Consider the following 57671-nt stretch of genomic DNA (forward strand, 5'->3'; position numbering starts at 1 on the left):
GCATCCTCTGTACTATTATTTTTTAAAGCTACAGCTCCAGCTGTGGTCGGCATACCCGAAGCGTTAACATTATCCTTTAATAGGATAGGCATTCCATAAATAGGATGCTTTGATTGCTTATCTAAAAATTCAAGATCTTTAAGCTTGGCTTCTTTAATAACATTAGGATTAATAGCAATTACTGAATTTAATGACAATGAATTTTCTCGATCATACTTTCTAATTCGATATAAGTAGAATTTAGTTAACTCTTCATATGTGAATTTATTTGCTGTCTTACGAATTTGAAGCTCTGTAATATCTCGTTCTAATATAAAAGGCTTTAATCGATTATAATCTGCTTCTGTAAAGTCTTCCATCTGCGGATTAATAGCTTCCCAAATTTCAGCTTTCGTTAAATTTTCGGAATCTAAAACTTTAAATTCTCTAAAATCTTTAGTAGATATAGCACCTAAATCGGAAGATTCATCTGTAGTTGTTGAATCAACTTCTGTTTCAGATGTTTCAACAGGTGAGCCAAAATCTGAAGATTTAGAATCTTTACATGAAAAAATAATACCGAAAACTAAAAGGAATAGGAAATTACGCATGCTAAGTATTTTTTATAAAAATACGAAACGAATTGTTTAATCTAAACTTCTAAAAACTGAATCATCGTAATCCTTATTATCCTCTAAGAATGAAGTTTTCATTTTTTTAGCTTCATTAAAACTTCCTTGCTTATCAAATAAATAGGCTAAAACATATTTAAGGTTTGGGTCTCGAAGCTTATAATGAAATTCTTCACTGTTTATTTGCTTTTGCGCAAATGTAATATTTGACTCTATGGTATTTAAGTTATATAAAAAGTCTAATACTTTGGTAAGATTTTTATCTATATAGTTACTGAGGCTTTTTCTAAAAAATCTTTCGTTCCAAAGTGATATTTGGTTTTCATCATCAAAGTAACTTTTAGACTCAAACAAATGAGCTTTATAGGAATAATGTCTTAATGATTTATTCTCAGTCAGAAAAGGAATAAACTTAAAATTAGTTCCAAACCAAAAACTACCAGTTATACCTCTATACGTAAACTGAAGGATTTGCTTAATACCAAACTCATTAAACTGGCTCTGCCAAATGTATTTTTTCGATTGATTATCTAAACCAAAATCTTGTAGTTTTGAAGTAATTACCTCGTTAAGAATAACTTCTATTCTTTGTGCGTTAGGCACATTTAAATTGGATGTATGTTCAATGTTTAGAAGCGAATATAAATTCAACGTAAAGAGTTTACTTAAAGAATGAATCTACAAACTCATATTTATTAAAGACTTGTAAATCCTCAATACCTTCTCCTACTCCAATATATTTTACTGGTATTTGAAACTGGTCACTAATACCAATCACAACTCCTCCTTTTGCTGTTCCATCTAATTTAGTTACAGCCAAAGAAGTAACTTCTGTTGCTGCTGTAAACTGTTTTGCTTGTTCAAATGCGTTTTGACCTGTAGAACCATCTAACACTAATAATACATCGTGTGGTGAATTGTCAACCACTTTTTGCATCACGCGTTTTACTTTTGTCAACTCGTTCATTAAGTTCACCTTATTATGTAAGCGACCTGCAGTATCTATTATAATAACATCTGCATCTTGATTAACTCCAGATTCTAAAGCATCAAACGCCACAGAAGCAGGATCAGATCCCATTTCTTGATGGATCATAGGAACATCTACACGATCTGCCCAAACTTGTAATTGGTCAATCGCAGCCGCTCTAAAGGTATCTGCAGCACCAAGAACCACTTTTAAACCTTGCTTCTTAAATTGATAAGCTAATTTACCAATAGTAGTAGTTTTACCAACTCCATTTACACCAACAACCATAAGCACATAAGGTGTTTTGCCTCCATCAGCTCGTTTTGGCAATACTGGAATAGTGTATTCTGTATCTTCACCAGATTTAGTTTCAGATAATAATGCTGCAATTTCTTCTCTTAGAATTTTATTAAGCTCAGAAGTACCAAGATATTTATCTTTAGATACTCGTTCCTCTATACGTTCAATAACTTTTAGTGTTGTGTTTACACCAACATCGCTAGTAACTAAAATTTCTTCAAGATTATCTAAAACATCATCATCAACTTTAGATTTTCCTGCAACCGCTTTATTTAATTTATTGAAAAAAGAAGATTTAGATTTCTCTAAACCTTTATCTAGTGTTTCTTTCTTTTCAGAAGTGAATATTTTTTTAAAAAAACTCATGTAATTAATATTTACTTAGCTAATTGCAACAATCTTGCCTTAACTGATATACTGTTAAGATGTCAGATGTTTTCAAATATAGCCATAAAAAAACTGCTTTCAAATGAAAGCAGTTCAGTAAATCTATATGCAAATAAAGATTATTTTTTGTTTAAAAAGTCATTGACAAATTCTGGTGCCATTACTGATTCTACGAACATGTAAGCTCCAGTTTTTGGTGATTTCACCATTTTTATCGCTTTTGTCAAACGCTTTGATCCTGTCTGTAAAGATGCTACTGATTTCTTTGCCATGTTTTCTTATTTTATCTCTTTATGAACTGTCATACGCTTAAGGATAGGATTAAATTTCTTAATCTCCATACGATCTGGCGTATTCTTTTTATTCTTCGTTGTAATATATCTAGAAGTTCCTGGTTGACCAGAAGCTTTGTGCTCTGTACATTCTAAGATTACTTGTATTCTATTTCCTCTTTTTGCCATTATAAATTGACTTTAGCGTATGCTATTATTTGTAAAATCCTTTTTCTCTAGCTTCTTTTAACATTGCACTGATACCAATTTTATTGATAGTCTTTAATGCAGATGTAGAAACTTTTAATGTTACCCACTTATCTTCTTCAGGAATATAAAAACGCTTCTTAATCAAGTTTGCATCAAACTTGCGTTTCGTTTTATTCATAGCGTGTGAAACATTGTTTCCAACCATCGCTTTTTTCCCAGTAAGTTCACAAACTCTTGACATTGTATTCTTTCTTTAGGTCTATTAATTCTTTCTGTTTATTACAAATCCAAACATGGATATTTTAAAACAGGATGCAAATTTAAGAAAACTTTACGTTTCAACAAACATAAAACTCTACTTTTTTTCATGATTAATTGCAATTTCTTTTTGAAGCATTTCAAAGGCTTTATTTGTAGCCTTCATAATTACTTTTTCGCGATGGTTACCAAAATTAAAAACATCAGAATACACCTCATCTTTTGTTGCTATAGCTATCCAAACTGTACCTACTTCCGCATCTGAATCTCCTTTTGATGGTCCTGCATTACCAGTAGTACTTATTCCATAATCCGAATTAAATAAAACACATACATTTTTTGCCATCACTTCAGCGACTTCTTTACTTACAACAGAATATGATGTAATATCACTTTCAGAAACCTCTAAAACATTTACTTTAGATTCTGTAGCATAACTTACTATACTGCCTTTAAAATATTTTGATGCTCCTGCATTTGCTGTAAATGCTTGAGCTATTCTGCCACCTGTACAACTTTCTGCAATTGATACAGTTTTTCCTATTTCTGTAAGTTTAGCTCCAATTACAGCCTCCAAAGATTTGTCCTCTTCAAAACCAATAAAGACATCTTCAATTTGCGGTAATAATAAATTAACTTGGTTTTGTATTTCTGCATTTACCTTTTCCTTATCTATATGCTTAGCTGATAAACGTAAACGTACACTGCCTAGATTTGGCAGATATGCTAATTTTATAAAATCAGGTAAATTGTCTTCCCATGTCTCAATACGATCGGCTAACGCACTTTCACCTAAACCATAGGTTAAAAGTGTTCTATGTTTTATATATGGAAACTTAAATTGGTCTCTTAAAGCAGGAATTACAGTATCAGTGATTAGTGCTTTCATTTCAAAAGGAACTCCAGGAAGCGACACAAATACTTTTCCTTTTTTTTCTAACCACATTCCAGGAGCTGTACCAAACCTATTCATCAATACTTTAGCCTTAGAAGGCACTAAAGCTTGTTGATTATTAAGATCTGAAAATGGTTGCTTAATGTATTTAGTAAACAAATCCTTAACATGTGCTAAGACGTCTTCGTTCTCAACCAAAGTATCGTTAAAGTATTCGCAAATAGTCTGTTTGGTAATATCATCTTTGGTAGGTCCTAATCCACCAGTAACAATAATAATATCTGCATTTTCTTCAGCTTCTTTTAAAGCTTTTAGAATATGCTCTTTATCATCTTGGATTGATGTAATTTGATAAATGGAAACACCAACCTTATTGAGTTCCTTTCCTAAGAATGCTGAATTTGTATCGACAACCTGACCAATGAGAATCTCATCGCCAATAGTAATAATCTCTGCTTGCATTTTATAAACTCATTTAAAGTCCGAAGTCAGCTTTAATTTCGTTTGTAGCGTTTTCTACAGCGTTGAGTACAATTTGAAGTTGTGCGTCTACATTCTTTCCAGATTCTTCATATTTTCCCCAATCTTGAACTACGATTAACTTATCTAAAACACCGAGTTCAAATAAATCTATGGTAGGTTTCATTTTGTGTGCTGCTTGATAGGTTTCGTAAAAATCCTCTTCTGGTACAGCTTTCCTTAAACGTTCTGCATCTTCTGGTACTTCTTCTATAAAAGCTGCTGCTAGTGCTGCAACGAAATCTTCATCGTTATCAGCCATGTCGCGTACGCGATCTAATTTATAATGTTGTGGCATTTATTTAATTTTAATAGAAAACAATTCTTCGTTTTCAATATATCCTATTAATCGATCTTCTGCAAAAACCTTACCAACTCCAGCAGGTGTGCCTGTAAATATAATATCTCCAATTTTTAAAGTGAAATATTTTGAGACATATTCGATAAGTTCATCAATTTTCCAAAGCATTAATTCTGTATTACCAGACTGAACAACTTCATCATTCTTCTTTAAACTGAAGTTAATATCATTTACATTTTTGAAATTGGTTTTTGGCAACCACTTCCCTATTACAGCAGCACCATCAAAGGCTTTGGCCTTTTCCCAAGGTAATCCTTTCGCTTTTAATTGCGCTTGGAGATCGCGCGCTGTAAAATCAATTCCAAGTCCGATATCGTCGTAATATTTATGTGCAAATTTTTTATCGATATGTTTCCCAACTTTTTTGATTTTTACCAAAACTTCGACTTCATGATGCACATCATCCGAAAAATCTGGAATAAAAAACGGCTGTTTCTTCAATAGAATTGCTGTATCTGGCTTTAAAAACACTACAGGATCTGTTGGTTTTTCGTTTTCTAATTCTTTAATATGGTCTGTGTAATTGCGACCTATGCAGATTAGTTTCATTGTTAGGTGTTAGCTCAATTTATTATTAAACTGTCTCAACTTAATAGCAGTTAACACTTTTTTAGTATAAAGCGGAAAATCTGCATTAAGCAACCAACCAAAATATCCTGGTTCTTTATCCATAACATCAACTACACGTTTTCCTTTGTGCTTACCAAAAGAGAAACATTCTTCTCCTTCTTTGTTAAAGATTAAGAAACCTGCAAAATCTGCAAACTTTTTGTGTGTACTAAATTCTGCCAAAAACTTGGTATCGTTTTCTAAATCCTCGTAACGATCTAATTGTGCTTTTAAAACTTCGTAAGTAGCTTTTGTATCTGCTTCTGCACTATGCGCATCGTCTAAGTTCTTATCGCAATAGAATTTATAAGCTGCGCTTAATGTACGCTGTTCCATTTTATGAAAAATAGTTTGTACATCTAAGGCTTGACTGTTTTTCATGTCAAAATCAACTCCTGCTCTCAGTAATTCTTCTGCTAACAACGGAATATCGAAACGATTAGAGTTAAAGCCACCTAAATCAGAATCCTTTATAAGGTTATAAACTTCTTTAGATAATTCTTTAAAAGTTGGTTTACCAACAACATCTGCATCTGAAATTCCATGGATTGCAGTCACCTCTACCGGAATTGGCATCTCAGGATTCACCACCCAAGTTTTAGTTTCTTCCTTACCATCTGGATAAACTTTAAGGATAGATATTTCTACAATTCTGTCTTTAGAAATGTTGATTCCTGTGGTTTCTAAATCGAAAAAACAGATGGGCTTGTTAAGGTTGAGTTGCATTATTTTTATTTTGTTACTCAAAGATAAATAGAATAAGTAGAATAGCCTTGTAAGTAGTAAAAAAGCTAAACGGACTTTGTGAAATTATAATACTGAAACAGATTCAATTCTAATTCGTCGTTAATTAATAAGAAAAAAAATGCAATAGATTTAAAAACTCACGTCTTTATAATTGAGAGCTGTAAAGAAGCACTTTTAAATGAATCAATCAGAAAACAGTAAAAAACTAAACACATTTTTTAATGAGGAGTATACTTCTCTTAAATCTTATGTAAAGTCAAATCTTAAGGCTAGTGTCAATAAAGATGCTGAGGACATTATTCAAGATGTGGCGCTAAAACTTTTTACTAGTGCTGACAGATATTCACCAATCAATAATGTAGCTGGATTTGTTTATCATGCTATTAAAAACAAGATTATCGATGTTATGAGGGCTTCTAAAAAAAACAAGGTCGATTATGAATCACAAAATGAAGCCAAATTAATTGAATTTGTCAACTTAATTTATGAAGTACCATCAGATTTATATCCTGAACAAATGAAACATCAATTAAAAGTAGCAATAATTAACCTTAAGCCCAATTATAGAGATATTATAATAGCCATAGACTTTGAAGGCTATACTTATAAAGAGGTAGAACAAGAAACAGGCATTCCAATTGGCACATTAATGTCTAGAAGACATAGAGCTATTTCACTCTTATACAAAAACTTAAAATCAAAACAATAAATACTTAAAACATAAAGAATATGTCAAATTACTTTAAACACAAAATGAGAGGCAAATCTCCTGGAGAAATTGCAGGGATGATAATATTTGGTATCATATTTATAACAGGATTAGCCATTTTGTTTGGCTTTGTTATTATGTGGTTATGGAATTGGTTAATGCCAATGATATTTGGCCTCACCACACTTACATACTGGGAAGCAGTAGGCATTTTTATATTGTTTAAAATCCTATTAGGTGGTTGTGGTGGCTTTGGAAGTAAAGACAAAAAACACTCTAAAAAGCCTAATTGCAAACACGAGTCTAAAGGAGAATTCTCTAAATGGAAGCATTATGATGACTTCTGGAAACAAGAAGGCAACAAAGCATACGAAGCTTATGTAGACCGTATAATCAATAATAATGAATCTAATGATTAGTCCATTTTATAAAAGCCCTACAAACGTTTTAAAAGTTCACATATTTAAAACAAATATTGAATCTAATCTAGATGTAGATATGATACAGTTGCTATTTAGTTCAAATCGAAGTATTATCAAATGGTCTGTCGATTTAGAAGATATTGACAGAGTATTAAGAATAGAATCTAATAAAACTTTAAGTGATAACGATATTATTAGCCAGCTTAAACTTATTGGATTTTCTTGTGAAGAATTAGAATAGAAAATTATTTAAATAATAGATTAATAGCATATATACAAAAAGCACAGTCCTATAACTGTGCTTTTTGTTTGTTATTATTAAGATTAGCTTCGCTGAATCTTCGATTTCCTGTCTTCGTAGGAATTTATATCTCTCTATTAGAATCCCAAGCCTCTAAATAATCTTTTACCGCTTTTACAAACTGTCCACCTAGTGCTCCATTTACAACACGATGGTCATAAGAATGTGATAAGAACATTTTGTAACGAATACCAATAAAGTCACCTTCTGGTGTTTCTATGACTGCAGGCACTTTTCTAATGGCACCTAAAGCCAAAATAGCAACTTGTGGTTGATTAATAATAGGTGTTCCCATAATACTACCAAATGTACCAACATTGGTTACTGTATAGGTTCCACCTTGTATATCGTCTGGGTTCAATTTGTTTTCTCTTGCTCGCTTGGCTAAATCATTTACTTTTTTAGCCATGCCTAATAAGTTAAGTTGATCTGCATCTTTAATTACTGGTACAATTAAATTACCATCTCCTAATGCTGCAGCCATACCTAAATTGATATGCTTCTTTTTAATGATACTATCGCCTTGTACTGCAATATTAATCATCGGGAAGTCTCTAATGGCTTTTGCCACTGCCTCCATAAATATTGGTGTAAACGTAAGATTTTCACCTTCACGCTTTTTAAAGCTGTCTTTATGTTTGCTTCTCCAGTTCCAGATGTTAGTAACATCTGCTTCAATGAAAGATTGTACATGTGCAGAAGTTTGCACAGAATCAACCATGTGTTTAGATATGAGCTTGCCCATTCTAGTCATTTCAATGATTTCATCATCACCAGAAGCTACAACAGGTTTTGCAACAGGCTTAGGTGTTTCTATTTTTTTCGTCTCGACTACGCTCGACGAGACAGTATTATTAGATGTAACAGGTTCAGCTTTTGGAGTTACAACTGGAGCAGAACTACGAGATTGTAAATACGATTTTATATCATTCTTAGTAACACGACCATCTTTTCCTGTTCCTGGAATTGTATCTAATTCAACTTGAGTAATACCTTCAGCTTTAGCTATATTCTTTACTAATGGCGAATAAAAACGATCTCCAGAAGAGACAACAGGTTCTACAGTAGCTTTTGCGGCTACAACCGTTTGAGCAACCTCAGCCACAGCTTTTGGTGCTTCTGGCTCAGCAATCGGCTCTGCAGCTGGAGCTTTTACTTCAACAGTATCTCCACCTTCAGTTTCAATAACAGCGATTGTTTGTCCTACTTGTACAACATCATCAACATTGAATAGTTTTTCAACTAAAACACCATCTACTTCACTTGGAACTTCACTATCTACTTTATCTGTAGCAATTTCTAAAACTGCTTCATCAGATTCGATAGTATCACCAATATCTTTAAGCCAAGAGGTAATTGTTGCTTCTGCAACACTCTCTCCCATTTTAGGTAACTTAAGTTCAAACTTTGCCATATCTATAATTTGAAGGTCTTTATTTTGTAATCGATTGCAAAATTAATAAAAAAACAGATATTTTATTGATTTTAATTCAATTAATCCACGTATTAGAAGTGTAACACTTCACCTCTATTGATTGCGCTATCGCTTCCGATGATAAATTTACTGCTTTTTGGAAGAAATCTAAAAACAATATTCTTTTGTATTGATTTCTGTTTTAAATCGGCTATTGTATCCTTTGTGTTCATATAATTAAAATCGTAAACCAACATACTATCATTTTTTACCTCATCTAATATTGAAGTCATAAGGTGTGTAGGTTCTGGTAATTGAACATTTAAAGCCTCATCAATTCCAGAAGAATACACGTAAGATCTATAAGGTTTTATATTCACATTAATAGGATCCTTTCTTATACCATAAGCCAATTTAATACCAAGCCAAACCAAACCATTAAAAATGGTATTTCGTTTAAAATGTTTTTTATAAAAAATTTGCATCGCTCCATAAAAGCGTTTCGCATATTTTTTATCTCTCAATGTGCTTTCTCCTTTAAAGTGAATAATAGTGGTTTCACCAAAATACATATTACTATAGCCAGCTTTAAGAACTTTGTATGATAAATCTATATCTTCTCCATACATAAAATAATCTTCATCAAATCCACCAACTGCCTCGTAAACATCTTTCTGAACAAACATAAAAGCACCAACAAGTATTTCAACATTTCCTATAGAATCAATTGCTAATTGGTTCGCATAATAGGACTTATCATCTCCTAAAAGTTTTTTTAATGCCACTTTTGGACTTGGTATATTACGTTTACTTTCTGGAAGAAATTTACCCTTACCATCAATAAGTTGACATCCTACAATTCCGAGATTGTCTTTAGTATCTGCAAAAGCAATCAATTTAGTAAATGTATCTTCTGCAACGACAGTATCTGGATTAAGAATACATAAATATTCTCCTTTAGCTTGAGCGACACCAATATTATTTCCTTTTGAAAATCCTGAATTTTCTTTGTTCTCGATCAAACGTACTGATGGAAATAATTGCTTTACCATGTCGCAACTATCATCAGGAGAATTATTATCTACAACTATAATTTCTGCATCAACACCTTGTATTGCTGCTTCAACACTTTTTAAGCATAACTCTAAAAAATAGCGCACATTATAGTTGAGTATGATTACTGATAACTTCAAGACAAACTTAAGATTTTAATGAGGCTTCAAAAGGTACACGATCGATAATACTTCGACCTAGGGTAATTTCGTCTGTATATTCTAATTCATTACCTGCTGCAACTCCTCTAGCTATTGTAGACATGGTAACATTACAACCTTGTATTTGTCTAAAAACATAAAAATTGGTAGTGTCTCCTTCCATTGTTGGACTCATAGCAAAAATCAATTCTTTTACTTTACCTAGTTTCACTTTTTCTACTAAAGAATTAATATTTAAGTCTTGTGGACCAATACCATCCATTGGTGATATTTTCCCGCCTAACACATGGTAAAGTCCTTTAAAAGAACTGGTATTCTCAACAGCCATAACATCTCTTATATCTTCAACCACACAAACTAATTCCGCATTTCGATTTGGGTTATCACATATTTCACACAATACTTTGTCACTTATATTATGACATGATTTACAAAAATTAATTTCAGCTCTTACCTTAGACAAAGCATTAGACAATTGAAAAGTCTGATTTTCTGGCTGCCTGAGCAAATGTAACACCAAACGCAAAGCTGTACGCTTACCAATACCTGGTAACTGCGACATTTCGTTTACTGCATTTTCTAAGAGTTTTGAAGAAAATTCCATAGCTGCGAAGGTACAGATTTTTAGAAATAAAAAAACCCAATTGAAAATGATTTACAATTGGGTTTATTATACCAAATAGACTTCAAAATAACCGAATAAATAATTTTAAAATTTATTTGGCATTAGTATTAATACAACTATTATTTTAGAATCAACTTTTTAGTAATTTCACCTTTAGCAGTGTTTAATTTCACAAAATAAACACCTGAGTTGAATGTAGATACATTAACCTTTAAGCCGTTGAATAAATTTACTTCTTTACCATAGTATACAACCTTACCAAGTGTGTTATATATTCTAACACTAACATCTTCAGATTTATTCCATTTTAAATTTACTTCACTTTTGGCAGGATTTGGATATACAGACAAATCATTAAATTCAAAATCATTAACACTTAAAGTCACATCATAAACGTTAGATCTCCACAACCCTCTTCCATAGGTAGCAGCGTAGATTCTATTATCTGCTGTGTTAATTTCGAGTTCATTAATTCTAACATTTGGTAATCCATTATTAAATAGCACCCAAGTATTTCCTAAATCATTATCCGTATAATAAACGCCATAGTTCATACCTACATACAATCCATCTTTCCCATTATTTTGCCAAGTTAATGCTTGTGAAGAGAAGTTAGGCAAATCCCAACGTATAGATACCCATGATTGACCATTATCATTACTTAAATAAACTCTCTCACTATTGGTCGTAGCAATTGCAATTTTATTAGGATTTGTAGGATGCACAGCTATTTCATTTATTCCACCACCAGCTAAATTTAAAGTAGATTGCGCCCAAGAAATTCCTCCATTAGTTGTGTACCAAAACGCACCATTAATAGCTAAATACATTTTACTATTGTCGGTTGAAGCTATTTTAAAATGATCGATGTTAACTCCAAAATCTTGAGATATTGAATTCCATGTAGCTCCACCATCTAAAGATTTAAAAACTTCTTTGTAAGCCGCATAAATTGTATTTTGAACTATTGGGTCTTGTTCGATAGGGACAACCCAATTCCAATTACCATCACCAACAGGAGACGTAATCCCTACTAAATTAGAACCTCCATTTGTAGATTTATTGAGTCCTCCAAATTGAGTGGTACCGTATATAATCTGAGAATTATTCTTATCTACAAAACCTTCCATACCATCAGCGCCCAGCCAATCCGTCCATGTCCCATCTACAGCCATAACTGAACTTCCGTTATCTTGAGAACCACCAGTAACCACAACAGGATTTGTTTGACTGATTCCAATTCTATAGAATTGTCTAATTCCCATTCCTGGTGTTAAATCTGTGTAATAGCTACTATTTACTATAGTTGGATTATTTGCTTTAAAAATCCCACCATCTGAACCTACAAAAAGTTTTGCATTTAGACCAGTTCCTGCAAATTGTAATATATCTACATCCGCATGACAATAACCAATACCTAAATTATTAGCGTTTCCGGGTGTCCATTGAGACGTTATACTAAAATTAGCACCACCATCTGTGGATCTCCATGTATTTACGCCAGCAATATGCACATCATTAACATCATTTGGGTGTACACTAATGTCCATATCTCTAGGCGCTTGACCACTAGTGTCTAGACCATCAGTATCATAGCCAAAATAATTTTTGCCTACATGACTCAATTTTGTAAATGTATCACCTCCATCAGTAGATTTATGAAACCCTCCAAAAACACCACCTGCAGCCTCTAAAACATATACTACATTAGAATCATTAGGTGAAACACCAATCATTTTAACACCAGATGAAAAAGCATTATCAGCAGATTCGAAACCATCTGTAAAAACTACACCTAAATTATTGGTAGTAATAGAAATATCGTCTAAAGTTAAACCTCTTCCATAATTAGATGTGCCCTCAAAAGCCACATAATATTCTGCACTAGGATTAGGTAATGGAATACTAATATCCGCCCAACTTGAAACTTCTGCAGTATAATTAGCTAACTCAACCCAATTACCTGTAGCCGATGTTTTATATAAAACTTTGAGTTCGTCAATATCTCCCTCCCAATTAACTTGTGTATAAGAGAAATTTACTTGAGGATTTACAGCTCCGGTTAAATTCATTGCTGGCGTAATTAAACGTGTTGATGGTGTAGAAAAATTACTAATATAAAATAATCCTAAACCGCTACCTGTTCTTGGTGTTACCGAATTATCTTGATTTGAACCAGCTGTTGTCCAAGATGTACTTCCATTTACAAATTCTTGCGACCATACTTCCAAGCCATCACTTGTGTTAAACGTAGCACCATCATCAGTAGATTTATAAAAATCAGTTCCAGATGCATACACTACATTTGGGTCACCTGGCTTAAATTCAAAATCAAAACCTGTTGTTGCACTATTATCGATTATCGCCCATGACAGACCACCATCTGCGGACTTGTACAACCCACTACCTTGAGCACTACAATACATCTTTAATGTATTTGTGGGATGAATTAGAATTTTGTTTACTGTTCCTCCAGGTAAACTACTATGCAAAGTCCAAGTAGACCCACCATTTGTAGATTTAAAAATAGAACCTCCTGTTGAGCCCCAATAATAAGTCATATTATTTAATGGATCTATCGCTAAGGCATAAACGTCTATATTCGCTAAGTTATCTGTTAAAACCGTCCAAGAAGAGCCACCATCCATACTTTTCCATACTCCACCTGTATTAGCACCAGCAATAATGTGATCTAAATTACCATCTTCAATAGCTATAGAAGTTACACGACCTACACCAGGATTCCAACCAGCAGAAGCATTCCAATAGGTTGGTCCCATTTCTTCCCAAGTACCAACTATAGTTCTAGAAGCGAAACCTTCATTATTAACTCTTGCATTATAATCTTGTAATTCATTATAGTAAAACTCTGGAGATTTTAACATTCCAGTTTCATCCATAGCGCGTTCAGCAAAATATTGCCAACGTCTAAAGGGTTTATATCCTGTTCCACGCTCTCTTCCGACAGAATCAAAATGACGTTCAGCAACTTCAACGATAGATTCAATCGTATGTGTTCCTTCAGCAATAAGCTCATGATAATCTTGACTGAATAAATTGAAGGCTAACAGAAGACATGTAGATAATAAGGCAATCTTTTTCATAATTTATTTCTTTTTAAGTAGCTCTTTTTTTTCAAATGTACTATTTTTCATAAAATTTTCTTAATTAAGATTTCGATTTATGACTCCTACTTCAATACTCATATTAATAATTGTATACTTCGGTGTACTAATATTGATTTCTTATTTTACAGGAAAAGACGATAGTAATGATGTTTTTTTTAAAGCCAAAAGACAATCTCCATGGTATATTGTTGCCTTTGGTATGATAGGCGCATCTCTATCTGGTGTTACCTTTATATCAGTACCAGGATTGATTGGAGGGCAACAATTTGCGTATATGCAAGGTGTCTTTGGTTTTTTTGTAGGCTACCTATTTATCGCCTTAGTTTTAATTCCGATTTACTACAAACTCAATGTCACTTCTATCTACCAATATTTAGAACAGCGTTTCGGAAAAGTAAGCTATAAAACTGGTGCCTTTTTCTTTTTATTATCTAGAGTAACTGGTGCTTCATTTAGACTTTTTTTGGTAGCACTTGCTATGCAATATATTGTTTTTGAACAAATGGGAGTTCCGTTTTGGCTAACCGTTGTTATTTCCATTTTATCAATATGGTTATATACTAATAGAGGAGGTATTAAAACTATTGTTTGGACAGATACTTTACAAACTTTAGCTATGCTAACTTCAGTTGGTGTAGCCATCTATTTGATTAATGCAAAATTAGATTGGACTTATTTTGAGTTCTTAGGCTCTTCAGAATTTAAAGCAAAAGGGCAAATTTTCTTTTTTGATAATCCAAATGCTAAAATATATTTCTGGAAATATTTTATAGGAGGTATTTTCATTGCTATTGCCATGACTGGTTTAGATCAAGACATGATGCAAAAAAACTTAACCTGTAAAAATCAAAAAGAAGCTAAGAAAAACATTTTTAGTATGGCAACTATGTTAGTATTTGTCAATTTTATATTCCTATCATTAGGAGCTTTATTATTTATCTATGTTGAAAAATTTGGACTAGATATACCTGTTTTAGAAGGGCGAACTCGAACAGATTTATTATTTCCCGAAATTGCGATGAACCAAGGATTAGACTCTGCTTTAGCCGTTACATTTATCATAGGCTTAATTGCCGCTGCGTACTCTAGCGCAGATAGTGCCTTAACCTCGTTAACGACGTCTTTTAGTGTTGACTTTTTAAATATTGAAAACAAACCAAAAGAAGCACAGAAACCGTTGCGAAAAAAAGTACATATTGGCGTTTCAATTGTGTTGGTTCTTGTCGTATTACTCTTTAACATGCTTGAAGGAAATGTAGTAAGTAACTTATTTACTTTTGCTACATTTACATATGGTCCTTTACTTGGTTTATTTGCTTTTGGGATTTTAACAAAACATCAGATTAAAGACAACTATGCATGGATTGTTGCTTTAGCATCAATTTTGTTAACCTTTGGTGTTACATCTTTACCAGAATCTATAATAGGAGCTTATAAATTTCACTGGGAAATTCTTCCACTTAATGGATTAATTACTTTTATAGGATTATTACTTATCAAACAACACAAGGCAATTAAAACTAACGAGTAAGCACCTCTTAAATTAAGTTTTCAATACTGATTTGTTGCCAACAACACTAAAGTACAAGCCGCTTCATATTCAATATTATTTTCGTTGAGTAATTTATAGAATTCAGGATTCTCAGTGCCTGGATTAAAAATAACACGATTAGGTTTTAATCCTATAATATAATCGTAATACACTTCCTGACGTTTTGGATTTAAATATAAAGTTACAGTATCAATAGCATCATATTGTAATAATTCAGTATCAATATTAACACTTTTTACTTCACCTTTTCTTAACCCAAAAGCTTTAACCTCATGATTATAACTTTTTAATCTATTTATAGCAATATTAGAGTATCGTTCTGGTTTTAGTGAAGCACCAAGTACCAATGTTTTTTTTATCATTTGTTAAAAAGATGTTAAGTAATGTTAAATAGAGTAACATAGTATAAAAATAGTCGTCTACACATTAAGAAACTATCAATCAATCAAAAAACAATCAAAAAAATGAAGCATTTCTTCTTAATGCTTATTATGGTCTCATCTACCATTTTAAGTGCACAACCCAATTCAAATTCAGATGTAAAAAACGGTTCTGTCTCAGGACGTGTTTTAGACTCAGAACTCAACGAACCACTTCCATACGTTAATATCGTTATAAAAGATGCCGCTAATAAAGTGATTACTGGTGGTATTACCAATAATGACGGAACTTTTAAAATAGACCGAATTCCTGAAGGAGATATCGTAGTCTCTATTCAATTTGTAGGTTATAAAACTATTGACAAACCTATAAAATTAGGTAAAGGTAACTACAAGGTTAATATAGGAGATGTTAAATTAGAAGAGGAAGCTACTGGCTTAGATGAAGTAACTATAGTTGCAGATGTCTCTACAATTCAACAAAAAGTAGATCGAAAAGTGATTACTATAGGTAAAGATTTACAAACTGCTGGTGCAACTGCTAGTGAGATTATGAATAATCTACCTTCGGTAAGTGTAGACCAACAAACAGGTTCTATAAGCTTACGAGGAAACCAAAATGTACGTGTTATGGTAGATGGGAAACTGTCTAATATTCCTGCAGAACAATTACTAAAGCAGATTCCATCAACATCTATTAAAAGTATTGAATTAATTACCAATCCTTCTGCAAAATATAATCCTGAAGGAATGAGTGGTATCATTAACATTGTTCTTCATAAAAACACGCAAATTGGTTTTAATGGTAATATTAATGTTGGTTTAGCTCATGATATTGAGCCTAAATTTAATAGCTCTATTGATGCTAATTATAGAAACGGAAAATTTAATGCTTACGGATCTTATAGTAACAGTGTTCAAAAAAGATTCAACTACGGACAGATTAATAGAATTGAACAAGAAATTCAGCAAAATTTCAATATCCTAGATAATAATAAATCGCATTTATTTAAAGTTGGTTTAGACTATTATTTAAATGATAAGAACACCATCTCTGTATTTACAAATCAAAATATCTTTGACGGAAAAGTAAACGTAAATTCTAATATTGCTTATCTTACAAATACGTCTCTAAATGAATCTCAATTGACTAATGGTGATGGAGAAAACGATTCGCAACAATACAATCTTAATTATAAGCACGATTTTGATGAAGAAGGTCAAAATATTGAGTTAGAAGTAGATCATAATATATATGAAGGGTCTCAAATAACAAGTAATAAATTTTTTAGTTCGCAGCGTCCAAATTTTTTAGAAGACACAGACACGGATAGAAATCGTACAACTATAAATTTAGATTATGTAAAACCTTTATCTGAAACGGTAAAATTAGAGTTAGGCTTGCAAGCACGCTTGTTTGATAATAGTATTTTTTATGAATCTGATGGACGAGAAAGAAATCAGGCTGGAGATTATATTCCAACGACTACGCGTTTTGATTATACAAGAGATATCTACTCAGCTTATGCTACTTATGGTAAAACCTTAGAAAAATGGAGTTATCAAGTTGGCTTAAGAGCTGAGACTGTAAATGTAGATTCTGAAGCATTTAAAAAAGATTTAGCATCTAATGAAGAACTGGCTATTCCGTTTGAAAATGATTATTTTGAATTATACCCTTCTGCATTCTTTACCTATTCTCCTTCCGAAAAGAATTCGTATCAGTTAAGCTATAGTAGAAGAATTGATCGTCCTGGTATTGGACAAGTTAATCCACTACCAGAATGGAATACTCCTTTAATTTCTCAGTTCGGAAATCAAGAATTACGTCCTCAGTTTACTAATTCAATAGAAACCAATTACACAAGACAATTAGAAAAAGGAAGCATTACAGCTGGTGTGTTTTATAGAATTATTGAAGACGAAATACAACAAGCCATTTTAATTGACAGAACAGACGTTAATAGATTGATCTTAACAAATTTAAACTTTGATAATACCACGTCTTATGGTATAGAATTATCATCGAGTTATCGCCCAACAAAATGGTGGAGTATTAATGCCAGTTTCGATTTATTCTCTCAGACACAAAAAAGTATAGCAGAATCGTTTGACACCAACCAAAATATTATTTTAAGTACTGTTGAAGTTGACAATATAGCATGGAACCTAAGAGCCTTCAACAACTTTAAAGTAAATAAGAGCTTAAGTTTCTCTGTATTTGGAATGTATAGAGCTAAGAATAAAAATATCCAATTTGAAATGGAAGACATGATGATGGTTAACTTAGGTATGCGTTATAGTTTTATGGAAGGCAGAGCTAGCTTTAGCCTAAGTTACAATGACATTTTTGATACTATGTTTGCTCAATTTAATGGACAAAGACCATTCTTACAAAAAGGGCAATTCAATTTTGAAAGTCAACAAATATCTGGTCGATTATCTTACCGTTTTGGTGGAGGAAAATATAGAGCTAAATCTCGTAAGCGTCGCGATAATGATGAAAAACAAGGAGGAGGCTTATTTTAAACAAATAAAGTGTCACACTGAGCTTACTTAAGTGTCTTTAATATATAAGGCATAAAAGTTTATAATGAAGATAATATTTAATAGTCTGCATACATAGTTGATGGTTAGTGTTAATGTTTGACTATTAGATAAAGAAAACCCGAAACGTCTTGTTTCGGGTTTTTGTTAAATACACGTTAAATCTATTTTGCCATGTAATAAAATTAAAATTATTACGTCTATAGTAATAGATAAGTTTTAAGTAATAGTAATTATAAATGAAAATTTATAATAGTGTTAGTTAAGTTGGTTAATAGCAGAAAAGCCCAGACGCAATTAGTGTTTGGGCTTTTTTTATTATGATTGATTAATTTATCTATATCTAGTTTTATAAGATTCCTGCTTCCGAAGGAATTTGTTACCACTTAATAATAACACTTCCCCAAGTAAAACCACTACCAAAAGCAGCCAAGACAACAGTATCACCTTCTTTTACTTTGCCTTCTTCCCAAGCTTCAGTTAAAGCTATTGGGATTGAGGCTGCTGTAGTATTTCCGTATTTCTGTATGTTATTAAAGACTTGGTCGTCATTCAATTTAAACTTGCGTTGTATAAACTGTGCAATACGCAAATTCGCTTGGTGTGGAATCAACATATTTACATCATCAACTTGTAGACTGTTTTTCATTAAACCTTCCATAATCACTTCGCTAAAACGCACTACGGCATTTTTAAATACAAATGTACCATTCATATATGGGAAATAACTTTCGTCATCAGGGTTGTTCTCTGCTATAATGTCATTGACCCAACGTTTTCCCATACCTGGTGCAATCAATACTAATTCTTCTGCATGCTCTCCTTGTGAATGTAGATGTGTAGATAAAATACCTTTAGAGGTATCTTCTTCTCTAGTTAAAACTGCAGCTCCTGCTCCATCACCAAAAATTACAGAGACTCCTCTACCTCTAGTGGTTTTATCCAAACCGTGAGAATGCAACTCACTTCCTATTACCAAGATATTTTTATACATCCCAGTTTTTATAAAATTATCTGCTACAGAAATAGCATAAACAAAACCAGAACATTGATTACGTACATCTAACGCGCCAACCGTTTTTATATCTAAGGCATGTTGTACTTGCACACCAGGACCAGGGAAATACATATCTGGACTCAAAGTTGCAAAAACAATAAAATCAATATCATCTTTATCTAACCCAGATCGTTCTATGGCGATTTTAGCAGCTTTCACTCCCATTGTTGCTGTAGTATCACCATCACCTTTTACAGCCCATCGACGTTCTTTAATACCAGTTCGTTCGGTTATCCATTCGTCATTCGTATCCATCATTTTAGACAAGTCATCGTTCGTCACCACATTATTTGGCACATACTTCCCTAAGCCTATTATTTTTGAATTGTACATCGTCTTGTTTAAAATTTTAGAATAAGCAAAGTACAAAATATAAATTCCATATACCAAATAGAAGCTTTAGGTTTTGAAGTTTACTTTTTCAATTATTGAGATTCCTACTTTCTGAAGAATAAAGTGTCAGTTTGTCACATTTTAAGTCTTGGTATTTTATTTGACTAATAGTAAAATGTAATTAAAACATTAATTAATCAGATTCCTGCCCACGCAGGAATGACAAATACGACATAAAATGACAAAAGGAAGTATTAATGTATCGGTAGAGAATATCTTTCCGTTAATTAAAAAATTCTTATACAGTGATCACGAAATCTTTTTACGTGAACTTATTAGTAATGGTACAGATGCCACACTAAAGCTAAAACACCTTACCAGTATTGGTGACTCTAAATCTGAATACGGAAATCCTCAACTCGAAGTAAAAATTGATAAGGAAGGTAAAAAACTTCACATTATTGACCAAGGGTTAGGAATGACAGCAGAAGAGGTTGAAAAGTATATTAACCAAGTTGCTTTTTCTGGTGCTGAAGAGTTTTTAGACAAATACAAAGACTCTGCAGCAGATTCAGGAATCATAGGTCACTTTGGTCTTGGCTTCTACTCTGCCTTTATGGTTGCAGAAAAAGTAGAAATTATCACCAAATCACATACTGGAGCTGATGCTGCACATTGGACTTGTGATGGTTCTCCAGAATTTACTTTAGAAGCGTCTGATAAAGACACTAGAGGAACAGAAATCATTCTTCATATTGCAGAAGATTCAACAGAGTTTTTAGAAGAAGGACGCATTAGCAACTTGTTATCTAAGTATAATAAGTTTATGCCTATTCCTATTAAATTCGGGACTAAAGAAATTAACGATCCAGAATTTACACCACAAACAACTACTGATGCTGAAGGTAAAGAAACAACTGAGCCTCATAAGCAGATTACTGTAGATGATATTATCAATAATCCAAATCCGGCTTGGACAAAGCAACCTGCTGAATTAGAAGACCAAAACTATAAAGATTTTTACAGAGAATTGTATCCTGCTCAATTTGAAGAGCCTTTATTCAATATTCATTTAAATGTAGATTATCCGTTCAACTTAACAGGAATCTTGTATTTCCCTAAGATGACGAATGATATGAACATGCAGAAGGATAAAATTCAACTGTACCAAAATCAAGTATTCGTTACTGATAATGTTGAAGGGATTGTTCCAGAATTTTTAACCATGTTACGTGGTGTTATTGATTCGCCAGATATTCCTTTAAACGTTTCACGTTCTTACTTACAAGCTGATGGTGCTGTAAAGAAAATTTCATCTTATATCACTCGTAAAGTTGCTGATAAATTGAAATCTTTATTCAACGCCAATCGTGAAGACTTTGAAGCAAAATGGGACGATATTAAAATCGTTATTGAATACGGAATGTTATCTGAAGAAAAATTCTTCGAAAAAGCTGACGCCTTTGCATTATATCCAACAGTAGATGGTAAGTTTTTTACGTATGAAGAATTATACAATAAGATAAAAGCAAATCAGACAGACAAAGATGATAAACTTGTGATTCTTTATGCGTCTAACAAAGATCAGCAACACAGTTATATTGAAGCTGCTAAAGCTAAAGGTTATGAAGTGTTGATGTTAGATTCACCTATTGTATCGCATTTAATTCAGAAGTTAGAAACGACTAAAGAGAATATCTCTTTTGCACGTGTTGATGGTGATCATATCGATAACTTAATTAAGAAAGACGATACAACGATTTCTAAATTAACAGAAGAGCAACAAACAGAATTAGATACGCTTTTAAAAGATGTTATCCCTTCTGAAAAGTTCGCTGTACAATTAGAAGCTATGGATAGCGATGCGTCACCTTTCATTATAACACAACCAGAGTTTATGCGTCGTATGAAAGAGATGCAAGCTACAGGTGGTGGAGGCGGAATGAATATGTTTGGCAACATGCCAGAAATGTATAACCTCATCGTTAATACAAATTCTGAATTGGTTGGTGAAATTTTAGGCACCAAAACCAAAAAGAAACAAGAGCGCTTAATTAATCAAAGTTTAGATTTAGCACGTTTATCTCAAGGCCTTTTAAAAGGTGAAGAGTTAACAAACTTTATTAAACGTAGTTATGATATGATTAAATAGTTTCAATGGAATTGTCATTGCGAGGACGTAGGACGTGGCAATCGCATAAATTACTCAAAACCACTTTGTTAATTCAAAGTGGTTTTTTGTTTTTCACAAACTAACCAGAAGTAATACTTTACTAATCAAAAAGCATCGTTTACTAACTGCTTATTTTTTATAGCTTAATAGATATCTAAGTTTGATTTGTACTAAACATTAAAACCTTAAATGATGAAAAACCAACTCAATTTAGACATTAAAACACCATGTTCAGAAAACTTTGACAAATTCTCACCAACTGCAAGCGGTGGTTTTTGTGGTTCTTGTGAAAAAGAAGTTATAGACTTCACAAAAATGAATACTCATGAAATCATTACATTCTTCAAAAACAAAAAAAATCAAAACACTTGTGGACGATTTAAAGATACTCAGTTAAAAACTCATAACCAAGAACCTAAAAAGAACAAAACACTTAGCTTTTTAAGCGGCATTGGATTGGCTTGTTTAGCCTTCTTCTCTAGTATTACTGCTCAAGCACAAAACGCAAAAGAAGTTAGAAGAATAGCTAAAAATGTTTCAGAAATTGAAACTTCAAAATTTGCAAAAAACATCATAGTAAAGGGAACCGTTCTTACTGGAAGTGACAGCCTTCCTTTACCTGGAGCAAATGTTGTTTTACAAGGCACAATAATAGGTACTCAAACCGATTTTGATGGGAATTTTGAATTTCCTGAAAAACTAAAAATTGGAGATATTTTGATTATTAGTTATGTCGGTTTTGAATCTCAAAAAGTAATTATTGAGAATAAAGATTCAGCATCGAATATTGAACTCAAAATAAACATTGAAGACACATCTTATATCCTTATGGGCAAAGTTGCCGTTAAACAAGTTTATAAATCTAAAAGAAATTAATTCAGAAAAGTTTATGAAAACTATACTCTTTTTCTTTTTTGCTTCCATTTTAAATATTGCTTTTTCTCAAGTTTCAGATTTCAAAACTATTGATTTTACTAAAGCAGATAATACTGTAAAACTTAATGAAGGTCGTAGCTTAAATAATTTACCTGTACTTGCGTACAAACTGACTCATAATCTGAGTACTGAGGTAGAAAAGTTTAGAGCTATTTACACTTGGGTCTGTATGAATGTAAGTGGTGATTCTTACCAACACAATAAAGTAAGTAGAAAACGTGAAAAATTTAAAAATGATAGTTTAGGATATATCAAATGGAATAATGAATACAAAAGGATTGCTTTCAATAAATTACTGAAATATAAAAAAACCATGTGTACAGGTTATGCCTATCTCATAAAGGAATTATGTTTTATGGCAAACATTGAATGTGAAATTGTTGATGGCTACGGAAGATCTTTTGAAACTAATGTTGAAGCGCTAGAATCTACTAATCATTCTTGGAATGCCGTAAAACTCAACAACAAATGGTATTTATGCGATGCCACTTGGTCTAGTGGCTATATGATTAACGGAAACCTTTTTGTGAAAGATTATAACAATGGTTATTTTTTAACAGAACCTGTTCTTTTTGCTAAAAATCATTATCCTTTACAAAGAAAATGGTTACTCGATGAAACTTTAATAAGCACAAAATTTGTTGCAGAACCTATAGTTTATGGAGAAACGTTTAAGCAACAAATAATACCTATTGACCCAAAAGAATTAAAAACAACACTAAAGAAGAATGAAGAAATCAGTTTTAGATTTAAATCATTAAAAACAATTTCCACAGAGACAATTTCATTAATCAAGATTTCAGGAATTACTAAAAAGCATTATAAAATATATGATCTTAAAAATGAAAACGGAATTATCTCTTTTAAATATAGTTTTAAAAACAAAGGTCTTTATGATGTACACTTAAAAGTTGAAAACGATATTGTTGCAACCTATACAATAGAAGTTATTAAAACATAATTGTAGCTAACATAAGCTATTAAGTTTCAAATCAAAACCCACTTTATCAATTCTAAGTGGTTTTTTTGTAACTTATTATCCTGAGAATCGTCTCATAAACACTAATCAATCTTCAAGAAAAATGAAAACCAACTTCTCTATTGCCTTATTTCTATTAAGCTTTGTATTGTCACTAACAATTTCAGCTCAAGATTTAACAAAACAATTTGATGAAATCGTATCTCAACACTATATATCAAATACACCTGGAGCAACAATTTTAGTAGCAAAAAATGGAAAAACCATTTACCGAAAAGCTATCGGAAAATCTAGTCTAGAACTCGATGTAGACATGATTCCAGAAAACGTATTTATGCTAGCATCTATAACAAAACAGTTTACAGCTGTTTCTATTTTAATGTTAGAAGAACAAGGTAAATTAAGTTTAGATGATCCTATTACCAAATTTATTCCAGATTATCCTACACTTGGTAAAACGATTACAGTTCATCATTTATTGAATCATACGTCTGGTATTAAAAGTTACACTGGTATAGGCAACTTGGTTGAAGTCGCGAGAAATGATATGACTTTAGATGAACTCATCGATTACTTTAAAAACGAGCCTATGGATTTCGATCCAGGTGAAGAGTTTAGATATAACAACTCTGGTTATGTATTATTAGGTAAAATCATAGAAGTAATTTCTAAAGACACCTACGAAAACTTTATAGAGAAAAATATATTTGAACACTTAGGTATGGAAAATTCGAGTTATGGAAATAATAGAGAGCTCGTTAAAAACAGAGTTGAAGGTTACGAACAAAATGAAAATGGTTATGTTAATGCTAGTTACTTAAGCATGACTTTACCATATGCTGCTGGTTCTTTAATATCTACTATTGATGATATGCAAAAATGGCAAAATGCATTAGCAAACAATACGTTTATAAAAGCGACAACATTAAATAAAGCCATTAATGGCTCAGAGCTTAACAATGGAGAACATATTGGTTATGGTTATGGCTTGGGAGAAATGAATCTAAAAGGATCGAAAGGTTATACACATAGTGGTGGTATTTTCGGAACTTCTACTAATGGAATTTATCTTATCGATGAAGATGTCTATGTGATAGGCTTGAGTAATTGTAGTTGTAACGACATTGGCGCTGTAACAAGAAATCTTGCTGCAGCTGCGATAGGAAAACCTTATCCAACGATGAATGATGTTGTAAAACTATCTGAAGATAAAATGAAACAATGGGTTGGTGCATATGAATTTGAAGATGGTGCAATTAGACATATTTTTATAAAAGATGGAAGTTTAAAGAGCATGCGAGAATCTGATACAAATACAGTTTTTGATATTTTCCCATTATCAGAAAGTCGTTTTATGTTTGAAGAAGGTAATATTGAATACAAATTCTCAAAATCTGCTGATGGAAAACGTGAAGCTGTTTTTATTACTGACACAGAAAATATTGGTAAAGAAACCGATAAGCCAATGCCAGAAGCAAGAAAAGAAATCACTTTATCTAATGACATCTTAAAACACTATGCTGGTAAATATGAATTAGGTACTAATTTCTATGTTGAGGTTACTGTAGAAGGCAATCAAATTTTTGGACAAGCCTCAGGTCAAGGAAAATTTGAAGTTTTCGCCGAAGATGAAATTACTTTTTTTGCTAAAGTCACAGCTCTTAAAGTAAAATTTAATAAAAATACTTCTGGAGACGTAGAAAGCTTTACTTTATATCAAGGAGGACAAGAAACTAATGCCAAAAAAATCGAATAGTATTTTATTCTATATAAAATTCAAACCACTTTGTTTATTCAAAGTGGTTTTTTTTATGCAGTAAATTTAAAAAACGACCTCTGACACAATGTGACACTTACCCAAATATCTTTGCATCAAGTTTAACAAATAAATCAATTAAAAATGAAAAATGCAGTCAACTGGTTTGAAATCCCAGTAACAGATTACAAAAGAGCAAAACAGTTTTATGAAACCGTTATGGATTCAGAAATTAAAGACCATCATATGCCAGAACAAAATACAAAATACGGTATGTTTTCATATGACGAAGACAATAATGGTGTTGGTGGAGCTATTATTGAAGCTGAAGGACAAAACCCAACAAAAGATGGTGCGACTATTTATTTAAATGGTGGGGAAAATCTTAACACTTCTTTAAATAAAGTGGAATCATCTGGTGGTAAAGTTGTAATGCCTAAAACTGATATTGGAAAATTTGGCTTTATTGCTCAATTCATTGATACAGAAGGCAATCGTATAGCTCTACACTCTTTTATGTAATCAATTTTTCAAAAAACGAACAGATAGCGAATTGCATAGCAGTTCGCTATCTTTGTAATTATGTCTCAACTTTCTCGTTTAATATCTATACTAACCTTACTGCGTTCTAAACGATTGCTAACTGCGAGCGAGCTTTCAGAAAAGTTTGATGTAAGTGTAAGAACTATTTATAGAGATATTAGAAAAATAGAAGAAGCTGGTGTACCAGTAACCACGATAGAAGGAAAAGGCTACTCACTTATGGAAGGTTATGCTGTTTCACCTGTGCAATTCACCGAAAAACAAGCCAACGCTTTAATCACGGCTCAACTCCTTGTACATCAAACTAATGATTCTTCATTTACTACAGATTTTAATGAAGCACTTACCAAGATTAAATCTGTGTTTCACACTTCTGTTCAAGAAAAAAGTGAATTATTAGCCAGTAAAATTTATGTTTTTGATACTAATTATGAAAACATCTCAAGCGATGCTTTGTCCGAAATACAATTAGCAATAACACATTTTAATTATGTTGAAATTAACTATATAAAAGCAGCTGACCCTAATATGACCTTTAGAAAAATAGAACCTTATGCATTGTTTTCTACAAATAATAAATGGATTTTAATTGCTTGGTGTTATTTGCGTAACGATTATCGTGCATTTAGATTAGATCGTATACAATCCTTTAAAATTTTATCTGAACGTTTTACAGATAGAAAATTTAATTTGCAAGCCTATTTTCAATCTTGTCCATACGACACTAAATAGCAAATACATATTTCTAAAAACAAAACCGCCTTGTTCATTCAAGGTGGTTTTTTGTTTCGATATCAATAAAAACTTAACTTGTCCGTATCAATCATTTTATAAATGCAAAAACTGCCCTTAAACACATCTTATAAATACCATCTAATTATAGCATTAATTATTAGTTTATGGTTAGTGCTGTTTTTGATTCTTATTGCTCCATTTGATATTGCAGAACTCACTTTTAGTGCACGTTTAGAAATTTTACCTATTTATGGGTTGATAAGCTTTGTGGTTTATATGGTATTGATTCCTTTTCAGAATTGGGCTTTTAAACATTTTAGAAAATGGACATTACTTTCAGAAATTCTTTTCATTATTGGGTTTAATGGTATTCAAATTATATTAAGTTACGGTTATTACAAATCGAGTATTGTAAATGGCAGCTATGACTTTCAGAAATTTTTGCTAGAGGTATATCTTCCTATCTTTTTTGTACTTCTAACTATTATTGTATTCTGTAGATGGTTTTTAAACAAAAAAATTCCAAATAAAGCCAAAAATGCAATTATCTTAAAAGGGGATAATAAGTTAGATATTTTACAAATCTCACCAGAAGATTTAATATGTATTTCTAGCGCAGATAATTATATTGAAGTGAGTTATTTAATACATGGCAAATTGCACAAAAAGTTGCTTCGAAATACGCTAAAAGGCATTCGAAATGATGTGCCAGATTTACTAAAAGTACATCGCTCACATTTAATTAACCCAAGTCATTTTAAAGAATGGAATGGCTCTAGTCGTATTGTATTAACAGAAATGGAAGTTCCTATTTCTAAAAATTACAGAGCTGCACTATTAGAGGTAATCTAATCGTCCCTAAAAACGAATAGTTTATCCCAAACTCAACAAATACAATGATTAAAGTAAGATGTAGCTCTATTTTTGACTCAAATCAATTTTAAATAAAATCATCATGAGTAAGATACTTTTCACAGTAATTATTTTATTATTAAGCACATTTCTTATTACAGCTCAAGATAGAAATGAAATCTCTAGCACTTTATTAAAAACTTTAGTCAAAGATGGTTTCGTGGTTGGAGCATCTGGTAGTTATTCTGTAAATGAAGAAGTCAAATGGGAAGCTGCCACAGGTTATGCTGATAAAGATAAAAAACAAACGTTTACTATAGACACACAAGTTAGAACTGCTTCTATTGCTAAATCCATGACAGCAATTGCAGTAATGCAATTGGTAGAGCAAGACTTAATAGATATAAACTTACCTATTGATATGTACATCCCTGAGTTTATTCAAAAAGGAAAAACAAAAATTACCACAAAACATCTATTAGCTCACACCTCAGGAATTGGTGCTTATAAAAACGATAGAGAAGTCGAAAACAAGATTAATTTCACCTCCTTATTAGATGCTTATGATGTATTTAAAGATCGTAAACTTCATTTTCAACCAGGCACAGAATTCTATTATACAAGTTATGGTTATGTTGTTTTAGGCATACTAATAGAAAAAGTTTCGGGCTTATCTTATGAGGCTTATATGCAAAAACACATTTGGGATAAAGCAAATATGACTAATACCGGAATAGAAAGGCTTGAAGCAAAAAGAGAAAATGCAACAACATTATATCATAGAGATCGCAAAGGAAAGATTAAAGAAGCAAAAGTTAATAATTTAAGTAACCGAACACCAGCAGGTGGTTTTTACTCAACGGTTAACGACCTAGTAAAGTTTGGAAATGCCTTAATTAATAATGCACTTGTGAATAGTGATACATATAATCTTATGGTGCAACACCATAGTTTAGAAAAGGTAAATAACGGTTATGGTTTTGGGTTCTATCTTTACGGAGGTAAACAAAATGAAGACAGTATTATTGGGCATAATGGAGCACAACGTGGAACCTCAACACAATTATTTGTTATACCTAAGCTTAAAACAGTGATAGCTGTTGTTTCAAATACATCAGGTGCTATTAGAGAAGTAACTACAATCGCAGGAAAATTAATAGATATTTCTCAGCAGAAAGAGTAATTCATTATTTTTTTATATGCAGAGATTGGTCCTGTATTTTTTACTCAAAAAAAAACATTTTGTAAAACAAAGTGGGTTTTTCTTATAGAAAGAAGCAGATAAACTAATATTAATTTATAGCATCGAATTTAACATTGGTAACTAACAGATTTTTATTACTTTCATAGCTCCTAACCAATTCATTTTAAGTGCAATCCGATAATTCTATCATTAAAGAAATCTTTAAAAATCTTAGCTTCACAGACGAAGAAATTAAGATTATTGAATCCGTGTTTCATAAAATAATTGTAAAAAAAGGCACTATTTTACTTAATGCTGGAGATATTGTTGATACCCAATACTACATTCTAAATGGCTGTTTAAGAACGTATCATATTGATACACACGGCAAAGAACATACAGTCCAATTTGGGATTAAAGATTGGTGGATTAGCGATTACACTGCTTTTTTCTCTTCTGAAAAGTCAATAATGACAATCGAAGTGATTCAAGATGCTACTATTTACAAAATTACCGAACAAGACAAAAGCTATTTATATAATCAAATTCCTAAGATAGATCGCTTTTTTAGAATTAAACTCGAACGCGCATTTGCAGCTTTTCAAAAACGAATATTGGCTGATTTATCTCTTTCTGCTAAAGAACGATATTTACGTTTCATTAATACTTATCCAAATATCGAAAAGAGTATAAAAAACTATCATATTGCCTCCTATTTAGGTATTACTACAGAGAGCTTAAGTAGGATTAGAAAAGAAATGTAATTTTAGTTAGATTTCTTAACATACATCAATTTTTCAACAATATAATAGTTTTAGATTTGCACCACTAACAAGATTTAGTAAGATCTTTTACCCTTAGGATTAATAGCTAAAAAGCGCAAGTTGAATAAACTTGCGCTTTTTTTATAACTTTAGGTTCTAAAGTTTATAAGGATGAAAAAATCAAACACAAGAAGAGCATTTATAAAAAAAGGAGCATTAGCTAGTTTAGCAATTCCGATATTAGGAAGCAGTTTAATTGGTTGTAAATCTGAAGCTAAACAAGAAACCAGCGATACAACTGACAATGCTAAAAAACTAAGCATCTTAATTCTTGGTGGCACTAGCTTTTTAGGACCTCATCAAGTGGCTTATGCACTTTCTCGCGGACATTCGATTTCAACATTCACAAGAGGAAAAACAAAACCATCCGTTCATGCTGAGTTGTTTAACCAAGTAGAACAGCTTATTGGAGATAGAGAAAATAATCTTACAGCTTTAGAAAATAGGAAATGGGATGTGGTTATAGATAATTCTGGTAGAAATGTTCAATGGACTAAAGCAACAGCTAACTTATTAAAGAACAATGTTGGTATGTATATGTATACATCTTCAACAGGAGTATACTATCCTTATCTAACGGATAATATTTCTGAAAACACAGACTTAGTCTTAAGCATGCCAGAAGGACTTTCTGAAAATGAACAATACGAACAAGAATATGGCGTAATGAAAGCCAGTTCTGAACTCGAAGCCATCAAAGCTTTTGGTAAAGAACATACTATCGTTGTTAGGCCAACCTACATGATTGGTCCTGCAGACAAAACCGATCGTTTTATCCATTGGCCAATTCGTCTTGCAAAAGGTGGAGAAGTATTAGTCCCTGGAAAAAAGGAAGATCTTGTTCAATATGTAGATGTTAGAGATATTGCTGAATGGTTTATAAGATTGGCTGAAAACAAACAATTTGGCACATACAATGGAGTTGGTCCAAAATCTGCACAAACCATGCAACAGTTTGTTAAAGAAGCAGCTAAAACTTTTAAAGTTAAATCGTCTTTTGTAATGGTTGATGATTATGACTTTTTAGTTAAAAACAAAGTCTATTATTCCGTACCTTGGATTATGCCAAGTAAAAAAAATTACGGTTCTGCCAGAATCTCGAATTCAAAATCTATAGCTGCAGGACTAACATTTAGACCTTTAAAAGAAACAATTAAAGACACATATGATTGGTGGATGTCTAATGCTATAACGGAAGAGCGTAGGCAAAAGTTTGAAGCTAATCCTAATTCGTTATTAATCAAGGAAAACGAAATTTTATCTAATTGGAAAATCTCAAAAATTTAAAATAGACCTATGGAGCTTACCAAAATACTTTTCTTCTTAATCGGTACTTTTTTTGGAGTAGAACAAAGCCGTGTACTTTCAGAAAAAACAACAATAACTATAAACCCCGAAGAAAAAACCATTGTTGTAGTGCAAGAGAATATAGTATCACTCATTCAAAATGCAAATGATAGTTTAAAAGTATATGCTGAATTAAAGGTAATAGTTCAACCAAAACATCAATGGAGTACAGAATTTAAAGACTACACAAAAAAAGAGAAATGTTTCTTCATTTCTGATGATGGTAAAACACTTAATTCAAAAATAAATTTAACTTATAAAACCAGTACAGATTTAAAAGCCTTCGGAATAGATATAAATAAAGATGGTGCACTCTCCATGATAGATACACCTAAGTTAAACATCAATTCTACAGATGGTAAATTAGGTGAACGTTATTGGAATTTTGATGCAGATAAACCATTCACCTTTACTATAGAACCTCTAACAGATATTCCCGAAGAATATAAAGCTTATAAAAAAAGTTTGTTGCCAGTTTGGAAAACTATAAAACATTAAACAATGCAAGTAATTTCTACTAACATAGCACAACCAAGCACATTTATGTGGAATGGAAAAGAAGTGACTACTGGCATTTATAAAAAGCCCACTGATGTATCCATTTATTTAGGAAAAGAAGACGTTAGAGGTGATGAAGTTTCAGACCGAAAAGTTCATGGTGGAGAATTTAAAGCCTGTTATTTATTCTCTGCAAACCAATATCCATATTGGAGAGGTTTATATCCAAACTTAGAATGGACTTATGGCATGCTTGGTGAAAACTTAACCGTTGAAAATTTAGATGAAAAACAACTTTTTATAGGAGATATTTATAAACTTGGTAATGCACTAGTTCAAATCACACAACCACGAGAACCTTGCTTTAAGTTTGCTCATAAGTTTGGTACTAATAAGGTTTTACAACAATTTATTACTCATGGTTATTCTGGCACTTATGTCAGAGTTATAGAAGAAGGAGACGTAAAAACAGGAGACAATTTTAAATTGATTGAACGTGCTAAAGATAGCATTACTATTTTTCAATTTTTTAAATTATTATATACTGAAGATAAAAACAAAGACCATATTACTTTAATTCTCAATAATGAAGCCTTACCTCAACGTATTAGAAAACGCTTAAAGTTTTTTATGCGTTAGACCACTGAAATATCAATTCTATTTTACTCATCGGATTTTTATGAAAAAAGCATCAGGTTATAGTAATTAACTTACCACACATCTATTTTATAAACACCTAAAAAACAGTTTTTTAATAAATTATGTAACTTTCACGAAAACGTTGTAGTTGTCTTTTGAATTTTCATTAAAACTACTACCTTAGACCAAATCAAAAAGTTATAATGAGCGATAAACTTATATCTAAAAAAAAACCTGCTTACCCAATCAGCAATTTATTGTCAAAATACTTAACTGAGCAAGGAAGGAATATTAAAATCCCTATTTTTTATGATGATTTATTACGCTTTCAAGGTGCTATAGAAGTTTTTGATGATGATGGGAAAGATACACTTTGGATTAGTTGTTATTATGCAGAATACGAACGTGACGAAATAGAACACAGCCTCAAACAGATGTATTCTATATTACATTCTGATGGTAGCGACAGTATAATTCCGTACTTAAATATAGATAGTATTGACTTTTGTACTTTTGGAAACACTAAGCCATTTCGTGTTAAAGTTAGAAACATACTAAACGACAACTACATTTTTCTATATGTAAAAAAGGCAGACGCATCTCGTATATACGGGTTAGAATTAGAACACTTATTATCTCCAAATCATATCACTTTTTTAGTTCATGAAGAGACGCTTATTGAAGAGCACATTTCAGGAATTCCTGGAGATACTTTTATCAGCAATCATTTAGAAACCTTACCAGAACAAGACAAACGTGCATTAGCAAAAGAATTTGTTAAATTTAATGAACGTTGTTTTGTGAGATTATTGGCAGATATGAGATCTTACAATTATGTTATCGTTATCACTCAAGATTTTGACAGGATTCAATACCGAATTAGGGCCATCGATTTTGATCAACAAAGTTATGAAGGCAATTCTAAAGTTTACAAACCACAATTTTTAAAAGAGAATAATGCTTTTGTAACATTGAGTTTAAATGTTTTAGCCAAAGAATCAATAGAGCAATATGAAAAAGAAGAACGCTCATTGCTCGCAAAAAGAGCTACAAACTCACATAAACGTCTTAAAAATCTTATAAACTGTATGAAAAAAGACACAATTTCTACACCTGAAAAGATTAAAGAATTAAAAGCTGGTTTATTCAAATTAACTAAAGACGTAAATTTTAAAAAATCTAAAAATATGGGAGAACTTCTCAGTAATGGTTTAGATTATATTACCAGAAATTACGTTAACGAAAACCCATACATTATCAAATAAACTTAACCGTCTAGTTATGAAAATCAAAAAAGTTTTAGTTGCCAACAGAAGTGAAATTGCTATACGAGTACTAAGAGCTTGCGCAGAATTAAATATTGCAACAGTTGCTATTTACACATATGAAGATCGCTACTCTCAACATCGTAACAAAGCGGATGAGTCTTACCAAATTGGAGAAAACAACGCTCCCTTAAAACCTTATTTAGATATTGAGGAAATTGTAGCCTTAGCAAAATCTAAGAACGTGGATGCTATACATCCTGGTTACGGTTTTTTGTCTGAAAACTCTGAGTTTGCAAGACGATGTGCTGAAAATGATATTATTTTTATTGGTCCAGACCCAGATGTTATGGATGCCTTGGGTGACAAAATCACAGCTAAGAAAATAGCTGTAAAATGTAACGTTCCAATAATAGAAAGTAACAAAAATGATCTTAAATCATTAGATATTGCAATTTCTGAAGCCAATAAAATTGGTTATCCTATAATGCTTAAAGCTGCCTCAGGAGGTGGAGGTCGTGGTATGCGAGTTATTAGAGCTAATGAAGATTTAGAAGCTACTTTTGAATCTGCCAGAAATGAAGCCTTAAATGCTTTTGGAGATGATACCATGTTTTTAGAAAAATATGTTGAGAATCCAAAACATATAGAAGTACAAATTGTAGCAGACAGACATGGCAACATTCGTCATTTATTTGAGCGTGATTGCTCTGTACAACGTCGTCATCAAAAAGTAGTTGAAGTCGCACCATCCTTTAATGTATCTCAAAAAGTAAAAGATGCACTTTACAAATATGCAGTTTCTATTACTTCTGAAGTTAATTATAATAATATCGGAACCGTAGAATTTTTAGTAGATCCAGAAGACAACATCTACTTTATAGAAGTCAACCCAAGAATTCAAGTTGAGCATACTGTTACCGAAATGGTAACTGGTATAGACTTAGTAAAAACACAGATTTTTATTGCTGGCGGTTACAAACTATCTGATAAACAAATAAAAATTTATGAACAAGAAAGTCTAGAAACCTATGGCTTTGCACTTCAATGTAGATTAACTACAGAAGATCCTGAAAACAATTTCACACCAGATTATGGAGCCATTACCACATATCGTAGTGCTTCTGGTATGGGAATTAGACTAGATGCAGGTAGTATATATCAAAGTTATAATGTTAGTCCGCTTTTTGACTCTATGCTAGTTAAAGTTTCTGCTCATGGTAGGACATTAGATGGAGCCATTAGAAAAATGGCAAGAGCCCTTAAAGAATTTAGAATACGAGGTGTAAAAACCAATATTCACTTTTTACAGAATGTGATTCAACATGACACATTTAGAAGTGGAAAAGTATCCGTTAATTTTATACAAAACACACCAGAGTTATTCGATATAAGATTGCCTCAAGATAGAACCTCTAAAGCCATAAATTTTCTTGCAGAAGTTGTAGTTAATGGTAATTCTGACGTAAAGATCATAGATGAGAATAAAATATTTAGAGATGCAAAGGTTCCTAAATTCAATACAAAAAACACATTTCCAAAAGGCACAAAAGATTTACTTACAGAACTTGGTCCAGAACAATTTTGTAAATGGCTAAAAGACGAAAAGAAAATCCATTATACAGATACCACAATGCGAGATGCACATCAATCCTTACTCGCAACACGAATGCGAAGTTACGATATGCTCAAAGTTGCAGAAAGTTTTGCAAAAAATCATCCCAATACGTTTAGTATGGAAGTTTGGGGAGGAGCTACCTTCGATGTCTGTTTGCGTTTCTTGCACGAAAGTCCTTGGACACGTTTACGAGAACTTAGAAAAGCGGTTCCAAATATATTATTTCAAATGTTACTTCGTGGCTCAAACGGAGTGGGTTACAAAGCTTATCCTGACAATCTGATTGAGAAATTCGTTGAGAAATCATGGGAAAATGGTGTTGACATTTTTAGAATATTCGATTCTTTAAATTGGGTAAAAGCCATGGAACCAAGCATCAATTATGTTCGCAAAACTGGAGGTATTGCAGAAGCAGCATTGAGTTATACAGGTGATATTTTAGATACCTCACAAACCAAATACAATTTAAAATATTACACTCAACTCGCTAAAGATTTAGAAAATGCAGGTGCACATATGATAGCCATAAAAGATATGGCAGGTTTACTAAAACCATATGCTGCCACGGAATTAGTAACAGCTTTAAAAGACACTGTAGATTTACCAATTCACTTACATACACACGATACATCATCATTACAAACCGCAAGTTATTTAAAAGCTATTGAAGCTGGAGTTGATGTTGTTGATGTCGCTTTAGGTGGTTTATCTGGTTTAACCTCACAACCTAATTTCAATGCGGTTGTGGAGATGATGAAACACCATGAGCGTTCCCATGATTTTGACATGGAAAAATTAAATCAGTTTTCAAACTTTTGGGAAGATACACGAGATATGTATTATCCTTTTGAGTCTGGTTTAAAAGCAGGAACAGCAGAAGTGTTTCAACATGAAATTCCTGGAGGACAATACTCTAATTTACGTCCACAAGCAACAGCATTAGGCTTGGCTGATAGATTTGATGACGTTAAGAAAATGTACGCAGAAGTCAATAAAATGTTTGGAAACTTAATAAAAGTAACACCTAGTTCTAAAGTGGTTGGTGACATGGCAATTTTTATGGTCACCAACAATTTAACTCCAGAAGATGTAATGACACGTGGTGATGAAATTTCGTTTCCAGAATCGGTTATTAATTTCTTTAAAGGAGATTTAGGACAACCTTCAGGAGGTTTTCCGAAAGAGCTTCAAAAAATTATATTAAAAAATAAGAAGCCTTATACTGATAGACCCAATGCACATTTAAAGCCTATTGACTTTACAAAAGAATACGCAGAATTTAAAAAGAAGTTTCAGGTTGGCTTTACTAGAGCAATTGAAATTGAAGATTTCTTATCATATACCTTATATCCAAAAGTATTTGAGGCTGCTCACGAAAACTATAAGAATTACGGAAATGTAGCACTAATACCTACCAAGAATTTCTTCTATGGCATGAAACTACGGGAAGAAATCTTAATTGAGTTAGAGCCTGGTAAAACCATTATCGTAAAACTTTTATCTGTAGGTATCCCTAATGATGAAGGTAAACGCATTGTCTTTTTCAAAGTTAATGGTGAAAATAGATATGTTGATATATTAGACACATCTCTTAACATAAAGAAACAAGAAAACACAAAAACAGATCCTGAAGATAGTAACCAGATTGGTGCACCTTTACAAGGTTCTCTTTACAAGGTTTTAGTTGAAAAGGGACAAACTATTAAAGAAAATGATCCTTTATTTGTTATTGAAGCCATGAAAATGGAAACTACAGTAACAGCACATAAAGCTGGGAAAATTAAATCATTGACTTTAGATGAAGGTAGTATGGTGAAACAAGATGATTTGATTGTTACCTTTGAGTAAGCAATTAAATCTATGTCAGCCAAATACAACGAAATAGGAATTAACTACAATCAAACGCGTAAAGCGGATCCGTATTTAACAGAACAATTGTTAAAATATCTTAATCCGAACAAAGATGGCTCATATTTAGATATTGGTTGTGGCACAGGTAATTACACGTCTGAGTTGCAAAAAAAAGGTTTTCAGTTTATTGGTATAGATCCTTCTATTGAGATGCTTAAAAAAGCACAGTCTCAAAATACAGCTATAGAATGGAAAATTGGCTCTGCAGAAAAAACAAATTTACCTCAACATAGTATCGATGGTATTATTGGAACGTTAACTATTCATCATTGGACTAATCTCGCTCGAGCATTTTCAGAATTAAACTATATTCTAAAACCTAATGGAAAAATTGTCATCTTCACTTCTACTCCACAACAAATGAAAGGCTATTGGCTCAATCATTATTTTCCGAAAATGCTAAAAGATTCTATGCTACAAATGCCAACACTTGAAGCTGTAAAAGAAGCCATGAATCATAGTGAAATTCAAATAACTTCAACTGAAACGTACAACATAAAACCAGGTTTAAAAGATCATTTTTTGTACTGTGGTAAGCAAAACCCAGAATTATATTTTGATGAAAGTATAAGACATGGCATTTCGTCTTTTAGTGCATTAGCTAATAGAGATGAAATAGAATCGGGTCTAATAAGATTAAGAGAAGACATAGATAATGGAAAAATAGATGAAATTAGAAAATCTTATCAAAATGATTTGGGAGATTATCTTTATATTATTGGTGAGAAGACAGAAGTATAAACCTATTCCTTTTACATTACCTTTGTGATAACAAATAGTTCAGAAATTGCAAAAGAAAAAAGAACATCCAAAAGTAAAATCACAACTTCATCCAAGAAGTCAGCATAGAGAACGTTATAATTTTGATGCGCTAATAAAAAGCTCTCCAGAATTAGAAGCTTTTGTTGCACCAAATAAATATGGTGATGACTCTGTAGATTTTTTTAATCCTGAAGCCGTTTTAGCTTTAAATAAAGCCTTGTTAAAACACCATTATAAAGTTCAATTTTGGAAAATCCCTCAACATTATTTATGTCCTCCAATTCCGGGTCGTGCGGATTATATTCATAATATCGCTGATCTTTTAAAAGGAAATGAAACTGAAATTCCGAAAGGAAGTCATATTAAAGGTTTAGATATTGGTGTTGGTGCGAGTTGTATTTATCCAATTATTGGTAATTATGAATATGGATGGTCGTTTATTGGATCTGACACCAATGAAACTGCAATTACTTCAGCAAAAGCAATAGAACAAGGAAATCGTATTTTAAAATCCAATTTAGAAATTAGACGACAAGAAAAATCTAATGATTTTTTCTGGGGAATTTTAAAACCTGAAGAAAAAGTTGATTTTACCATGTGTAATCCACCATTTCATGCATCATTACAAGATGCCCAAAAAGCAAGTCTTAAAAAACTTAGAAATTTAAAAGGAAGACGACCAGACAAATCTGTTCTTAATTTTGGCGGTCAACAAAACGAATTATGGACTAAAGGTGGTGAAGCGCGTTTTGTAAAGGATATGATTTACGAGAGCAAACATTTTAGTAAACAATGCCTTTGGTTTACAAGTTTAATTTCAAAAGAAATAACACTAAAACCAACTTATAAAATATTGCAGAAAGTAAATGCTACTGATGTAAAAACTATTGAAATGGGACAAGGAAACAAAATTAGCCGATTTATTGCTTGGACGTTTTTATCTGAGCAAGAACAAAATGAATGGGTAAATGAACGTTGGTAAATCGAGTTATCTTTTAATATTGTAACCATTTATAGTTTTTATCGTCAAATAAAAAACTAGTCTAACTTTGGATAAAAAATGACAAATAGTTCCAATAAAGTAATTATAAATCAAAAAGGTTTCTTCATTGATTTGGTGATATATATTACAGTAATGTTTCTCATTAGAGAAGTTTATTTTTCAAATTTTGATTTTATTATAAATGGGTTATTTTGGTCACTCTCAACATTAGTTATTGCTATGTGGAGAATGAAAGTGAGAGGTATAACTTGGAAGGATTTAGGGTTATGTAAACCCAAAAGCATTAAAAAAACTTTGTTAGTTAGTGTCGGCATTTTAATTGCAACAATAGCATCTATTATATTTTTCAATATTATTAAAGACGCTCTACCTTTTCTAGCTGAACACGAAGTTTCTGAAGGTGGCTCTACATCTAAATTTGGAGATCTCAGAGGGAATTGGTTGCTTTTTTTTACAATTATTCCAATGGTATTAATTGAGTCGATGTTCGAAGAATTATTAGATAGAGGATTTCTAATGAACTGGCTCGAAAAATTATTTTCTTCTACTTCATTTGCTACTATTATCGCAGTTGTTTTACAAGCAGTCATTTTTGGTTTTAGACACTCAAATGATTTATCTGAAAGATCAATAACTGTTGGGCTTATTGGTTTAGTTATGGGAATTGCTTACGTAAAATTTGGTCGCAATTTGTGGCCCTTAATAATTGCACATTGCATATTAAATAGTATGTCTATGATAGAGCGCGTTATATAGAATCCATATTTCTAACCTACTTCATCTTTTACCTTACCTTTGCTACAAATTCTATTAAATGTCATTCAAAGATTTAGGACTTATAAAACCCTTACAAAAAGCAATTGACGCTTCTGGTTATGCAGAACCGACTTTAGTACAACAACAGTCTATTCCTTTGGTTTTAGAGCGAAAAGATATTATTGTATCTGCTCAAACTGGTACAGGTAAAACTGCAGCTTTTGCTTTACCAATTTTACAACAGCTTTATGATAAGCAAGATGCTCCAAAAAAAGGAAAGAAAATTAGAGCGTTAATTGTAAGTCCAACAAGAGAATTAGCCGTACAGATTCAACAGAATTTTAAGGTCTATTCACAGTTTACCAACCTAAGATCTTTTGTGGTTTTTGGTGGTACATCTATAGAACCGCAAATTGATATCTTAAAAAAAGGGGTTGACATTTTAGTTGCAACACCTGGTCGTTTACTCGATTTACACAAACAAGATTACATCAACCTAGATCACATAGAAACATTTGTTTTAGATGAAGCCGATTTAATGCTAGACATGGGTTTTATTGATGATGTAAAAAAGATTGAACGCCTTTGCCCAAAAGAGAAACAAACTTTACTATTCTCAGCAACTATTCCTTATAAAATTGAAGATTTAGCTAATACAATTCTTAAAAACCCTGAACGTATAGATGTTACTCCTACTCGCTCAGTAGCTAAAGATGTAAGTCAAGTTTTATATTACGTACCTAAACGTAACAAAATTGAATTGTGCTTGCATCTCTTACGAAATACGATTGAAGGCAACGTCCTTATTTTTAGACGCACAAAATATGGTGTGGACAAGCTTGAACAAACCTTATCTAAAAACGGTTATGCTGTAAATAGTATTCATGGAGATAAAGCGCAAAGCGAAAGACAAACCGCTCTCAATAAGTTTAAGAATGGCTACGTTAAAGTACTAATTGCTACAGATGTTGCAGCTCGTGGAATTGATATTAACGAACTCGATAATGTCTTTAATTTCGATATGCCAAACGTTCCTGAAACGTATGTACACAGAATTGGTAGAACTGGTCGTGCTGGTAATAGTGGTAAAGCGTATTCTTTATGTTCTGCTGATGAGAAAAGTTATGTGAAAAAAATTGAGCAGTCTATTAACGTTCAAATTCCTGTAGAAACAGAACATCCTTATCCTTTAGATCCTAAAGCAAAACCTATTGTACACAAAAAGAAAGGTAGCAAGTATAAAAAAGGACGTAAAAGCGAAGCTTCTAAGAAGAAGAAAAAACGTTGGTATTAATTAGCTTTTAGAATATGGATTACAAAACATTAATGTTTCTTCACCTATACACAGTAGTACCTTGTGTATTTATAGGCGGCTTTCTTTTAATCATTAAAAAAGGAACATTAATTCATAAAAGACTTGGCAGAATATATATGGTTTTAATGCTATTTACAGCCATAGTTACTCTTTTTATGCCAGCAGCTGTAGGTGGAAGGGTTCTCAATCACTTTGGTTGGATTCACTTGTTTAGCGCCTTAACTTTTTGGACAGTTCCTACCGCTTATATTGCTATTAAAAAAGGTAATATAAAAGCACACAAACGAAAAATGATATTACTCTATTTTGGTGCTATAGTTATTGCGGGTGCTTTTACGTTTACGCCTGGTCGTTATTTACATGACGTGTTTTTTGGCAGTTAGAACTATTCAAACTTCATTTTGAAAAGTAAATAATGCTTAATACCAAATTTCTCACCCCATTTTTCAATATCATCTCCAGATGTACCAACCTCGCACCATGATTTTGAACCATCTTCTCTTTCGTAAGGCAGAATATAAGCTAGAAAATAGAATTCTTCATTATAGCCAATTTTTAAATTACTTTCGTCAGCTAGATTTCTTAAACTATATTCATCAGATTCGATTGCATTAAATTCTCTTGTAAATCCTATTCTACCAATCTTGAAAGTCATCTTTAATTTATTCTTATAAGTCAATTTTGAAATAACTTTTAAATTAAAAATAGTGTCATTTATTTTTTGAAATTGCTCATAGGATAATTTTTTACTATTAACAATAGTTGTGTCTGAAACAATCTTGCCATCCCAAATTTCTTTAACGGTTAGATGATAGCTTTTTCCTTTTAACTCTGCTCCTAAGAATTTAATTCTCATGTAATCTATACCTTCAAAACTTAGAATATCTCTTACTTCTTCAATGTCTGACGAATACTCAGTTTCCATTTTTAAATCTGAAGGATTATTAAAGTCTACTTGAGTTTCTTGGGCTGTTAGTGCTCCGAAGCAACTTAATACAACGGCAAATACTTTTAGTTTTTTCATAAATTAATCTTTGTTAATTGTTTTGATTGAATCGTTGTGTGAGTATATAATCCCATTAACTATATCAAAGTAAATAAGACCCGTAGATTTCTCTTTTGGATTTGATGGCTTGGACATTAATCGGTTTCTTTCCTTCCTTTTTGGTTGCATCGTAACTTCGAACCCATCGTCTCCTACTAAATTTCTAGTATTATAACCAATAACTTCTAGACCGTGATTGAGATCTGGATAGAAAAAATGAATTTTTGAGTATTCAGAGAATAGGTCAAAACGTTGAAAACCCTCTGTCCAATTATAAAAGAAATACTCACTATTAAAATCTATAATCTTGTTACCTAAACCTATCTCACCTATTTCAACTTTTGTAAACTCTGAATGTATTTCAGTGTTTTTTAATTGTCCAATAAGCGCGTGCCGTGTATTTGCAAAACTGTATTGCCCACCAATAATTGCATTGGCTCTAAAATAACCATTGTCTACATCAAAAATGTTTAAAGGATTGCCTAGTACTTTAAATCTTAATTTAGAATTTCTAATATTCATTGTTGCACGATTATAAAAATCATCAATAAAAACTAAATTCGAGTTCTCTAAAGTAGCTCTTACGTGTATGTTTTCTGGAATCTTTATAACCATTTTAGAGATTATAAGATTATCAACGCTCCGGTTCCATCTCTCTGTTTGACGTGACGTTATTTTTAATGCACCACGTATTTTATTTCTAAATAATAATTCTGAATTAGTAATCTCGTTTATAACAGAATCTAAAGATTTTCTAATAATAGGTTTTGGCAATGAATCTTTTAATAAATTCTTTTTTTCAAAACGATCAATCAATAATTCATCAAAATCATAAACACTATGTCTTATGGTATTTCTGGTTTTTGATGAATATGTAATTTTATTGCCTTCCTTTTTACCTGAAACTATTAAATGTTTTAGCTGTCTTTCTTTAAGTTTTCTTCTTGTGTTTTTAAACTCTATTGTGTACTCAATATATACGTTATCATCTGGCGACTCAAATACTTGGGCAGACGTATTTTTTAAATTTAATACTAACGTTGTATTATCATTTGTGGTAAAATTTTCTTTATAAATAGTATGCTTTTCGTCCATTTCAATTTCAGACGTTTTTTGTGCATAAGCAACTGTTGATGTGATGAGTATCAGCAATAAAATTTTAAATTGATTTTTCATAATGTTCATTTTTTTGATTTAATATTTTAATGTGCTCTTGTATATCTTTTAATATTTGAAGTCGTGTTTGAAGATTTTCTACTAAAGCTTCAATAGTTATTATATTATCAGATTCATTTTTAAACTGAGTAGAAACTTCCTGATAGTCAACATCTAAGTCCTCTAGTTTCTTTTTGAAGCGTCCTACTAAAATCTCATCATCTGCAATAGCTATAAAACTCTCCCATTCTGTTTCGATATCTTTTAAATACTCTGCCTCAAAAGCCTCAATTTGTGCAACGATTGGAGATGTTTTCACTTCTTCAGGTTTGTCATAAAACAAACTAAAACCAATAGTTAATGCTATAAGTAATACAGCTGCTATTTTTAGCCAAGGAAAAGATGATTTTTGCTTAGATTGCTTATTTAGTTTTTCTAAAAACTCTGTTCTGTGATTTTTTGGAAGCGTTTTTAAATCATCTTCCTCCTTAAATAAATTTCTAATATCTCGCTTCATTATACTTTTGTTTTAATAGGTCTTGTAATTTTAATTTGCCACGTCTTAAATGTGTTCGAGAGGTTTTTATTGGAATTTCTAAAATGTCTGATATCTCTTGGTGATCGTAACCTTCAATTAAATAGAGTTGGACTACAATTTTATGTTTTTGGCTGAGTTGCTCTATCTCATTTAGGATTTCTTGTTTGGATATTGAACTGTCAAAATCCCAACCTTTATCCTCAATTAATTCCAATATTTCTACTTCATTATCACTAAATTCAATCTTGCGTTTCTTTAACATATCTAAACATTGATTGATAATGATTCGTTTTAACCAAGCTCCGAATGTTGCTTTCGGTTTATAGCTACTTATACTTACGAATGCTTTTAAAAACCCCTCTTGCATTGCATCTTTGGCATCTTCTTCATTATTAAGATAACGACATGCTATAGTATACATCGCTTTACAGTATTTGTCATAAATCTGCATTTGAGCAATCGGATTGCCTTTTCTGCTAGCTTCTATTAACGTATTATCTATGTTTTGCATCTAATTGGTTAGTGTTCTATTTTAAAAACGAAAAAAAAGTAAAAGGGTTTCAAAATTTTGAATAAAAAGACTGAGTTTAATTGAATATGCCTAAATTTAGAATTAATTATCAGCCAATCAAACTAACCATGAGTCAAGATTACAATAATCCTGCATTTAAAAAACTGCTTCAAAAACTACAAGAAGAAAGCTGGCAATTAGAATTACTAATTTCTGGTTTTGCCATTTTTGGTCTGTTTACTGCAATTGAACCTATTTTCGACAGTATGCGAGAAGCTCAAAACACCCGACAACTATCTGTATCTGTCATATATACTATCGGATTTATTTCTTGTGCTATTCTTATTTTTAATTTAATGTTCCATGTGTTGTTACGTGGTTTGTGGATTGGCGCATTGGGCTTGCGCTATGTATCTGGCGATATTGATTATGACGTTTTAAATTATAGTCCAAAATTCACTAAATACTTAAAGAAAAAAGTTGGTTCTTTTGACAAATATATTGGTACACTAGAAAATTATTGCAGTATCATATTTGCGATATCTTTTCTACTTATTTTCTATGTGCTAGCTATAACGTTTTCCATATTCACTATTGTCTTACTAGCTACTTATGTGTTGGATAGTGACACACTCCCTGGATGGATTTCTAAAGGTATAGGCATACCAGTTATGGTTTTTATATGTTTTGGCATGTTAATTACTTTTATTGATTTTATAACTCTTGGTTTTCTAAAGAAGAAAAAATGGATTTCTAAAATCTATTTCCCTATTTATTGGGTATTTAGTTTCATTACTTTATCCTTTTTATATCGTGCATTAGTTTATAATTTTTTAGATAATAAATTTGGAAGACGGCTCAGTTTAATCTTAGTGCCGTTTTATATATTAGCAGCTATAATGACGTCTTTCCATTACACAAAATCTAATTACATTAATAGCAACTTAAATTCTAGTAGCATCATGGCAAACTCTAGTAGCTATGAAAATTTGCTCATGGAGAACAAAACCTTTACAGATGATGTTATTATTCAATCTAAAGTAATCACAGATCCTTTTGTTAAAGTATTTATGTTGTATTCTGAAAATATTGAGGATCGTGTGTTTTATTACAATCCAAGTTTAGAACCAGATAAAGATGCAAGAGGTTTAGGTACAGACATTGTAATTACTTCTAACTTCTCTAGTGAAACTAAAATTGATAGCTTAAGGCAAGAGTACCTTAAAACAATTAACTCTATCTATACTATTAAAATAGACTCTACTACTTATAACAATGAATTGATTTTTGGACAGAATCTAAAAAAAGAGTTAGGTTTTGAAACCTATATTGGTACTAAAGAACTGAGAGAAGGCAAACACCTTTTAAAAGTAAGCAGACGTAGTATAGTAGAAGGTGATACGACATATTGGAGAGTCGCAAGAATTCCTTTCTGGTATTACCCTAACTAAAAAGCCATTCGTTTATCAAAATAATGCTTTAATAAAGGAATTTGAATACTTAACATTACTGCCAAGAATACCATTGCATACATTAAGGTTTTAGAAAAGTTAAAGGATATATTTTCTAAAGGATTTGAAACACTAGATAAATTAAAACGATCTAACCAACTGTTATTAGCAGAAGGCTCTTTAAAAATCATATAACCTATCAGTACAATAAAACCAATAGCTATTAGTGTCCAAACAGATTTTGGTATTAATGGCTTATAAACAGTTGCAGTAGAAATAGCTTCAACTTTAGACATTACTTTATCAGTAAAATCTAATGACGGTTGCTCTAATACTTCATTAGATAACAATTTATCGATAAATGCTTCTATTTTTTTCTCATCGCGTTCCATAATTCATACTGTTTTGAGGTTGTAAATACTGCTCTAATATAACAGCTAACTTTTTTCTTGCTCTAAAAAGTTTCACTTTAACTGTATTGGCTTCAATATTAATAATCTTAGATATCTCATCTAAAGAGAGCTCTTCAAAATAAAATAGTGTTAATAATGCACTACTATCTTCTGGTAATTTATTGATACAATTTTTAATAAGTGTATGTTTTTCTTCTTTAATTAAATTATCTAGTGCATTATCAATAGTATCTAATTTATTAAAAGTAAACTCATCTATTGCTACATCATTTAAATGTTTCTTATTCTTTTTAATACGATCTAAACAGGTATTATAAGTCACTTTATAAATCCAAGTCGAAAACTTAGAATCCCCTTTAAACTTATCTAACGACTTAAATACCTTTATAAATGTATCTTGTGCCACCTCTTCTGCTTCTTCTCTATGCTTTAACATACGCAAGGCCAAAGTAAATACCAAGTCCTTATAACGATTCACTAATTGCGTATACGCCTTAGTGTCGCCATTTTTAATGGATTCTATTAATTTTTTATCGTCGTTGGTGGTCATTTGTATTATTAAGACGACATAATATAATAATAGGTTACAAAAATGGATGAAAAATATTTTTTTTTCGAAAAAGTTGTAACCTCCATTCAAAACATGTCGTCATAAGCTATGAACAAAATAAAAATAATCAATTAAAAACAAACAATTATGCACGCAGGAGAAGTAATAATACCAATCACATTTTTCGCAATAATCTTTGGAGTATTTTATTTATACATATCATCTCGAAACAAAGAACGACTTGCTCTTATCGAAAAAGGGGCAGATGCAAGTATCTTTAATATAGGTAAACGATCTGGAGCATCGTGGAAAGTTATAGTTTTAAATCTAGCTTTTCTTTTAATGGGTATAGGACTAGGTGTACTATTTGCGAATATTTTAGAAACATATTCTAATTTAGACGATGATGCAGTATATCCATCAATGATATTCTTAATGGCTGGTGTTGGTCTATATGTAGGCTATACGCAAACCAGAAAAGCACTTGAGGACTAATAAATTAAAATCAATCAATTAGAAAAGCGTCTCATTTATGAGGCGTTTTTTTGTGGCATAAAAAATGTATATTTAATAAAAAGCATACAATTATTGTCATGCTGAATTTATTTCAGCATCTTTAATCATTAACAACTATAAATTTTATAGACACTGAAACAAGTTCAGTGTGGCGAGTTTAAAGTTTTAGTAATTCATTTTTATATTAAATGTATAAAGTTTTATTTATTCTTCTATTTATTGGACAAATATCCTTTGCTCAAATCATAGTTAAAGATAGCATTACAAATTATCCTGTAAGTTATGCGACTATATCTTTTGGTAATGGCAATGGCCTTTTTGCTGATGGTGAAGGCAAATTTTATTTCACTAAAAAACTCTATCCAGATATTGACTCCTTATTTATATCTGCATTAGGGTTTAAGAATCTTAATATATCGGCTCAAAATCTTCCGAGTGAATTATTAATGCAACCTCAAGCAGATGAGCTAGATGAAGTTGTTGTTGGTATAAAACTCAATAGAAAATTTAAAAAGGAATCATTAAAGCCTTATTTAGATGACGATTACTACAATTGCTGGTTGCCAACCATAGAATCTGAAATTGCCGTGTATTTCCCTAAAACAACAACCAAAGATCAAAAATTATCTAGTGTACAATTTCCTATTGCTTTAGAGTCTAAAGATTGGAAAAAACGCAAGCGTTCTAATAGTGATAAGAAAAAGTTCTCAACTTTATTTAAAGTACAATTTTATGCCAATAATGAAGGAGTTCCAGGAAAAACCTTAACATATCAAACGATTGTTTTTAGAGCCACTGAAAAAAATGGTGATGCCTACGAACTTAATGTTAAAGATTACGACATCTACATACCAAAAGATGGTTTTTTTGTATCCATTCAGGTTTTAGGTTATACTGATAAAGCAGGCAAACTGTTACCAAACAAAAAATACAAAGAGATAAAATCTAAAAATGGTGTCGTTAAGATTCCAACGAATTTTAGACCACTACTCCCATTTACTAATGAAATTAAAACTAAAAATACGTTTATAAAACGTGTCTTTATAAGTGGCAATAATTGGGTAAAGTTTGACAAAGGAAACGGTCTAGAATCTAGTTTACTCAAAAGAGATTTGTACAATTATGGTATTGGTCTAGCCTACAAAACCTATAAAGATGAATGAGTCTATTGGACTTAATGTAATGGCTGCTATTTATGTATTTGCTGGACTAATGCATTTTATAAAACCCAAAATCTACCTGCGAATTATGCCTAGACATTTATCTAATCACAAAGCTTTAGTTTATTTAAGCGGCATTGCTGAAATCCTATTGGATATCGGTTTATGTATTCCTATACTTAAAGTCATTTCAGTTTATGGCATTATCACAATGCTCGCTGTTTTCCTTTTAGTACATTTTTATATGCTATCTGGATAAAAAGCGTCTGCAGGCATCCCAAAATGGATTTTAATATTACGTATTCCGCTTCAGTTTGGATTAATGTATTGGGCTTGGATGTATTTGAATTAAAAACTACTCCACCACAAAATCAAAATAAGTTTCAGGAAATGGTTCCCAACGCAATGTAAAATGCCACCATTCTTTAGGATAGTTTCTAAAGTTATGTTTTAGCATAACTGTTTGTAGCAATTGTCTATTGGCTTTTTGCAATTCGGTAATGTCTTTATAATCTACCCAAGATTGTTCGCCAAAAAAATCATAAGGACTTCCCATATCAAGAGGTTCACCAGTTTCTCCATCAGTAATGGTTAAATCCAAGGTACTTCCTCTACTATGCCCTGAACGTGAAGCGATATAACCAGCTTTAAATAAATTACGCTTATCCACATCTGGATAAAACTGTTGTTTATTAAGAGTATCATTTAAATTCCTTGCCCAACGGATAAAATGATTAACAGCACCTTGTGGTCTGTAACCATCATAAACTTTTAAGCATAGATTTTGCTGCTGTAACTCTTCTTGTACGAGTTTTAATTTTTCGGCTGTAGCTTTAGTTATAATAAGCTTATTAGCTTTGTAGTTATCTATTGTATCACCAACAAAGTTATTTGTGGTGTAATACCTTAATTCTACATCTAAATCTGGAATCAGAGTTTTTGCATACACAAAACCTTCAGGTAATGTCTGCTTTTGATTAAAACCAAAGGTCATCAATGTAAAGCAAGCAACATATATGAGTGTTTTATAATTCATGTGCTATCTTTATTATTTTTATTTGTCACATGCAGTTCGTTATTAATCACTTTCCAAGTGTGATAAAACTATGAATATGCTCGTTTCATTTCTATGCACTAATTTAGACAAAAAATACACTATGAACTTGTTTTCGCAAGAGAAACAACATTTTAATCTCCCAAATGCAGAACTCTTCTATATACCCAATTTCTTTTCTAAAGAAGAGTCCGATTCCTATTATAAAACTGTAAAAACTGATACCAATTGGCAAAACGATGATATTACCTTATTCGGAAAAACCTATAAACAACCAAGGCTAACCGCTTTATTTGGAGAATCAGATCAACCTTATGGTTATTCTAATATCGTTATGCATCCAGAATCATTGACTCCAACTCTAAAAACTATTAAACAACGTATTGAAACAACCTCAAAACATAAATTCAATACAGTTTTAGTAAATCTATACAGAGATGGTAATGGTTGGCATGCGGATAATGAAAAAGAATTAGGTGAGAATCCTGTTATTGCTTCAGTTAGTTTTGGAGAAACACGTCCATTTCATTTTAAGCATAGAACACTAAAAGAACAACGGCATAAATTGAATTTAGAACATGGAAGCTTATTGATTATGAAAGGTGAAATGCAACAGCATTGGTTGCATCAAATTGCTAAAACTAAAAAGCTGATCGAGCCTAGAATTAATCTAACATTTAGGGAACTAACTACTTTATAAAAAATAAAAAGCCGAGATCCCTCAATCTCGGCTTTTCTAATTTGCTTTTTTACTATATTAAGCAGATTTAGGGTCTCTAAGTCAACATAACATAATGCAAATATTAATTAATTAATCCATTGAACTAAAAACTAAATTTTAGTACATGTCAAATATATAATTAGGTTTTAATTTCATCGCCTAAAAACACTATTAATCGATGTAATGCGTTTAATTTTAACATTTGAAGATGAAATAATGCATTTCATCGATGAAATGCATATGGTGAAAATTAAAATACCGTGTTTAATTATAATAAATTGGTATAAATCTTGTTTCAAACTTATGGTATCAATTCAATATGAATTAACTTTAAACGCATTAAAAAATTAAAATGAAGTCTTATTTAATTCTAGTTTTATCTTTAATTTTTTCCATTAGTTTTTGTCAAGAACAAACATATAATGAAAAAGAAGTGTCAATTTCAAAATGGATAGATGGTACATTATTAAGTCCCAATGATACTGAAAAACCAACCTTAGCAATACTAGTTGCAGATTCTGGTCCTACCAATCGTAACGGAAATCAGAATTTTCTTAAAAACAACTCTCTAAAAAAACTTGCCGAAGGATTAACTAACAATGGTATAGCAACATTTAGGTATGATAAGCGCATTGTAAAACAAATCCGTCAAGGTAAAGTAGATAAAAATATGATGTTTGATGACTTTATCAACGATGCCTCTGATGTCATTGATTATTTTAAAGATATAGAAAAGTACAGTGAAATTTATGTCATAGGTCATAGCCAAGGAAGTTTAGTTGGTATGATCGCTGCAAAAGATAAAGTTGACGGTTTTATTTCCCTTGCTGGATCTGGACAAAATATTGGAGATGTTTTAGTTGAACAAGCCACTAAAATGGCTCCTAAACTAGGAGAAGAAACACAACGAATAGTAGATCAATTAAAAGAAGGCAAAAGCGTAAACGATTATCCAGATGTTTTAGCCTCATTATTTGGACCAGATTTACAACCTTTTATGATCAATTGGATGAAATACAGTCCCACAGAAACTATCAAAGAACTCAAAATGCCAATTCTGCTTATTAATGGAACAAAAGACCTTCAGGTTTCTGAGAGTGAAGCTGAGTTACTTAAAACTGCAAATGAAAAAGCAAAATTGATTATTATAGAAAACATGAATCATGTCTTGTTTGAAATTAAAGGAGATGATTTAGAAAACTCAAAATCCTATAATGAATCTTTTAGAGCAATCTCACCAAAATTAGTAACCAAGATTACTGAGTTTATAAAGTCTTAAATTACATTACTCTTTATCTTTAATTGAAGTATTTCTGTCACATCAAGTGCAGTCGAGATGCTTATATATTCTCGATTACGCTAGAACTGACAGTATAATACGAATGTAAAAAATCATTACAAAATGAAAAAGCATCCCAACCACGAGATGCTTTTTTCTAACTAACCAACCAAATGTAATGTTACGATTTTGTAGTGTGTTACGCTATGGCAACTATCGTAATATTCATTACGCTTAGTATATAACAAATGGTGTGCCAAACTTTATTTTCTGTTTTTTTTATAAAAATTGTAACAAAAACATCTATTCACATACTTATATATTATATCTTTATGATATCATTTTAATATCATACTGATTTATAATGATTATTAACCAATTAAATTTTTAGATTATGAAAGAAGAAAGAATCATCGTTCCAGCAAATGGCTACCTAATGCTATTGTCATTTTTAATATTATTCTTTGGAAGTATTGCACTAATACCAATAACAGAAACAGGTTGGTCTGTATTTGGCATTGTTGCAGCACTTATATTAGCATTCGGGTTTTTAATGGTGCAGCCTAATGGCTCTAGAGTATTGCTTTTATTTGGTAAGTACGTTGGCACTATAAAAAAGAATGGCTTTTATTGGGTAAATCCTTTTTACACAAAAAAGAAGATTTCATTAAGAGCGAGTAATTTTGATAGTGAACGTCTTAAGGTTAATGATAAATTGGGTAACCCAATTATGATTAGTACAATTTTGGTATGGCGAGTACAAAACACATACAAAGCTGCTTTTGATGTAGATAATTACGAAAACTTTGTACGAGTACAAACTGATGCTGCAGTTCGTAAACTAGCTAGTATGTATCCTTATGATAATTTTGCAGACGAAGGACTTGCTGAAGATATCACTTTACGATCTAGTGTAAATGAAGTAAGTAATGCATTAGAAAAAGAAATTGACGAGCGATTATCTATTGCTGGTATCGAAGTTTTAGAAGCACGAATTGGATATTTAGCGTATGCACAAGAAATCGCTAATGCAATGTTAAAGCGCCAGCAAGCAACAGCAATCGTAGCCGCTAGACATAAAATTGTTGAAGGTGCTGTAAGTATGGTAGAAATGGCTATTGAAGAACTTAATAAAAAACAAGTTATAGATTTAGATGAAGAACGTAAAGCTGCAATGGTAAGTAATCTTATGGTGGTGCTTTGTGGAGATAAAGATGCATCACCAGTATTAAATACTGGAACTCTGAGTCATTAATATGAATAAAAATCAAACAATGAGTATCGCCTTAGGTAGTGCTTTTGGAACTAGCATTGGCACTACAATTGGCGCTGTAATTGATGACATAGCAATGAGTCTAGTATATGGTTCGTCAATAGGACTAATAATTGGTGTTATATTAGCATTAGTAGTATTTAAAGAAGATAAAACAAAAGAATAGCATGAAAGAATATAAAGTAATTCAACCAAGATTAGGTTTAAGAAATCGATTTCAAAAATATGAAGATCTATTAAATCAATATGCCAGGGAAGGATGGGAAGTAAAACATGTTGGGCAAAATTCACCTTTCATTATTTTAGAGAGGGACAAAAACAGATAGAACATGAAGACCAATAGACCTATACTAAAAGTGCCTTTTCAAACTATAGATATTGTCATTGAACTAGCTTCAATTACGATACTAATTTTAATGTGGATTCATCTCATAATAGAATATGGTAATTTACCAGAATCTGTAACATCTCATTTTAATGGTGCTGGTCAGCCAGATGATTATAGTAATAAGGTCATTTTATGGTTTTTGCCAACTTTAGCAGCAGTCTTATATATTGGTCTTTTTATATTGAGTCGTTTTCCACACCTTCATAATTATATGGTTAATATTACTGAAGAGAATGCATTAAAACAATATCGTTTTAGCACTAGATTATTACGCGTTATAAATTTTCTTTGCGCATTAATGTTTGCATATATTAATTACAAAATAATTATTGGAGCCAAAAACAACGTATCAAATTTAGGTATAGGGTTTACAATTATTGTTGTTGGTGTTAGTATCCTTTTACCCATATTTATTTATGTATATCAAAAAAAATTAAAATAATGAATCAGTTAAAATTCATGCTAGTAGCTTTTTTGCTAACGTTTCAGTCTTATTCTCAGTCAGAAATTATTGAAGAAGAAATTCTTATAAAAAATGACAGTATTCAATTACCAGGAACATTAACTTACGATAAAGCCTTAGATAAGCAACCACTTATTATTTACATACATGGCTCTGGTAAAGTAGATAGAAACGGAAACCAAAAAGATGCAAATGTTTCTGCAAATTATATAAAACTACTCTCAGATAGTCTTACTATAAGAGGAATTGCTTTTTATAGATATGATAAACGCACCTCTAAGATGAGCAACTTAATGCAGCTAACAAGTATGGAAGCTATTAAGCGCGAATTAACTTTAGATAAATTCGTTGAAGATGCCAAATTAGCTATCAATAAATTTAAGGAAGATCCGCGTTTTTCAGGAGTTACACTTATAGGACACAGTCAAGGTTCGTTAGTTGCAATGTTAGCTTCAGAAGCAGGAATAAATAAATATATTTCATTAGCAGGACCAGCAAAATCTTTTGATATATCTTTAATAAAACAGTTGAGACTTCAACTTAGTGATTCTATTGTAGATATTGTTGACAATCATTTTAAGGAATTAAAAGCAACAGGGAATATTAAAAAAGTAGATCCAGATCCTACAATAAGTATTTTATTTAGCAAGGCTAATCTCCCTTTCATAAGGTCTTGGTCAGTTTATATCCCTACAGAAGAAATAAAAAAAGTAAAGGTTCCTACTTTGATTCTGAATGGCACTAAAGACAATCAAGTTTTAGAAGAAGATGCAAAAGCCTTACATAAAGCAAAGCCAGATGCAGAGTTTCTTATGATTGAAAATATGAATCATCCATTGAAAACCGTAACCAATGATGAAGACAATGAAAAATCACTTTATTCACCGGATTTTCCATTGTCAGAAGAATTAATAAGCGTGATAACAGAATTTATAAAGAAATAAAAAGCAATGTCTAAAAAGAAAGCCTTTGCATTACGAATCAATGAAGAGATGCTGAAAGCCGTTGAAAAATGGGCTTCAGATGAGTTTCGTAGTACTAACGGTCAAATAGAATGGATGCTAATGCAATATTTAAGAGAGCATAATAAACAACCCAAAAAGAAAGACAATCCTAAAGATGAAAAGTGACCGTTTCCGATCACTTTTTTTATGTGTTTAATTTTGGTATTTTGCACATTCTAAACTCATCCTAACTATGGACACTACACCAATAATTACCGACGATACTATTGTTTTTGGACTCTTAATGCTTGCATTAGGGTTTGTCTTTTTAACAGAATCTATAAAAACAGGATTTTGGTCAAAGTTTTACAAAATCGTCCCTGGATTATTTATGGCATATATGTTACCTGCTATTTTAACAACAACAGGTTTAATTTCACCAGAATGGATATCAATTTCAGAAACAGGTGTAGAAACTGAACATAGTTCTAGTCTGTATTATATGGCCAGCCGTTATTTGTTACCTGCAGCTCTGGTTTTAATGACCTTAAGCATCGATTTAAAAGCGGTTTTTAATTTAGGTTGGAAAGCTCTAGTAATGTTCTTTACTGGAACTTTAGGTATAGTTATTGGTGGACCTATCGCAATTTTGCTTATAGCAACCTTTTCCCCAGAAACTGTTGGAGGTATTGGTCCAGATGCGGTTTGGAGAGGACTTTCTACACTAGCTGGAAGCTGGATTGGTGGTGGTGCTAACCAAACAGCAATGTTAGAAATTTATGGTTATAACCAAGCTAAATACGGAGCAATGGTCTTTGTAGATATCGTTGTAGCTAATTTGTGGATGGCTATTATTTTAATAGGAATAGGAAAAAGAAATCGAATTAATAAATGGTTAAAAGCAGATACATCATCGATAGAAGAACTTAAAGAGAAAATGTCAACGTTTTCGGAAAAAGTAAAACGAAACCCTTCGCTTACTGATATTATGATTATTGGAGCCATTGCTTTTGGTACAGTAAGTATTGCTCATTTATGTTCAAACTTTATGGCACCCTTCTTTAAAGATTTAGTCACAGGTATTGAATCACCAACAACACGAAACATATTTACATTCTTGGGCTCAAAATTCTTTTGGATGATAAGTATTGCAACACTAATTGCTATTCTATTATCTAATACTAAAGCTAAAAATTATGAAGGCGCTGGAGCTAGTAAATTCGGAAGCGTATTCATTTATATACTTGTAGCAACAATTGGTATGAAAATGGACTTAACACTCATTTTTGATAATGTTGGTCTTATAGCCATTGGTGTTGTATGGATGACAATACATGCTTTACTTTTAATTGGTGTTGCTAAATTAATTAAAGCTCCTTATTTCTTTTTAGCTGTAGGTAGTCAAGCCAATGTTGGTGGTGCTGCTTCTGCTCCTATTGTAGCGTCAGCTTTTCACCCTTCTTTGGCAACTGTTGGTGTACTACTTGCTGTTTTTGGTTATGCTATCGGAACTATTGCCGCCATAGGCTGCACAATTTTAATGGAATTAGCCGCAGCTGGTTAGTAATTTTAAAACTATTGTAAGATATTTGCGCACCTAATTATTTTAAACACAACATGACGAAATTAAATAAAGCCCTAAGTCTCATTATTCTAGCACTGATAGTAGTCTCTTGTAGTAAAGACAAAGAAGCTAACTTCACATTAAAAGGCAGTGTAAAAGGGCTTAAGAAAGGCGTGGTTTATCTCCAAAAAAATGGTGACTCAACTTCTATCATAGATTTGGATTCTTTGGTCATAACTGGTCAGTCAGAATTTACTTTAAAAACCAATATAGAAGAACCAATTATACTATATCTAAAGTTATTTAAGAATGACGGAGAAGAACATTACATTCCATTTTTTGCAGATAAAGGTGTAACCAAAATTGAGACAACATTAAAGAAATTTAATTATGATTCGAAAATTACAGGCTCTAAACAACAAGAACTTTTAAATGAATACACAGATATAATGTCTCAGTTCAATAATCAAAATTTAGAATTGATTGAAGCAAATTTCTTAGCACAAAAAGCTAACGATAGCATAGCAGTAGACTCTTTAAATAAGCAATCAGAAAAACTTATAAAACGTAAATACGCTTACACTATTCAGTTTGCAATGAATAATAAGGATAATGAAATTGCTCCATATTTAGCATTGTATGAAATTCCTTCTGCAAATCCAATTTATATCGATTCGGTTTATAATGGTTTAACCGATAACATTAAAAATTCATACTACGGAAAGAAGCTCAACGAAGTTATAGCTAATAGAAAGCTTGTAGAATAAAATAGTCTCATTTTTGCGTTGTATCATGACTTAAAAAAGTTCTAACAAATGAAATTTAGAAAAGCGATAAAAAATGATATTTCAAAGATAGTTGAAATGATTGCTGATGATGAACTAGGAAAGGAAAGAGAAAATTTTAAAAACCCACTACCAGATAGTTATTTAAATGCATTCGAGAAAATAGATTCAGATCAAAATCAAGAGCTCATTGTTGTAGAGAATGACAATTTAGAAATCATTGGAACTTTGCAGCTTACATTTATTCAATATTTAACCTATCAAGGAGGAGTAAGGGCTCAAATTGAAGCTGTAAGAATTAGAAAAGACCAAAGAGGTCTTGGGCTTGGAAAAACAATGTTCAAATGGGCTATTGAACGTGCAAAAACTCGAAAAGCGCATTTGTTACAATTAACTACAGATAAAAAAAGACCTGAAGCCATAAAATTTTATGAGGCCTTAGGTTTTAAAGATTCTCATGAAGGCATGAAAATGCACTTCACAAATAGTTGAAACTTAGCGTATCTAACAAAGACTTAAACAAAAAAACTCTAACTACTTAACTAAGTAATTAGAGTTTATACTTTTGGAGCCGATGGAGGGACTCGAACCCACGACCTGCTGATTACAAATCAGCTGCTCTAGCCAGCTGAGCTACATCGGCAAAAATAGTTGCAAATTTAAATTGAAACTTGCAATCTCTTTTATTTTAATTTGTTGATTTTTTCGATAAGACCTCTACCCTTTGATTCCAAATCACCACTAATAGCCTTAAAGTGTGCTTTTTTGTTCTCGACACTTCTATCATTAACACGAGTAATAAGCTCATCAAATGTTGCGATAGCCTCGTCAATAACAGCATCACTCTCTTTTGTTGGCTTTTCAGCATTTGCTAGTTCCCAAACGTAAACTGCTTCAATGATATCTCCTAAAACGTAGTTTATATCTTTCTTTAAATCTCTTTTA

The 57671-nt window shown here is 31.8% G+C and carries 62 protein-coding genes, 1 tRNA gene and 1 pseudogene (1 of these 64 running past the window's edge); 39 read left to right on the plus strand and 25 right to left on the minus strand.

Translation table 11 applies throughout. The features are described from left to right. The 10 genes from QZZ53_RS04485 to QZZ53_RS04530 form a co-directional block, all read right to left on the minus strand. The coding region (locus QZZ53_RS04485) for an amidase family protein (RefSeq protein WP_296381935.1) at positions 1–590 on the minus strand (590 nt) is incomplete at its 3' end. A gap of 36 nt (positions 591–626) precedes the next feature. Then, complete coding sequence (locus QZZ53_RS04490; RefSeq protein WP_296381937.1) at positions 627–1214, minus strand: hypothetical protein; 588 nt, start codon at positions 1212–1214, stop codon at positions 627–629. 58 nt (positions 1215–1272) lie between these two features. Beyond that, on the minus strand, positions 1273–2247 hold the full coding sequence (gene ftsY, locus QZZ53_RS04495; RefSeq protein WP_296381939.1) for a signal recognition particle-docking protein FtsY: 975 nt from the start codon (positions 2245–2247) through the stop codon (positions 1273–1275). Between the two features lie 140 nt (positions 2248–2387). Next, entirely contained in the window at positions 2388–2540 is a 153-nt protein-coding gene (locus QZZ53_RS04500) for a DUF4295 domain-containing protein (RefSeq protein ID WP_008271041.1), read from the minus strand. Between the two features lie 6 nt (positions 2541–2546). Further along, positions 2547–2729, minus strand: a complete 183-nt coding sequence (gene rpmG, locus QZZ53_RS04505) for a 50S ribosomal protein L33 (RefSeq protein ID WP_296381941.1) — start codon at positions 2727–2729, stop codon at positions 2547–2549. A gap of 25 nt (positions 2730–2754) precedes the next feature. Next, positions 2755–2991: a 50S ribosomal protein L28 gene (rpmB, locus tag QZZ53_RS04510; protein ID WP_296381943.1), complete on the minus strand. Its 237-nt coding sequence runs from the start codon at positions 2989–2991 to the stop codon at positions 2755–2757. 114 nt (positions 2992–3105) lie between these two features. Further along, positions 3106–4365: a competence/damage-inducible protein A gene (locus QZZ53_RS04515; protein ID WP_296381945.1), complete on the minus strand. Its 1260-nt coding sequence runs from the start codon at positions 4363–4365 to the stop codon at positions 3106–3108. 13 nt (positions 4366–4378) lie between these two features. Continuing rightward, entirely contained in the window at positions 4379–4720 is a 342-nt protein-coding gene (locus tag QZZ53_RS04520; protein ID WP_296381947.1) for an Hpt domain-containing protein, read from the minus strand. Further along, entirely contained in the window at positions 4721–5332 is a 612-nt protein-coding gene (locus QZZ53_RS04525; protein ID WP_296381949.1) for a fumarylacetoacetate hydrolase family protein, read from the minus strand. Between the two features lie 9 nt (positions 5333–5341). Next, a complete protein-coding gene (locus tag QZZ53_RS04530; RefSeq protein ID WP_296381951.1) occupies positions 5342–6118 on the minus strand; it encodes a 3'-5' exonuclease in 777 nt (258 codons plus the stop codon). 199 nt (positions 6119–6317) lie between these two features. On the opposite strand from QZZ53_RS04530, the gene QZZ53_RS04535 reads away from it, so the two are divergent. Genes QZZ53_RS04535 through QZZ53_RS04545 form a run of 3 tightly spaced genes read left to right on the plus strand, consistent with a single transcriptional unit; the run spans position 6318 to position 7511 of the window. Continuing rightward, a complete protein-coding gene (locus tag QZZ53_RS04535) occupies positions 6318–6848 on the plus strand; it encodes an RNA polymerase sigma factor (protein ID WP_296381953.1) in 531 nt (176 codons plus the stop codon). A gap of 20 nt (positions 6849–6868) precedes the next feature. Then, the gene (locus QZZ53_RS04540) at positions 6869–7267 is read left to right on the plus strand and encodes a hypothetical protein (RefSeq protein ID WP_296381955.1); all 399 of its coding nucleotides are present in this window, start codon (positions 6869–6871) and stop codon (positions 7265–7267) included. Then, the gene (locus QZZ53_RS04545) at positions 7260–7511 is read left to right on the plus strand and encodes a hypothetical protein (protein ID WP_296381956.1); all 252 of its coding nucleotides are present in this window, start codon (positions 7260–7262) and stop codon (positions 7509–7511) included. Before QZZ53_RS04540 ends, QZZ53_RS04545 begins: the two co-directional genes overlap by 8 nt. Positions 7512–7635: 124 nt before the next feature. Here the strand turns inward: QZZ53_RS04545 and QZZ53_RS04550 are convergent, their stop codons facing one another. The 4 genes from QZZ53_RS04550 to QZZ53_RS04565 all read right to left on the minus strand — a co-directional run bounded on the left by QZZ53_RS04550 (position 7636) and on the right by QZZ53_RS04565 (position 13928). Continuing rightward, a complete protein-coding gene (locus QZZ53_RS04550; protein ID WP_296381958.1) occupies positions 7636–8985 on the minus strand; it encodes a dihydrolipoamide acetyltransferase family protein in 1350 nt (449 codons plus the stop codon). A gap of 92 nt (positions 8986–9077) precedes the next feature. Continuing rightward, positions 9078–10178 (minus strand): glycosyltransferase family 2 protein, encoded by a 1101-nt coding sequence (locus tag QZZ53_RS04555; RefSeq protein WP_296381960.1) that lies wholly within the window; start codon positions 10176–10178, stop codon positions 9078–9080. A 7-nt stretch (positions 10179–10185) separates the two neighbouring features. Further along, complete coding sequence (recR, locus tag QZZ53_RS04560) at positions 10186–10803, minus strand: recombination mediator RecR (RefSeq protein ID WP_296381962.1); 618 nt, start codon at positions 10801–10803, stop codon at positions 10186–10188. A gap of 140 nt (positions 10804–10943) precedes the next feature. Further along, the gene (locus QZZ53_RS04565; RefSeq protein WP_296381964.1) at positions 10944–13928 is read right to left on the minus strand and encodes a T9SS type A sorting domain-containing protein; all 2985 of its coding nucleotides are present in this window, start codon (positions 13926–13928) and stop codon (positions 10944–10946) included. A gap of 79 nt (positions 13929–14007) precedes the next feature. Between QZZ53_RS04565 and QZZ53_RS04570 the strand changes: the two genes are divergently transcribed. Then, positions 14008–15483 (plus strand): sodium:solute symporter, encoded by a 1476-nt coding sequence (locus QZZ53_RS04570; RefSeq protein WP_296381966.1) that lies wholly within the window; start codon positions 14008–14010, stop codon positions 15481–15483. A gap of 20 nt (positions 15484–15503) precedes the next feature. On the opposite strand, the gene QZZ53_RS04575 is transcribed toward QZZ53_RS04570, so the two are convergent. After that, positions 15504–15866: a CoA-binding protein gene (locus QZZ53_RS04575; protein ID WP_296381968.1), complete on the minus strand. Its 363-nt coding sequence runs from the start codon at positions 15864–15866 to the stop codon at positions 15504–15506. Between the two features lie 102 nt (positions 15867–15968). On the opposite strand from QZZ53_RS04575, the gene QZZ53_RS04580 reads away from it, so the two are divergent. Beyond that, complete coding sequence (locus QZZ53_RS04580) at positions 15969–18413, plus strand: outer membrane beta-barrel family protein (protein ID WP_296381970.1); 2445 nt, start codon at positions 15969–15971, stop codon at positions 18411–18413. Between the two features lie 397 nt (positions 18414–18810). On the opposite strand, the gene QZZ53_RS04585 is transcribed toward QZZ53_RS04580, so the two are convergent. Beyond that, positions 18811–19821 carry a beta-ketoacyl-ACP synthase III gene (locus QZZ53_RS04585; protein WP_296381972.1) on the minus strand — a complete coding sequence of 337 codons (1011 nt, stop codon included), beginning with the start codon at positions 19819–19821 and terminating at the stop codon, positions 18811–18813. A gap of 238 nt (positions 19822–20059) precedes the next feature. Between QZZ53_RS04585 and htpG the strand changes: the two genes are divergently transcribed. The 19 genes from htpG (at position 20060) to QZZ53_RS04680 (ending at position 41299) form a co-directional block, all read left to right on the plus strand. Beyond that, entirely contained in the window at positions 20060–21973 is a 1914-nt protein-coding gene (gene htpG / locus QZZ53_RS04590; RefSeq protein ID WP_296381974.1) for a molecular chaperone HtpG, read from the plus strand. Positions 21974–22186: 213 nt separating this feature from the next. Further along, positions 22187–22870, plus strand: coding sequence for a carboxypeptidase-like regulatory domain-containing protein (locus tag QZZ53_RS04595; RefSeq protein ID WP_296381976.1), 684 nt, complete (start codon positions 22187–22189; stop codon positions 22868–22870). 13 nt (positions 22871–22883) lie between these two features. Then, positions 22884–23891 carry a transglutaminase domain-containing protein gene (locus tag QZZ53_RS04600; RefSeq protein WP_296381978.1) on the plus strand — a complete coding sequence of 336 codons (1008 nt, stop codon included), beginning with the start codon at positions 22884–22886 and terminating at the stop codon, positions 23889–23891. Positions 23892–24012: 121 nt separating this feature from the next. Continuing rightward, positions 24013–25665 (plus strand): serine hydrolase, encoded by a 1653-nt coding sequence (locus QZZ53_RS04605; protein WP_296381980.1) that lies wholly within the window; start codon positions 24013–24015, stop codon positions 25663–25665. A 144-nt stretch (positions 25666–25809) separates the two neighbouring features. Then, a complete protein-coding gene (locus tag QZZ53_RS04610) occupies positions 25810–26187 on the plus strand; it encodes a VOC family protein (protein WP_296381997.1) in 378 nt (125 codons plus the stop codon). A gap of 60 nt (positions 26188–26247) precedes the next feature. Continuing rightward, positions 26248–26940 (plus strand): YafY family protein, encoded by a 693-nt coding sequence (locus QZZ53_RS04615; protein WP_296381999.1) that lies wholly within the window; start codon positions 26248–26250, stop codon positions 26938–26940. Positions 26941–27042: 102 nt separating this feature from the next. Continuing rightward, complete coding sequence (locus tag QZZ53_RS04620) at positions 27043–27795, plus strand: LytTR family DNA-binding domain-containing protein (protein WP_296382002.1); 753 nt, start codon at positions 27043–27045, stop codon at positions 27793–27795. Between the two features lie 103 nt (positions 27796–27898). Further along, entirely contained in the window at positions 27899–28978 is a 1080-nt protein-coding gene (locus tag QZZ53_RS04625) for a serine hydrolase domain-containing protein (protein WP_296382004.1), read from the plus strand. 188 nt (positions 28979–29166) lie between these two features. Further along, positions 29167–29742: a Crp/Fnr family transcriptional regulator gene (locus QZZ53_RS04630; protein ID WP_296382006.1), complete on the plus strand. Its 576-nt coding sequence runs from the start codon at positions 29167–29169 to the stop codon at positions 29740–29742. Positions 29743–29913: 171 nt separating this feature from the next. After that, complete coding sequence (locus QZZ53_RS04635) at positions 29914–31089, plus strand: NAD-dependent epimerase/dehydratase family protein (protein ID WP_296382008.1); 1176 nt, start codon at positions 29914–29916, stop codon at positions 31087–31089. A gap of 9 nt (positions 31090–31098) precedes the next feature. Further along, complete coding sequence (locus QZZ53_RS04640; RefSeq protein WP_296382010.1) at positions 31099–31647, plus strand: hypothetical protein; 549 nt, start codon at positions 31099–31101, stop codon at positions 31645–31647. A gap of 3 nt (positions 31648–31650) precedes the next feature. Beyond that, entirely contained in the window at positions 31651–32286 is a 636-nt protein-coding gene (locus QZZ53_RS04645; protein WP_296382012.1) for an MOSC domain-containing protein, read from the plus strand. Positions 32287–32489: 203 nt separating this feature from the next. After that, the gene (locus tag QZZ53_RS04650; protein WP_296382014.1) at positions 32490–33551 is read left to right on the plus strand and encodes a hypothetical protein; all 1062 of its coding nucleotides are present in this window, start codon (positions 32490–32492) and stop codon (positions 33549–33551) included. 16 nt (positions 33552–33567) lie between these two features. After that, the gene (locus tag QZZ53_RS04655) at positions 33568–37017 is read left to right on the plus strand and encodes a pyruvate carboxylase (protein WP_296382017.1); all 3450 of its coding nucleotides are present in this window, start codon (positions 33568–33570) and stop codon (positions 37015–37017) included. A 12-nt stretch (positions 37018–37029) separates the two neighbouring features. Then, entirely contained in the window at positions 37030–37821 is a 792-nt protein-coding gene (locus QZZ53_RS04660; protein ID WP_296382019.1) for a class I SAM-dependent methyltransferase, read from the plus strand. A 46-nt stretch (positions 37822–37867) separates the two neighbouring features. Further along, positions 37868–38824 carry a 23S rRNA (adenine(1618)-N(6))-methyltransferase RlmF gene (gene rlmF, locus QZZ53_RS04665; RefSeq protein ID WP_296382022.1) on the plus strand — a complete coding sequence of 319 codons (957 nt, stop codon included), beginning with the start codon at positions 37868–37870 and terminating at the stop codon, positions 38822–38824. 78 nt (positions 38825–38902) lie between these two features. Further along, positions 38903–39601, plus strand: coding sequence for a CPBP family intramembrane glutamic endopeptidase (locus QZZ53_RS04670; protein WP_296382024.1), 699 nt, complete (start codon positions 38903–38905; stop codon positions 39599–39601). A 58-nt stretch (positions 39602–39659) separates the two neighbouring features. Continuing rightward, positions 39660–40895 carry a DEAD/DEAH box helicase gene (locus QZZ53_RS04675; protein WP_296382026.1) on the plus strand — a complete coding sequence of 412 codons (1236 nt, stop codon included), beginning with the start codon at positions 39660–39662 and terminating at the stop codon, positions 40893–40895. A 14-nt stretch (positions 40896–40909) separates the two neighbouring features. Further along, the gene (locus QZZ53_RS04680) at positions 40910–41299 is read left to right on the plus strand and encodes a DUF2306 domain-containing protein (protein ID WP_296382028.1); all 390 of its coding nucleotides are present in this window, start codon (positions 40910–40912) and stop codon (positions 41297–41299) included. 2 nt (positions 41300–41301) lie between these two features. On the opposite strand, the gene QZZ53_RS04685 is transcribed toward QZZ53_RS04680, so the two are convergent. From QZZ53_RS04685 to QZZ53_RS04700, 4 genes are read right to left on the minus strand one after another with little or no spacing between them, the layout of a single operon-like run. Next, positions 41302–41940 carry a hypothetical protein gene (locus QZZ53_RS04685; protein ID WP_296382030.1) on the minus strand — a complete coding sequence of 213 codons (639 nt, stop codon included), beginning with the start codon at positions 41938–41940 and terminating at the stop codon, positions 41302–41304. Between the two features lie 3 nt (positions 41941–41943). Further along, positions 41944–43137: a hypothetical protein gene (locus QZZ53_RS04690; RefSeq protein WP_296382032.1), complete on the minus strand. Its 1194-nt coding sequence runs from the start codon at positions 43135–43137 to the stop codon at positions 41944–41946. Further along, positions 43121–43633: a hypothetical protein gene (locus QZZ53_RS04695; RefSeq protein WP_296382034.1), complete on the minus strand. Its 513-nt coding sequence runs from the start codon at positions 43631–43633 to the stop codon at positions 43121–43123. Before QZZ53_RS04695 ends, QZZ53_RS04690 begins: the two co-directional genes overlap by 17 nt. Next, positions 43617–44165 carry a sigma-70 family RNA polymerase sigma factor gene (locus QZZ53_RS04700; RefSeq protein ID WP_296382036.1) on the minus strand — a complete coding sequence of 183 codons (549 nt, stop codon included), beginning with the start codon at positions 44163–44165 and terminating at the stop codon, positions 43617–43619. Before QZZ53_RS04700 ends, QZZ53_RS04695 begins: the two co-directional genes overlap by 17 nt. Positions 44166–44293: 128 nt before the next feature. On the opposite strand from QZZ53_RS04700, the gene QZZ53_RS04705 reads away from it, so the two are divergent. Continuing rightward, positions 44294–45616 carry a hypothetical protein gene (locus QZZ53_RS04705; protein WP_296382038.1) on the plus strand — a complete coding sequence of 441 codons (1323 nt, stop codon included), beginning with the start codon at positions 44294–44296 and terminating at the stop codon, positions 45614–45616. Here QZZ53_RS04705 and QZZ53_RS04710 read toward each other — a convergent pair. Beyond that, positions 45613–46008, minus strand: a complete 396-nt coding sequence (locus QZZ53_RS04710; protein ID WP_296382040.1) for a hypothetical protein — start codon at positions 46006–46008, stop codon at positions 45613–45615. The two genes, QZZ53_RS04705 and QZZ53_RS04710, sit on opposite strands and share 4 nt — an antisense overlap. Next, the gene (locus tag QZZ53_RS04715; protein WP_296382044.1) at positions 45995–46579 is read right to left on the minus strand and encodes a sigma-70 family RNA polymerase sigma factor; all 585 of its coding nucleotides are present in this window, start codon (positions 46577–46579) and stop codon (positions 45995–45997) included. Before QZZ53_RS04715 ends, QZZ53_RS04710 begins: the two co-directional genes overlap by 14 nt. Positions 46580–46726: 147 nt before the next feature. Between QZZ53_RS04715 and QZZ53_RS04720 the strand changes: the two genes are divergently transcribed. From QZZ53_RS04720 to QZZ53_RS04730, 3 genes and pseudogenes are all read left to right on the plus strand, one after another. Beyond that, on the plus strand, positions 46727–47074 hold the full coding sequence (locus QZZ53_RS04720; protein ID WP_296382046.1) for a DUF6249 domain-containing protein: 348 nt from the start codon (positions 46727–46729) through the stop codon (positions 47072–47074). Positions 47075–47283: 209 nt separating this feature from the next. After that, positions 47284–48258, plus strand: coding sequence for a hypothetical protein (locus QZZ53_RS04725; protein ID WP_296382048.1), 975 nt, complete (start codon positions 47284–47286; stop codon positions 48256–48258). Further along, positions 48251–48607, plus strand: a pseudogene (locus QZZ53_RS04730) (hypothetical protein). The gene QZZ53_RS04725 and the pseudogene QZZ53_RS04730 overlap by 8 nt, the downstream one beginning before the upstream one ends. Before the next feature lie 3 nt (positions 48608–48610). Here the strand turns inward: QZZ53_RS04730 and QZZ53_RS04735 are convergent. Continuing rightward, a complete protein-coding gene (locus QZZ53_RS04735) occupies positions 48611–49291 on the minus strand; it encodes a M15 family metallopeptidase (protein ID WP_296382051.1) in 681 nt (226 codons plus the stop codon). A 121-nt stretch (positions 49292–49412) separates the two neighbouring features. On the opposite strand from QZZ53_RS04735, the gene QZZ53_RS04740 reads away from it, so the two are divergent. The 11 genes from QZZ53_RS04740 to QZZ53_RS04790 all read left to right on the plus strand — a co-directional run bounded on the left by QZZ53_RS04740 (position 49413) and on the right by QZZ53_RS04790 (position 57218). Then, positions 49413–50009: an alpha-ketoglutarate-dependent dioxygenase AlkB gene (locus QZZ53_RS04740; RefSeq protein WP_296382053.1), complete on the plus strand. Its 597-nt coding sequence runs from the start codon at positions 49413–49415 to the stop codon at positions 50007–50009. A gap of 373 nt (positions 50010–50382) precedes the next feature. Next, the gene (locus tag QZZ53_RS04745) at positions 50383–51309 is read left to right on the plus strand and encodes an alpha/beta hydrolase (protein WP_296382055.1); all 927 of its coding nucleotides are present in this window, start codon (positions 50383–50385) and stop codon (positions 51307–51309) included. 394 nt (positions 51310–51703) lie between these two features. Next, on the plus strand, positions 51704–52564 hold the full coding sequence (locus QZZ53_RS04750; RefSeq protein ID WP_296382058.1) for an SPFH domain-containing protein: 861 nt from the start codon (positions 51704–51706) through the stop codon (positions 52562–52564). A 19-nt stretch (positions 52565–52583) separates the two neighbouring features. Next, on the plus strand, positions 52584–52748 hold the full coding sequence (locus QZZ53_RS04755; protein ID WP_296382060.1) for a hypothetical protein: 165 nt from the start codon (positions 52584–52586) through the stop codon (positions 52746–52748). Between the two features lies 1 nt (position 52749). Next, positions 52750–52908 carry a DUF4177 domain-containing protein gene (locus QZZ53_RS04760; RefSeq protein WP_296382062.1) on the plus strand — a complete coding sequence of 53 codons (159 nt, stop codon included), beginning with the start codon at positions 52750–52752 and terminating at the stop codon, positions 52906–52908. Positions 52909–52911: 3 nt separating this feature from the next. Next, positions 52912–53412, plus strand: a complete 501-nt coding sequence (locus tag QZZ53_RS04765) for a DUF1648 domain-containing protein (protein ID WP_296382064.1) — start codon at positions 52912–52914, stop codon at positions 53410–53412. Positions 53413–53429: 17 nt separating this feature from the next. Beyond that, a complete protein-coding gene (locus QZZ53_RS04770; protein WP_296382066.1) occupies positions 53430–54377 on the plus strand; it encodes an alpha/beta hydrolase in 948 nt (315 codons plus the stop codon). A gap of 6 nt (positions 54378–54383) precedes the next feature. Further along, positions 54384–54563 (plus strand): Arc family DNA binding domain-containing protein, encoded by a 180-nt coding sequence (locus tag QZZ53_RS04775; protein WP_296382068.1) that lies wholly within the window; start codon positions 54384–54386, stop codon positions 54561–54563. A 67-nt stretch (positions 54564–54630) separates the two neighbouring features. Beyond that, a complete protein-coding gene (locus QZZ53_RS04780) occupies positions 54631–55941 on the plus strand; it encodes a DUF819 family protein (RefSeq protein ID WP_296382069.1) in 1311 nt (436 codons plus the stop codon). A 53-nt stretch (positions 55942–55994) separates the two neighbouring features. Next, entirely contained in the window at positions 55995–56708 is a 714-nt protein-coding gene (locus QZZ53_RS04785; protein ID WP_296382071.1) for a DUF4369 domain-containing protein, read from the plus strand. Positions 56709–56756: 48 nt separating this feature from the next. Then, positions 56757–57218 carry a GNAT family N-acetyltransferase gene (locus tag QZZ53_RS04790; RefSeq protein ID WP_296382074.1) on the plus strand — a complete coding sequence of 154 codons (462 nt, stop codon included), beginning with the start codon at positions 56757–56759 and terminating at the stop codon, positions 57216–57218. Positions 57219–57292: 74 nt separating this feature from the next. Here the strand turns inward: QZZ53_RS04790 and QZZ53_RS04795 are convergent. Beyond that, positions 57293–57369: transfer RNA gene (locus QZZ53_RS04795), tRNA-Thr, on the minus strand. 40 nt (positions 57370–57409) lie between these two features. Next, on the minus strand, positions 57410–57671 hold the 3' portion of the coding sequence (locus QZZ53_RS04800) for a hypothetical protein (protein ID WP_296382076.1). It continues 8 nt past the right edge of the window; only the last 262 of its 270 coding nucleotides appear in the window; the start codon falls outside the window, past its right edge; the stop codon is at positions 57410–57412.

The organism is Winogradskyella sp. (assembly GCF_016744625.1).
Classification (GTDB): domain Bacteria; phylum Bacteroidota; class Bacteroidia; order Flavobacteriales; family Flavobacteriaceae; genus Winogradskyella.

Coding starts and splice junctions, on each gene's coding strand:
- ftsY (WP_296381939.1), bottom strand. CDS start 2,247: ATGAGTTTTTTTAAAAAAATATTCACTTCTGAAAAGAAAGAAACACTA.
- QZZ53_RS04500 (WP_008271041.1), bottom strand. CDS start 2,540: ATGGCAAAGAAATCAGTAGCATCTTTACAGACAGGATCAAAGCGTTTG.
- rpmG (WP_296381941.1), bottom strand. CDS start 2,729: ATGGCAAAAAGAGGAAATAGAATACAAGTAATCTTAGAATGTACAGAG.
- rpmB (WP_296381943.1), bottom strand. CDS start 2,991: ATGTCAAGAGTTTGTGAACTTACTGGGAAAAAAGCGATGGTTGGAAAC.
- QZZ53_RS04515 (WP_296381945.1), bottom strand. CDS start 4,365: ATGCAAGCAGAGATTATTACTATTGGCGATGAGATTCTCATTGGTCAG.
- QZZ53_RS04520 (WP_296381947.1), bottom strand. CDS start 4,720: ATGCCACAACATTATAAATTAGATCGCGTACGCGACATGGCTGATAAC.
- QZZ53_RS04525 (WP_296381949.1), bottom strand. CDS start 5,332: ATGAAACTAATCTGCATAGGTCGCAATTACACAGACCATATTAAAGAA.
- QZZ53_RS04530 (WP_296381951.1), bottom strand. CDS start 6,118: ATGCAACTCAACCTTAACAAGCCCATCTGTTTTTTCGATTTAGAAACC.
- QZZ53_RS04535 (WP_296381953.1), top strand. CDS start 6,318: ATGAATCAATCAGAAAACAGTAAAAAACTAAACACATTTTTTAATGAG.
- QZZ53_RS04540 (WP_296381955.1), top strand. CDS start 6,869: ATGTCAAATTACTTTAAACACAAAATGAGAGGCAAATCTCCTGGAGAA.
- QZZ53_RS04545 (WP_296381956.1), top strand. CDS start 7,260: ATGATTAGTCCATTTTATAAAAGCCCTACAAACGTTTTAAAAGTTCAC.
- QZZ53_RS04550 (WP_296381958.1), bottom strand. CDS start 8,985: ATGGCAAAGTTTGAACTTAAGTTACCTAAAATGGGAGAGAGTGTTGCA.
- recR (WP_296381962.1), bottom strand. CDS start 10,803: ATGGAATTTTCTTCAAAACTCTTAGAAAATGCAGTAAACGAAATGTCG.
- QZZ53_RS04565 (WP_296381964.1), bottom strand. CDS start 13,928: ATGAAAAAGATTGCCTTATTATCTACATGTCTTCTGTTAGCCTTCAAT.
- QZZ53_RS04570 (WP_296381966.1), top strand. CDS start 14,008: ATGACTCCTACTTCAATACTCATATTAATAATTGTATACTTCGGTGTA.
- QZZ53_RS04575 (WP_296381968.1), bottom strand. CDS start 15,866: ATGATAAAAAAAACATTGGTACTTGGTGCTTCACTAAAACCAGAACGA.
- QZZ53_RS04580 (WP_296381970.1), top strand. CDS start 15,969: ATGAAGCATTTCTTCTTAATGCTTATTATGGTCTCATCTACCATTTTA.
- QZZ53_RS04585 (WP_296381972.1), bottom strand. CDS start 19,821: ATGTACAATTCAAAAATAATAGGCTTAGGGAAGTATGTGCCAAATAAT.
- htpG (WP_296381974.1), top strand. CDS start 20,060: ATGACAAAAGGAAGTATTAATGTATCGGTAGAGAATATCTTTCCGTTA.
- QZZ53_RS04595 (WP_296381976.1), top strand. CDS start 22,187: ATGAAAAACCAACTCAATTTAGACATTAAAACACCATGTTCAGAAAAC.
- QZZ53_RS04600 (WP_296381978.1), top strand. CDS start 22,884: ATGAAAACTATACTCTTTTTCTTTTTTGCTTCCATTTTAAATATTGCT.
- QZZ53_RS04605 (WP_296381980.1), top strand. CDS start 24,013: ATGAAAACCAACTTCTCTATTGCCTTATTTCTATTAAGCTTTGTATTG.
- QZZ53_RS04610 (WP_296381997.1), top strand. CDS start 25,810: ATGAAAAATGCAGTCAACTGGTTTGAAATCCCAGTAACAGATTACAAA.
- QZZ53_RS04615 (WP_296381999.1), top strand. CDS start 26,248: ATGTCTCAACTTTCTCGTTTAATATCTATACTAACCTTACTGCGTTCT.
- QZZ53_RS04620 (WP_296382002.1), top strand. CDS start 27,043: ATGCAAAAACTGCCCTTAAACACATCTTATAAATACCATCTAATTATA.
- QZZ53_RS04625 (WP_296382004.1), top strand. CDS start 27,899: ATGAGTAAGATACTTTTCACAGTAATTATTTTATTATTAAGCACATTT.
- QZZ53_RS04635 (WP_296382008.1), top strand. CDS start 29,914: ATGAAAAAATCAAACACAAGAAGAGCATTTATAAAAAAAGGAGCATTA.
- QZZ53_RS04640 (WP_296382010.1), top strand. CDS start 31,099: ATGGAGCTTACCAAAATACTTTTCTTCTTAATCGGTACTTTTTTTGGA.
- QZZ53_RS04645 (WP_296382012.1), top strand. CDS start 31,651: ATGCAAGTAATTTCTACTAACATAGCACAACCAAGCACATTTATGTGG.
- QZZ53_RS04650 (WP_296382014.1), top strand. CDS start 32,490: ATGAGCGATAAACTTATATCTAAAAAAAAACCTGCTTACCCAATCAGC.
- QZZ53_RS04655 (WP_296382017.1), top strand. CDS start 33,568: ATGAAAATCAAAAAAGTTTTAGTTGCCAACAGAAGTGAAATTGCTATA.
- QZZ53_RS04660 (WP_296382019.1), top strand. CDS start 37,030: ATGTCAGCCAAATACAACGAAATAGGAATTAACTACAATCAAACGCGT.
- QZZ53_RS04670 (WP_296382024.1), top strand. CDS start 38,903: ATGACAAATAGTTCCAATAAAGTAATTATAAATCAAAAAGGTTTCTTC.
- QZZ53_RS04675 (WP_296382026.1), top strand. CDS start 39,660: ATGTCATTCAAAGATTTAGGACTTATAAAACCCTTACAAAAAGCAATT.
- QZZ53_RS04680 (WP_296382028.1), top strand. CDS start 40,910: ATGGATTACAAAACATTAATGTTTCTTCACCTATACACAGTAGTACCT.
- QZZ53_RS04685 (WP_296382030.1), bottom strand. CDS start 41,940: ATGAAAAAACTAAAAGTATTTGCCGTTGTATTAAGTTGCTTCGGAGCA.
- QZZ53_RS04690 (WP_296382032.1), bottom strand. CDS start 43,137: ATGAAAAATCAATTTAAAATTTTATTGCTGATACTCATCACATCAACA.
- QZZ53_RS04695 (WP_296382034.1), bottom strand. CDS start 43,633: ATGAAGCGAGATATTAGAAATTTATTTAAGGAGGAAGATGATTTAAAA.
- QZZ53_RS04700 (WP_296382036.1), bottom strand. CDS start 44,165: ATGCAAAACATAGATAATACGTTAATAGAAGCTAGCAGAAAAGGCAAT.
- QZZ53_RS04705 (WP_296382038.1), top strand. CDS start 44,294: ATGAGTCAAGATTACAATAATCCTGCATTTAAAAAACTGCTTCAAAAA.
- QZZ53_RS04710 (WP_296382040.1), bottom strand. CDS start 46,008: ATGGAACGCGATGAGAAAAAAATAGAAGCATTTATCGATAAATTGTTA.
- QZZ53_RS04715 (WP_296382044.1), bottom strand. CDS start 46,579: ATGACCACCAACGACGATAAAAAATTAATAGAATCCATTAAAAATGGC.
- QZZ53_RS04720 (WP_296382046.1), top strand. CDS start 46,727: ATGCACGCAGGAGAAGTAATAATACCAATCACATTTTTCGCAATAATC.
- QZZ53_RS04725 (WP_296382048.1), top strand. CDS start 47,284: ATGTATAAAGTTTTATTTATTCTTCTATTTATTGGACAAATATCCTTT.
- QZZ53_RS04735 (WP_296382051.1), bottom strand. CDS start 49,291: ATGAATTATAAAACACTCATATATGTTGCTTGCTTTACATTGATGACC.
- QZZ53_RS04740 (WP_296382053.1), top strand. CDS start 49,413: ATGAACTTGTTTTCGCAAGAGAAACAACATTTTAATCTCCCAAATGCA.
- QZZ53_RS04745 (WP_296382055.1), top strand. CDS start 50,383: ATGAAGTCTTATTTAATTCTAGTTTTATCTTTAATTTTTTCCATTAGT.
- QZZ53_RS04750 (WP_296382058.1), top strand. CDS start 51,704: ATGAAAGAAGAAAGAATCATCGTTCCAGCAAATGGCTACCTAATGCTA.
- QZZ53_RS04755 (WP_296382060.1), top strand. CDS start 52,584: ATGAGTATCGCCTTAGGTAGTGCTTTTGGAACTAGCATTGGCACTACA.
- QZZ53_RS04760 (WP_296382062.1), top strand. CDS start 52,750: ATGAAAGAATATAAAGTAATTCAACCAAGATTAGGTTTAAGAAATCGA.
- QZZ53_RS04765 (WP_296382064.1), top strand. CDS start 52,912: ATGAAGACCAATAGACCTATACTAAAAGTGCCTTTTCAAACTATAGAT.
- QZZ53_RS04770 (WP_296382066.1), top strand. CDS start 53,430: ATGCTAGTAGCTTTTTTGCTAACGTTTCAGTCTTATTCTCAGTCAGAA.
- QZZ53_RS04775 (WP_296382068.1), top strand. CDS start 54,384: ATGTCTAAAAAGAAAGCCTTTGCATTACGAATCAATGAAGAGATGCTG.
- QZZ53_RS04780 (WP_296382069.1), top strand. CDS start 54,631: ATGGACACTACACCAATAATTACCGACGATACTATTGTTTTTGGACTC.
- QZZ53_RS04785 (WP_296382071.1), top strand. CDS start 55,995: ATGACGAAATTAAATAAAGCCCTAAGTCTCATTATTCTAGCACTGATA.
- QZZ53_RS04790 (WP_296382074.1), top strand. CDS start 56,757: ATGAAATTTAGAAAAGCGATAAAAAATGATATTTCAAAGATAGTTGAA.